The sequence below is a fragment of the Bacillus sp. FJAT-27225 genome (genome assembly GCF_001685025.1).
Taxonomy (GTDB): Bacteria; Bacillota; Bacilli; order Bacillales; family Cytobacillaceae; genus Bacillus_D.
The window spans coordinates 1-43,862 of sequence record NZ_MAYU01000004.1 but is presented as its reverse complement, the minus strand read 5'-3'; the positions used below and the strand labels follow the sequence as shown (position 1 = coordinate 43,862).

At 42.3% G+C, this 43,862-nt stretch carries 36 protein-coding genes, 2 tRNA genes, 2 pseudogenes and 3 riboswitches; of the genes and pseudogenes, 33 read left to right on the top strand and 7 right to left on the bottom strand.

The annotated features are described in order from the left end of the window. Positions 1 to 119: 119 nt before the first annotated feature. From A8F94_RS07155 to tsaD, 6 genes are all read left to right on the top strand, one after another. A tRNA-Met gene (locus A8F94_RS07155) sits at positions 120 to 193 on the top strand. Between the two features lie 6 nt (positions 194 to 199). Then, positions 200 to 276: transfer RNA gene (locus A8F94_RS07150), tRNA-Asp, on the top strand. A gap of 223 nt (positions 277 to 499) precedes the next feature. Beyond that, on the top strand, positions 500 to 955 hold the full coding sequence (gene tsaE / locus A8F94_RS07145) for a tRNA (adenosine(37)-N6)-threonylcarbamoyltransferase complex ATPase subunit type 1 TsaE (RefSeq protein ID WP_066197695.1): 456 nt from the start codon (positions 500 to 502) through the stop codon (positions 953 to 955). Continuing rightward, positions 952 to 1,653: a tRNA (adenosine(37)-N6)-threonylcarbamoyltransferase complex dimerization subunit type 1 TsaB gene (tsaB, locus tag A8F94_RS07140; protein WP_066197692.1), complete on the top strand. Its 702-nt coding sequence runs from the start codon at positions 952 to 954 to the stop codon at positions 1,651 to 1,653. The genes tsaE and tsaB overlap by 4 nt, the downstream gene beginning before the upstream one ends. Beyond that, positions 1,646 to 2,104, top strand: coding sequence for a ribosomal protein S18-alanine N-acetyltransferase (rimI, locus tag A8F94_RS07135; protein WP_066197690.1), 459 nt, complete (start codon positions 1,646 to 1,648; stop codon positions 2,102 to 2,104). The genes tsaB and rimI overlap by 8 nt, the downstream gene beginning before the upstream one ends. Beyond that, a complete protein-coding gene (gene tsaD, locus A8F94_RS07130) occupies positions 2,101 to 3,123 on the top strand; it encodes a tRNA (adenosine(37)-N6)-threonylcarbamoyltransferase complex transferase subunit TsaD (RefSeq protein ID WP_066197688.1) in 1,023 nt (340 codons plus the stop codon). The genes rimI and tsaD overlap by 4 nt, the downstream gene beginning before the upstream one ends. Positions 3,124 to 3,348: 225 nt before the next feature. Here the strand turns inward: tsaD and A8F94_RS07125 are convergent, their stop codons facing one another. Continuing rightward, positions 3,349 to 5,268, bottom strand: a complete 1,920-nt coding sequence (locus A8F94_RS07125; protein WP_066197686.1) for an ABC-F family ATP-binding cassette domain-containing protein — start codon at positions 5,266 to 5,268, stop codon at positions 3,349 to 3,351. Between the two features lie 239 nt (positions 5,269 to 5,507). On the opposite strand from A8F94_RS07125, the gene moaC reads away from it, so the two are divergent. Together moaC and A8F94_RS07115 are read left to right on the top strand one after the other, a co-directional pair. Continuing rightward, complete coding sequence (gene moaC / locus A8F94_RS07120) at positions 5,508 to 6,002, top strand: cyclic pyranopterin monophosphate synthase MoaC (protein ID WP_066197683.1); 495 nt, start codon at positions 5,508 to 5,510, stop codon at positions 6,000 to 6,002. Between the two features lie 54 nt (positions 6,003 to 6,056). Continuing rightward, complete coding sequence (locus A8F94_RS07115; RefSeq protein WP_066197680.1) at positions 6,057 to 6,722, top strand: redox-sensing transcriptional repressor Rex; 666 nt, start codon at positions 6,057 to 6,059, stop codon at positions 6,720 to 6,722. A 21-nt stretch (positions 6,723 to 6,743) separates the two neighbouring features. Here A8F94_RS07115 and A8F94_RS07110 read toward each other — a convergent pair whose 3' ends face one another. Together A8F94_RS07110 and A8F94_RS07105 are read right to left on the bottom strand one after the other, a co-directional pair. Beyond that, complete coding sequence (locus A8F94_RS07110) at positions 6,744 to 6,953, bottom strand: YdiK family protein (RefSeq protein WP_066197676.1); 210 nt, start codon at positions 6,951 to 6,953, stop codon at positions 6,744 to 6,746. Then, on the bottom strand, positions 6,950 to 7,684 hold the full coding sequence (locus A8F94_RS07105) for a CPBP family intramembrane glutamic endopeptidase (RefSeq protein WP_066197674.1): 735 nt from the start codon (positions 7,682 to 7,684) through the stop codon (positions 6,950 to 6,952). Before A8F94_RS07105 ends, A8F94_RS07110 begins: the two co-directional genes overlap by 4 nt. Positions 7,685 to 8,125: 441 nt before the next feature. On the opposite strand from A8F94_RS07105, the gene groES reads away from it, so the two are divergent. Both groES and groL read left to right on the top strand, forming a co-directional pair. Further along, complete coding sequence (groES, locus tag A8F94_RS07100; protein WP_066197671.1) at positions 8,126 to 8,410, top strand: co-chaperone GroES; 285 nt, start codon at positions 8,126 to 8,128, stop codon at positions 8,408 to 8,410. Between the two features lie 46 nt (positions 8,411 to 8,456). Beyond that, entirely contained in the window at positions 8,457 to 10,091 is a 1,635-nt protein-coding gene (groL, locus tag A8F94_RS07095; protein WP_066197668.1) for a chaperonin GroEL, read from the top strand. 507 nt (positions 10,092 to 10,598) lie between these two features. Here the strand turns inward: groL and A8F94_RS07090 are convergent. Together A8F94_RS07090 and A8F94_RS07085 are read right to left on the bottom strand one after the other, a co-directional pair. Beyond that, on the bottom strand, positions 10,599 to 12,101 hold the full coding sequence (locus tag A8F94_RS07090; protein WP_254660802.1) for a right-handed parallel beta-helix repeat-containing protein: 1,503 nt from the start codon (positions 12,099 to 12,101) through the stop codon (positions 10,599 to 10,601). A 148-nt stretch (positions 12,102 to 12,249) separates the two neighbouring features. Then, positions 12,250 to 14,646: a beta-glucosidase gene (locus tag A8F94_RS07085; protein ID WP_066197662.1), complete on the bottom strand. Its 2,397-nt coding sequence runs from the start codon at positions 14,644 to 14,646 to the stop codon at positions 12,250 to 12,252. 842 nt (positions 14,647 to 15,488) lie between these two features. On the opposite strand from A8F94_RS07085, the gene A8F94_RS07080 reads away from it, so the two are divergent. From A8F94_RS07080 to A8F94_RS07005, 16 genes are all read left to right on the top strand, one after another. After that, on the top strand, positions 15,489 to 15,908 hold the full coding sequence (locus A8F94_RS07080) for a YhcN/YlaJ family sporulation lipoprotein (RefSeq protein ID WP_066197659.1): 420 nt from the start codon (positions 15,489 to 15,491) through the stop codon (positions 15,906 to 15,908). 442 nt (positions 15,909 to 16,350) lie between these two features. Then, positions 16,351 to 16,938 (top strand): 50S ribosomal protein L25, encoded by a 588-nt coding sequence (locus A8F94_RS07075; protein WP_066197656.1) that lies wholly within the window; start codon positions 16,351 to 16,353, stop codon positions 16,936 to 16,938. 340 nt (positions 16,939 to 17,278) lie between these two features. Further along, on the top strand, positions 17,279 to 17,545 hold the full coding sequence (locus tag A8F94_RS07070; RefSeq protein WP_254660801.1) for a sulfurtransferase TusA family protein: 267 nt from the start codon (positions 17,279 to 17,281) through the stop codon (positions 17,543 to 17,545). Between the two features lie 47 nt (positions 17,546 to 17,592). Then, positions 17,593 to 17,955, top strand: coding sequence for a DsrE family protein (locus A8F94_RS07065; protein ID WP_066197653.1), 363 nt, complete (start codon positions 17,593 to 17,595; stop codon positions 17,953 to 17,955). 69 nt (positions 17,956 to 18,024) lie between these two features. Beyond that, on the top strand, positions 18,025 to 18,738 hold the full coding sequence (locus A8F94_RS07060) for a sulfurtransferase TusA family protein (protein ID WP_066197651.1): 714 nt from the start codon (positions 18,025 to 18,027) through the stop codon (positions 18,736 to 18,738). A gap of 13 nt (positions 18,739 to 18,751) precedes the next feature. Continuing rightward, on the top strand, positions 18,752 to 19,921 hold the full coding sequence (locus tag A8F94_RS07055) for a cobalamin-independent methionine synthase II family protein (RefSeq protein WP_077247596.1): 1,170 nt from the start codon (positions 18,752 to 18,754) through the stop codon (positions 19,919 to 19,921). A 21-nt stretch (positions 19,922 to 19,942) separates the two neighbouring features. Continuing rightward, positions 19,943 to 20,395, top strand: a complete 453-nt coding sequence (locus tag A8F94_RS07050) for an OsmC family protein (protein ID WP_066197648.1) — start codon at positions 19,943 to 19,945, stop codon at positions 20,393 to 20,395. Between the two features lie 625 nt (positions 20,396 to 21,020). Further along, positions 21,021 to 22,556 carry a glycine betaine uptake BCCT transporter gene (locus A8F94_RS07045; protein ID WP_066197645.1) on the top strand — a complete coding sequence of 512 codons (1,536 nt, stop codon included), beginning with the start codon at positions 21,021 to 21,023 and terminating at the stop codon, positions 22,554 to 22,556. Positions 22,557 to 22,951: 395 nt separating this feature from the next. Then, a riboswitch (purine riboswitch) is annotated at positions 22,952 to 23,053 on the top strand. 128 nt (positions 23,054 to 23,181) lie between these two features. After that, positions 23,182 to 24,333: a BMP family lipoprotein gene (locus A8F94_RS07040; protein ID WP_066197642.1), complete on the top strand. Its 1,152-nt coding sequence runs from the start codon at positions 23,182 to 23,184 to the stop codon at positions 24,331 to 24,333. Positions 24,334 to 24,439: 106 nt separating this feature from the next. Further along, positions 24,440 to 25,972: an ABC transporter ATP-binding protein gene (locus tag A8F94_RS07035; protein ID WP_066197639.1), complete on the top strand. Its 1,533-nt coding sequence runs from the start codon at positions 24,440 to 24,442 to the stop codon at positions 25,970 to 25,972. Continuing rightward, a complete protein-coding gene (locus A8F94_RS07030; RefSeq protein ID WP_066197633.1) occupies positions 25,965 to 27,116 on the top strand; it encodes an ABC transporter permease in 1,152 nt (383 codons plus the stop codon). Before A8F94_RS07035 ends, A8F94_RS07030 begins: the two co-directional genes overlap by 8 nt. After that, a complete protein-coding gene (locus A8F94_RS07025; RefSeq protein WP_066197630.1) occupies positions 27,116 to 28,075 on the top strand; it encodes an ABC transporter permease in 960 nt (319 codons plus the stop codon). Before A8F94_RS07030 ends, A8F94_RS07025 begins: the two co-directional genes overlap by 1 nt. Positions 28,076 to 28,540: 465 nt before the next feature. Beyond that, a complete protein-coding gene (locus A8F94_RS07020; protein ID WP_066197626.1) occupies positions 28,541 to 29,509 on the top strand; it encodes a 2-hydroxyacid dehydrogenase family protein in 969 nt (322 codons plus the stop codon). 124 nt (positions 29,510 to 29,633) lie between these two features. Further along, positions 29,634 to 31,280: an L-lactate permease gene (locus A8F94_RS07015; RefSeq protein ID WP_066197624.1), complete on the top strand. Its 1,647-nt coding sequence runs from the start codon at positions 29,634 to 29,636 to the stop codon at positions 31,278 to 31,280. A 255-nt stretch (positions 31,281 to 31,535) separates the two neighbouring features. Further along, entirely contained in the window at positions 31,536 to 31,913 is a 378-nt protein-coding gene (locus A8F94_RS07010) for a cupin domain-containing protein (protein WP_217490905.1), read from the top strand. Between the two features lie 301 nt (positions 31,914 to 32,214). Then, positions 32,215 to 33,684, top strand: coding sequence for a UDP-N-acetylmuramoyl-L-alanyl-D-glutamate--2,6-diaminopimelate ligase (locus tag A8F94_RS07005; protein WP_077247595.1), 1,470 nt, complete (start codon positions 32,215 to 32,217; stop codon positions 33,682 to 33,684). Between the two features lie 71 nt (positions 33,685 to 33,755). Here the strand turns inward: A8F94_RS07005 and A8F94_RS07000 are convergent, their stop codons facing one another. Together A8F94_RS07000 and A8F94_RS06995 are read right to left on the bottom strand one after the other, a co-directional pair. After that, positions 33,756 to 34,070: a hypothetical protein gene (locus A8F94_RS07000; protein ID WP_066197620.1), complete on the bottom strand. Its 315-nt coding sequence runs from the start codon at positions 34,068 to 34,070 to the stop codon at positions 33,756 to 33,758. A 76-nt stretch (positions 34,071 to 34,146) separates the two neighbouring features. Beyond that, entirely contained in the window at positions 34,147 to 34,614 is a 468-nt protein-coding gene (locus tag A8F94_RS06995) for a GNAT family N-acetyltransferase (protein WP_066197616.1), read from the bottom strand. Between the two features lie 194 nt (positions 34,615 to 34,808). On the opposite strand from A8F94_RS06995, the gene A8F94_RS06990 reads away from it, so the two are divergent. The 7 genes and pseudogenes from A8F94_RS06990 to A8F94_RS06960 all read left to right on the top strand — a co-directional run. Further along, positions 34,809 to 35,765: an AAA family ATPase gene (locus A8F94_RS06990; protein ID WP_066197614.1), complete on the top strand. Its 957-nt coding sequence runs from the start codon at positions 34,809 to 34,811 to the stop codon at positions 35,763 to 35,765. Then, positions 35,766 to 36,971: a DUF58 domain-containing protein gene (locus tag A8F94_RS06985; RefSeq protein WP_066197611.1), complete on the top strand. Its 1,206-nt coding sequence runs from the start codon at positions 35,766 to 35,768 to the stop codon at positions 36,969 to 36,971. Continuing rightward, positions 36,968 to 39,175, top strand: a complete 2,208-nt coding sequence (locus tag A8F94_RS06980; RefSeq protein WP_066197604.1) for a transglutaminase TgpA family protein — start codon at positions 36,968 to 36,970, stop codon at positions 39,173 to 39,175. Before A8F94_RS06985 ends, A8F94_RS06980 begins: the two co-directional genes overlap by 4 nt. A 34-nt stretch (positions 39,176 to 39,209) precedes the next feature. Beyond that, positions 39,210 to 39,311, top strand: a riboswitch (purine riboswitch). 162 nt (positions 39,312 to 39,473) lie between these two features. Beyond that, the gene (gene guaA / locus A8F94_RS06975; RefSeq protein WP_066197697.1) at positions 39,474 to 40,994 is read left to right on the top strand and encodes a glutamine-hydrolyzing GMP synthase; all 1,521 of its coding nucleotides are present in this window, start codon (positions 39,474 to 39,476) and stop codon (positions 40,992 to 40,994) included. Between the two features lie 94 nt (positions 40,995 to 41,088). Next, positions 41,089 to 41,190: riboswitch (purine riboswitch) on the top strand. A 119-nt stretch (positions 41,191 to 41,309) separates the two neighbouring features. Further along, the gene (locus A8F94_RS06970) at positions 41,310 to 42,641 is read left to right on the top strand and encodes an NCS2 family permease (protein WP_066197598.1); all 1,332 of its coding nucleotides are present in this window, start codon (positions 41,310 to 41,312) and stop codon (positions 42,639 to 42,641) included. A 193-nt stretch (positions 42,642 to 42,834) separates the two neighbouring features. Further along, positions 42,835 to 43,080 (top strand): annotated as a pseudogene (locus tag A8F94_RS26495) (hypothetical protein); the annotation flags it as partial. After that, positions 43,062 to 43,509, top strand: a pseudogene (locus tag A8F94_RS06960) (PTS sugar transporter subunit IIA); the annotation flags it as partial. The pseudogenes A8F94_RS26495 and A8F94_RS06960, both read left to right, overlap by 19 nt. Between the last annotated feature and the right edge of the window lie 353 nt (positions 43,510 to 43,862).

Here is a 43,862-nt window from a genome sequence, read left to right as displayed (position 1 = left end):
GATGGTAGTTGGGGTGCAAACCCCTGTGAGAGTAGGACGCTGCCGGGCTATCCCAATTTTATTTTTGTTATTTGTAACTAAAAATAAAATTGAGATCATAAAATAAATTATATTATCGTCGCGGGGTGGAGCAGTCTGGTAGCTCGTCGGGCTCATAACCCGAAGGTCGCAGGTTCAAATCCTGCCCCCGCAATCATATGGTCTGGTAGTTCAGTTGGTTAGAATGCCTGCCTGTCACGCAGGAGGTCGCGGGTTCGAGTCCCGTCCAGACCGCCATTTCAGTTTAATAGACTGGTAAAGGAAAACGAAACAATAGGTTTCGTCTTTTTTTATTTCTAGGGGACATACCCTTGGAATGCCTGGCTTTTTTGCCCATTTCTATAAAATCATGTACACTACATATATGAGCAAATTCCTTAGGAGCCAATCTTCCTAAGGTTTTTTTACAGCTATTCAGACAAAGATAAGTAAAAAAGTTCCGGTTGGATAAGGTGATAACATGAATTCATTTGACTATATCTCATCAGGCAGCGAGGATACCCTGCGCTTGTCTGAGAGGCTAGCTGGCTTTCTTAAGCCGGGGGATGTACTGACACTCGAAGGGGACCTTGGTGCGGGAAAAACAACCTTTACAAAAGGTTTGGCAGTTGGTCTTGGGATTAAAAGAATGGTGAACAGCCCAACCTTTACAATTATTAAAGAATATTATGGACGGATGCCCCTGTACCATATGGATGTATACAGAGTATCCGATCAATATGAGGATCTTGGGTTTGATGAATACTTCAATGGGGAAGGCGTAACTGTTGTTGAATGGGCGCACCTGATTGGCGAGCAGCTTCCCGCTGAGAGACTGGATATACGTATAACCCTTGAGCCAGATAACAGGAGAAAGCTTCTTTTTACGCCAAGGGGAAGCAGGTATGAGCAATTATGTAAGGAGTTCTTCTTATGAAAATCTTAGCAATCGACACATCAAATTATCCGCTAGGGGTAGCTGTGACGGATGGGGATCGGGTAATTGCGGAGTATATTACCAACTTAAAGAAAAACCATTCAATAAGGATTATGCCTGCCATTGAACTTGTTTTACATGAGGCAGGATTAAAACCAGCCGACCTTGATCGAATAGTAGTGGCGGAAGGACCTGGTTCCTATACGGGTGTAAGGATTGGGGTGACCGTTGCAAAAACGATGGCCTGGTCTCTGAACATCCCGTTGGTGGGCATTTCAAGCCTGCTGGTATTGGCTATGAATGGCCGACATTTTGAAGGTCTTATCTCACCTCTTTTTGATGCTCGGCGCGGCCAGGTTTATACGGGTCTTTATCAAGTGAAAAATGGGACAATGGAGACTGTCAATCCGGACAGGTTGATTATGATGGAGGAATGGTCAAAGTATCTCGCAGGGCTCGAGGAAAGGGTATTATTTTTGGGTAATGATGCCAGCCTGCATGAAACAGTAATTAGATCAGTCCTGGGAAGGAATGCAGTCCTTGGTTTGTTCCCTGAAATGAACCCAAGGCCTTCAGAGCTAGCTTTCCTAGGAAAGGATAAGAAGCCAATTGATACTCATTCATTTGTACCTAACTATATTCGTCTAGCCGAGGCTGAAGCAAAGTGGCTTGAGGCGAGGGGAACTGAAAATGAATGATACGTATGGAACCCTCTCTTTCAGATATATGAAGGAAGAAGACCTCGACCAAATTATGATCATTGAAAAAGAGTCATTCACCTTGCCTTGGAGCAGGGAGGCCTTTTATAATGAGCTACACCACAACCAATATGCTGTTTATTTCGTTGTGGAGGATAAGGGCGAAGTCATAGGCTATTGTGGGGTTTGGATCGTTGTGGATGAAGCACATGTAACGAATATTGCGCTACTTCCCCAATTTAGGGGGATGAGGCTCGGAGAAGCGTTACTGAGGAAGGTGATGGATCTGTCTAGGCAAATGGGAGCAACAAGCATGACCCTTGAAGTACGAGTGTCCAATACACCTGCAAGAAGCCTTTACAAGAAGCTTGGCTTTCAGGAAGGCGGAATAAGAAAAAAATATTATACAGACAATGGCGAAGATGGGATTGTCATGTGGGTGAAACTATGATGAAAGAACAAATCATATTAGGAATAGAAACAAGCTGTGATGAAACAGCTGTCGCAATTATAAAAAATGGAAGACAGATTGTAGCAAACGTAGTAGCTTCCCAAATTGAAAGCCATAAACGGTTTGGCGGGGTTGTCCCCGAAATTGCCTCGCGCCACCATGTTGAGGAAATGACGATTGTGCTTGAAGAAGCATTGAAGCAGGCGGATGTAGCGATGGAGGATATTGATGCTATAGCGGTAACTGAGGGCCCTGGACTAGTGGGTGCACTTTTGATAGGGGTGAATGCTGCAAAGGCTCTTGCTTTTGCACACCAGAAACCGTTAGTTCCCGTCCACCATATCGCCGGTCATATTTATGCCAACAGGATTGTGGCTGAAATGAAATTTCCGTTAATGGCCCTTGTTGTTTCAGGGGGCCATACCGAGTTGGTCTATATGAAAGAACATGGCCACTTTGAAGTGGTCGGAGAAACGCGAGATGATGCTGCTGGGGAAGCTTATGATAAGGTGGCGAGAGTCTTGAACATGCCGTATCCTGGGGGCCCTCACATTGATAGGCTTGCCCAGCAAGGAAGTGCTTCTATTCCACTCCCACGAGCCTGGCTTGAGGAAGGGTCGTATGATTTTAGTTTCAGCGGCTTAAAATCTGCTGTTATTAATACTGTCCATAATGCCCAGCAACGTGGTGAAACAATCGAACCGGCCGAACTGGCCGCAAGCTTTCAGGAAAGTGTTATAGAAGTACTTGTAACTAAGGCTGCGCTGGCTGCAAAGGAATACAATGTTAGACAAGTTTTACTTGCCGGTGGAGTTGCTGCGAATAAAGGATTGAGACAGGCTCTAGAGGAAGCCTTTATAAGTATGCAGGATGTCGATCTTGTCATCCCTCCTCTTTCCCTATGTACCGACAATGCAGCAATGATAGCAGCGGCTGGGAGCGTTATGTACGAAAAAGGAATTCGGGCCAATTTAAGCCTGAATGCCAATCCGGGATTATCTATTGAAAAATACAATTGATTAGTAAAATGCCGGTAGGATACCCTATCGGCCTTTTTTGTGGATAAATAGTTGAAAATTCCATCAATAAAAAAGATGGATTGTGGATAAGCACGTATGTTCCTGTTGGTAATGTGGATAAAATTTAGTTTAATTGTGGATAAAGTGGATAAGTCGGTTGATAACTTATTTATAAAGGGATTTATTGTGGATAAATATGTGGAAAAAGCGCAGGTAATCCTGCGCTTACTCTGCCAATTCGGCCCATTCTTCAAGCAGGGAGTCAAGTTCGGTACGTACTTGTTCATTTTGCTGATTTAATTTCAGTACTCGCTCATGATTTTGATAAACATCAGGTTCACAGAGAAGCTGTTCATTCTCCTCTAATTTACCTTCTAGTTCTTCAATTCTTCTTTCAATCTCCTCAAGCTTCCGTTTGCGCTGTCGGTCAAGCCTTTTAAATTCTTTTTCCTGTTGAAAAGTAGTTTTTCCTGTATCTGCAATGGTATCACTGCTAGCAGAAGGTTTTTTATCAAGTTCCGCAAGTTCGAGCATCTCTTGTTTTTTCTCCAGGAAGTAGTCATAGTCTCCAAGGTACTCGGTACAGTCTGTCTTACTTAATTCGAAAACTTTTGTTGCAATCCTGTTAATAAAGTATCGGTCATGCGAGACGAATAACAAAGTCCCAGGATAATCAATTAATGCATTTTCCAATACTTCCTTACTGTCAAGATCAAGATGGTTTGTTGGCTCATCCAATATGAGGAAGTTGGACTTTTCGAGCATGAGTTTCGCTAATGCTAGCCTTGCTTTTTCCCCTCCGCTTAATGCTGAAACGGGCTTTAGCACATCATCTCCAGAGAACAGGAAATTTCCAAGGATTGTCCGGATTTCTTTCTCGGTCTTTAAAGGATAATCATCCCAAAGTTCATTTAGAACGCGTTTATTTGACCTTAAATTAGCCTGTTCCTGGTCATAGTACCCTATTTTTACATTTGTTCCATAATGGATGGATCCGGAAATACTAGGTAAAAGCTTGACGATTGTTTTTAGCAGTGTGGACTTGCCAATGCCATTTGGCCCAACAAGAGCAATACTGTCCCCTTTTTTGATACTGAATGTAATGTTTTCGGAAACAGCTTGTTCATAGCCAATTGCAACGGAATCGACGTTCAGGACATCATTGCCGCTTTGCCGTTCAATTTCAAAGGAGAAGACAGCAGATTTTTCATCTCCTGAGGGCCGTTCCATTAAATCCATTTTCTCAAGCCTTTTTCGTCTGCTTTGGGCACGCTTTGTCGTTGAGGCGCGGGCAAGGTTCCGCTGGATAAAATCCTGGAGTTTCGCTACTTCGTCCTGCTGTTTTTCATATAGTTTCATTTCTCGTTCATAATTTTCGGCCTTTTGATCGAGATATGAGCTATAATTTCCACTGTATTTCTGTATTTGCATCCGCGAGAGCTCATACACCTGGTTAACGACCTTATCGAGGAAATAACGGTCGTGGGAAACAATCAAAATGGCTCCCTCGTAGCTTTGAAGATATTGTTCAAGCCACGAAAGTGTTTCAATATCAAGATGATTGGTGGGCTCGTCCAATATCAGAATGTTGGGTTTTGCAAGCAGGAGCTTGCCTAATGCCAGCCGGGTTTTTTGACCGCCACTCAACGATGATACACTAGTTGAATAATCGAAACTATGAAAGTTCAGGCCATGCAATACCGAGCGAATGTCAGCCTCATATTGATATCCGCCTTGTTCCTTGTATCGTATTTGGAGAGTATCATATTCTTTTAATACTCTCTCGTACATCACCGCGTCCTCAAAAACAGCGGGGTCCGCCATTCTGTTCTCGAGTGAACGCAAAGTGGTCTCCAGTTTACGAACTTCCTCAAATACCTTAAGCATTTCATCCCAAATGGAAAGGTTTGATTCTAGCCCGGTATTCTGAGCAAGGTAGCCCATTGTTGCATCCTTTGGCTTTATTATTTCTCCGCCATCATGACTCATTTGGCCGGAGATTATTTTCAAAAGTGTGGATTTGCCCGCGCCATTTCTGCCGACAAGCGCAACCCGGTCCCGAGTTTGCAGTTCCAGCTTTATATTGGATAAGATTAAGTCAGCACCAAAGTATTTTGCAACCTGGTTTACTTGAAGCAAGATCATTCGTAATCACCTCATTACCCCTAAAGTGTAACGTATCATTACTAAGTCGGCAATAATCTGACCGAATAGGACGCTTTGTTAAGCAAAAATTATGTTAACAAAGTGTTATAACGAAAATATAGCCAATACACAATTGCCGGAAAATAGTGTATTATTCAAGATGAAACAAATACTAACACCCACAAATTGCTTATCTGACCGGTTAAAAACAGGTAACAGCACTCGAGAGGAGTTTAGATATGGCTGAATTCACCCATTTTAACGAAGAAGGCCGGGCAAGGATGGTCGATGTCAGCGATAAGCCTGAGACACTTAGAACCGCAGTTGCCTATTCCAGCATACTAGTGAATAATGAAATATACGAACGGATAACGAATAATCAGATGAAAAAGGGCGATGTGCTTGCTGTTGCTCAAGTAGCCGCCATCATGGCCGCAAAGAAAACGTCGGAAATCATTCCGATGTGCCATCCCATCCCATTAACAGGTGTTGATATAACATTCCAGTGGGAAAATGACGAAGAGGGATACAGGCTGAAAATTGCTGCCGCCGTGAAAACGAAAGGAAATACCGGTGTGGAAATGGAAGCTCTAACCGCGGCTTCTGCTTGTGCATTGACCGTTTATGATATGTGTAAAGCAGTTGATAAAGGAATGATTATCGGCCCAACCTACCTAATGGAGAAGACGGGCGGAAAGAATGGGGATTTTAAAAGGGAAACTGAAGTGAGCTGAGATTGATTTAATTGATTACACGTGGCATTAGAAGAAAAGAATTGGGGGATAGGGATGAGTGAAACAATAAAAATACCGCAGGCTACTGCCAAGCGCCTGCCTCTTTATTACAGGTTTTTAAAGAATCTCCACACATCTGGTAAGCAAAGGGTTTCGTCTGCGGAACTAAGTGAAGCAGTTAAAGTTGACTCTGCTACAATCCGCAGGGATTTTTCATACTTTGGCGCGCTTGGCAAAAAGGGATATGGGTATAATGTGAATTATCTGCTCGGTTTTTTCCGCAAGACACTTGATCAGGATGAGTTGACAAAGGTTGCCCTGATTGGGGTGGGTAACCTAGGTACGGCTTTTTTGAATTATAACTTTTTAAAAAACAACAATACAAAGTTTGAAATGGCGTTCGATGTCGATCCCTCAAAGGTTGGAACCAAAATTAGCAATGTGCCAGTCTTTCATATGGATGACTTGGAAAGCCGTTTAGAAAATGAAAATATTTCTGTAGCGATTTTAACAGTGCCTGCCTCTGCTGCTCAGCCAATTACAGATAAGCTTGTCCAGGCAAATGTGAAAGGGATTTTGAATTTCACGCCTGCACGGTTAAACGTCCCCCCATCCATAAGGGTTCATCATATTGATTTAGCAGTCGAACTGCAATCCTTAATTTATTTTTTGAAAAATTATCCTTCTGTAGATTTCGTGGAGGAAGTCGAAGAAAGTTAAAAAGTGAGTCCGAATCCGGACTCACTTTTTTTGGTTGTTCTGTGCTTTTTTAATTTTGTAATAAAACAATATGATTCTTACACCTGCTCCAAAATCAAAGGTAGCGAGGATAACAAGCAACCAGGAAAAAAACCCCCAGCCTTCCTGCCTGACATTTTCAATTGCAAAATAAGTGAACAATACCCCTAGAAGGATATAGATAAAAGCTGAAAACAAAGGTGTCGGTCTCATAGGAACCCTCCGATGAAGTTTTGCATTTTTTCTGCTTCTTGCATTATTTTTTCAATTTCTTCTTTAAAGATAAATTGGATAATCACGACAATTGTGTTCATAGCGACATGGGCAAAAATGGGTACGATGATTCTTCCTGTTTTAACATATAGGAATGCAAAAGTGAAGCCCATTGCGGAATATAAAAGAATATGCTCAAATTCCATATGTGCCGCTGCGAAAATGAGAGAGCTGAGCAAAGCTGATATAAAAAAGTTAAAGCGCCTATGAAGGCTTCCAAAAATGATTTTACGAAAGACGATTTCCTCAAGTATCGGTCCAACTATTGATGTGACAAACATGACCGCTGGAAAACCATATATCATTTTCATAATTTCCTGAGTATTTTCCGATCCAGGCTTAATTCCAAGCATCTGTTCAATGGAAGCAGCTAAGATTTGTGCAAAATAGGCCAGGAAAATCCCGCCTATCCCCCAAAGTAAAGCTTGCCTGGCGTCCTCTCCCCGCATCCTTTGAAGCGATTCACCCATTTCTTTTCGAAGGATGAACAGAATGAGGAGGAGGGCACTTATGAAACTGATTAAAATCCAATAGTTCATTGCGTCTGCCTGTACAACTTCAAGGGCCCTCCCGCCCCTGGACAATCCTATGGCCAGTAACGGTACACCAATAAGGCTTGAAAGCTGCATGGCAATATAGACAATCAAGACAAATCCATATTCACGTTTCAAGTCTGTAGCTCCTTTTATCCCACTCTTACAAGCGGTAAAATCCCAGCGATTAAGTTGAGAGGTATATTAGTAAAGGTCTCGTTGGTCACCTAACCATCAGTTTGGCCTAAATGCCTCCACTGATAGGAGGTTTACATTATAAAGTTCCCTTTAATTTAATTTAGATGCCAGCTGTAAAAAGGTATATGCAGGCCAGCACGAAATCCCATTTCTAAGCGCTATCCCTAATTGTTTCATAAAGTAAAGTGTATTTCAAATAAGAAACGTTCTGCATATCTGTACCACTAAAGGATATACTTTTAAGGTTGATTTTTTTTAATAAAAATTTATACTTCACGCTTGCAAATGAAAAGCCGATTCATTATTATAATAATTGTGTTAGCACTCAAGATGAGAGAGTGCTAATAAAAACTCTACATAAACTTTGAGGAGGTTGTTTACATGTTAAGACCACTTGGTGATCGCATTATCATTGAGCTTGTTGAGTCTGAAGAAAAGACAGCAAGCGGAATTGTATTGCCAGATACAGCTAAAGAAAAGCCACAAGAGGGTAAAGTTGTCGCAGTTGGCACAGGCCGTATACTCGACAACGGTGAACGTGTTGCCCTTGAGGTTTCGGAAGGCGACCGTATCATCTTCTCAAAATACGCAGGAACAGAAGTGAAGTACCAGGGTACTGAATATCTGATTCTTCGTGAAAGCGACATCCTTGCAAAAATCGGCTAATAGCCAGTATCGTAATAAAAAAATCTTGACATGGAGGTTTTGAACAATGGCTAAAGACATTAAGTTCAGTGAAGATGCTCGCCGCGCGATGCTACGCGGTGTAGATGCACTTGCAGATACTGTTAAAGTTACACTCGGACCTAAAGGGCGTAACGTTGTCCTTGAAAAGAAATTCGGTTCTCCGCTCATTACAAATGACGGTGTGACAATTGCAAAAGAAATCGAGCTTGAAGATGCATTCGAAAACATGGGTGCGAAGCTTGTTGCAGAAGTAGCGAGCAAAACAAACGATGTTGCCGGTGACGGTACAACGACTGCAACGGTTCTTGCTCAGGCGATGATCCGTGAAGGCCTTAAGAACGTTACAGCTGGTGCGAACCCAATGGTTCTTCGCAGAGGAATTGAAAAAGCAACAAAGGTTGCCGTTGAAGAATTAAAGGCAATTGCCAAGCCAATCGAAGGAAAAGAATCGATTGCCCAGGTTGCTTCTATTTCTGCTGACAACGATGAAGTTGGCCAATTGATTGCAGAAGCAATGGAACGTGTAGGAAACGACGGTGTTATTACAATCGAGGAATCCAAAGGCTTCACTACAGAGCTGGATGTAGTTGAAGGTATGCAATTCGACCGTGGATATGCATCTCCATACATGGTAACAAACACAGATAAAATGGAAGCTGAGCTTGAAAATCCATATATCCTGATTACAGATAAGAAAATCGCCAACATCCAAGAAATCCTGCCTGTACTTGAGCAGGTTGTCCAACAGGGCAAGCCATTGTTGCTGATTGCTGAAGATGTTGAAGGTGAAGCTCTAGCTACTTTGGTAGTAAACAAGCTCCGCGGTACATTTAATGCTGTTGCTGTTAAAGCTCCTGGCTTCGGTGACCGCCGTAAGGCAATGCTTGAAGACATTGCTGCTCTTACTGGTGCAGAAGTCATCACTGAAGAGCTTGGCCGTGACCTTAAGTCGGCTACAATCCAGTCTCTTGGCCGTGCTTCCAAAGTTGTGGTTACGAAAGAAAACACAACAATCGTTGAAGGTGCAGGCGATTCAGATGCAATCGCAGGCCGCGTAAACCAAATCCGTGTTCAACTGGAAGAAACAACCTCCGAGTTTGACCGTGAAAAGCTTCAGGAGCGCCTTGCAAAATTGGCTGGCGGCGTAGCTGTCATTAAAGTTGGTGCTGCAACTGAAACGGAATTGAAAGAGCGCAAACTTCGCATCGAAGACGCCCTGAACGCAACACGGGCTGCTGTTGAGGAAGGAATCGTTTCTGGAGGAGGCGTAGCCCTTCTAAACGTGTACAGCAAGGTGGCTGAAATCCAGGCTGAAGGTGACGAAGCTACTGGTGTGAAGCTTGTTCTTCGCGCTATGGAAGAGCCAGTGCGCACTATTGCCCAAAACGCTGGACTTGAAGGTTCTGTTATCGTTGAGCGCCTGAAGCGTGAAGAAATCGGTACTGGTTTCAACGCTGCGACCGGCGAGTGGGTAAACATGATTGACACCGGTATTGTTGACCCAACTAAAGTAACTCGTTCAGCACTTCAAAACGCTGCATCTGTTGCGGCTATGTTCCTGACAACTGAAGCAGTTGTTGCTGACAAGCCGGAACCAGCTGGTGCAGGCGGCGGAATGCCTGACATGGGTGGAATGGGTGGCATGGGCGGCATGATGTAATAAGCCGTCTGAACCCTTAAGACGACCTATGGCTGTGTTTGTATGTAAGGTGAAAGTGAAATGCTTTTGCTAACATTTCTCTCCTAAAATTAGAGGTTTCTCATGAGTTCCGCGAACTTATGAGAAGCCTCTTTTTTTAGGACAATAGTCCTTCAATACATCTGCCAAACTTTAGTATAAATCAGGTAACTTGATGACGCTGCTGTTTAGTACCTGAATTTCATCACCTTGCCACTAGCTTATTAATAAGCGCATACTGTTTCGCAGGCATGCTTTATGGCAAGTACCACTGGCCGTAGCCAATCGAAACTCCCCTGAATAGTTACTGCAAGAAGCCGTTCCCGCTAATCTAAGTCTCACAATCCGGTCATAAACAGCAGAAAGACCTTGTCTAATGATTGCTATGCTGATTTTCTGTATCGGCTCAGCTCACCAGACCTATTATGTAGTGTGGTATAAGGGCGTTATGCCACGGGGAAATGCCACAACTGTTAAACATATTGTCGATTAGGGACAAGACTTGCTCACCTTTATCCCATCGGCCACCCTCAACTCGTCTCCCTCAATGCCGTCGAAAGTGTTTTCCATTATACAGAGGTTTTTCCCGGCATCGATCTTGATGCCATTGGCGGCCTGAATGACGTTGTCCTTGATCCTGATGTCTGACGGGATTCCTTTGCCCCGTCCGTCAGCACCGCGGTCCTTGATGAGGCGGATGGCCGAGAACTTGTCAGTCCCTCCAGTGATGTGGTTACCGTTTATCTTTGTGCCTGGCGCATTACGGACCTCAATGCCGACCCGTGAATCATCCCCAGCGGTGATTCTGTTGTCCTCAATGAGGGTGTCAGGAGTTCCCAAAATAACAAGGACTCCCTGACGGTTTCCAATCAAGTCATTGGAGTGCACCCAGTTTCCAGGACCTGAGGCATCATGCTTGTTCTTAGCCCCGCCGGAATTACCGAGCGCAATTCCCGCCCTTTTCCCGCCGATTACCTTGTTGTTCCGGATCTCGTTTAGGTATTCACCCTCGCCGTGCAGGTCGATGGCATCGAGGATGCTGCCGGTGATGGTGTTCTCCGCTACGAGATTGTTGTGCGTGGGGAACTGAAGCAGAATGGCATGCCGCAAATGCCTGCCATCGAAGGTATTGCCGATCACCATGTTGTGCCTGGAATCGTTGGCAGCATTTGGGTCGTGCTGATCCGCTGAGCCCTCGATAGCAATTCCATAGCCCTGTCCTCCGGGACCAACGGCAGTTGCCTCACTTACAGAGTTTTCAGTGAGGGTCACTTCACGGCTGGCCTTGACGGAGATTCCGTGGCGCTTGAACCTACGAATGCCCATGTTCTCCACAAGGATCCGGGAGCTGGCCTTCCCTTCGTGGGCTCCGAGGTAGATCCCGTACATAGGACCTCCACCCGTATCGCCGTTGTCGGGGTCATCGCCGAGCGGTCCCTTATAACGGGAGGTAATGGTGAAATCAGCGATGATGACGTCGTGGACACCGGAGCCGCGGATCACCCGGCTGTCATCCTCACCGTCGAAGGAGGTCAGCAGCACGGTGCTCTCCTGACCCTCGCCCCGCAGGTCCACGCCGCTGCGCAACACGATGTTCGCTGACTCGTCGTCCGGGTCAGTGGTGCGCAGGTCATACGTGCCGGCCGGCAGAAAGACCTCGTCACCCGGCTTTGCCGCTTCCAGGGCATTCCTGATGGCTGCTGCGTCGTCTTTTGAGTCCGGATCCGGATCTGCCCCGAAGTGCGTGACGTCCAGAGTCCTGCCCTTGGTCGGACCCGGCGTCGGCACCTTGATTGGCTTGCCGGACCGGTCCACCAAGCCGGGGACATGCCAGTCGCCGCGCTTGGACGGGGCTGGTTCGACAGTTTCATCGATCTCGACTGGCTTGTCAGGTTCCTTCACGGTACATGCGATCAAGAGGAACATCAGGCCAAAAACCACCCACCACGAATTCGCCAAACCTCGCCGGCTGTTCCGAACTGATTTCTTCATCAAACTTCTCACATCCTTACTGGAAATTTTTCATCCTCTCGTCGCCCATGGAGACAAGGAGAAAAGCGGTGAGCTACTCGCTCACCGCTTTTGGGATGTTTCGACGACCTCTGCCGGTCGACGGCATCATCCCATGACCCGGGGTCTATTACTTAGAGCCCTTTCCCTTGTTGCCTTTGCCGAGTTTGAAGTTCAACGGAATGTCCTTTACCAGTGGAGTGTCTGCCGAGGAACCACCGACATGTACGCGGTACTTTCCATCAGCTGTTGCCCACTGGCCGTCAGCCCAGTTCGCCAGGTTGTCCGGTTCTTTGGGATTAAAATAGGAGAACGGATGGTTGGAGGCTGCCTGGTTAATCCTTAGTGTCACCGTCTTGCTCTCACCGGGCTTTAGGTCAATCTTCTCAAAGTTTACAAGTCGCTTAGTCGGCTGCCCTGCCTCGTCCGGCAGGGTTAGGTAGACCTGTGCCGCCTCTTTTCCGGCAACGTCACCGGTGTTCGTAACGGTAAAGGACACGTCAATACCGGACAACGAGCCTTTGTTGCCGCGAACCCTCTTCACCTTAAGGCCGTCATACTTGAAGGTCGTGTACGATAGACCGTATCCGAAAGGGAAGACCGGCTTTACATTGTTGGCCTCGTACCAGCGGTAACCCATCTGCAGGCCTTCGGTGTACTGGGCAATCAACTGTTGGGAACCGTTACCATACGGGCCTGGGCCACCAGGCTTGCCGGTGTCTTGACGAGTTCCTGGGTACTGCTTCTCGGTCGCGAAAGCGGCCTCTCGAGCTTTAGCACCAAACGTCATAGGCAGCTTTCCGGAAGGATTGACCTTCCCGTAGAGCAGATTGGCAACAGCATTGCCATCTTCCATGCCCGGGTACCATGCCTCGAGTACGGCAGGAACCTGATCCAACCACGGCATGAGCACTGTACCGGAGGTCTTCAGGATCATAGCGGTGTTCTTCGCGTTTGCCTTCAGGACCGCATCGATCAGCGGCTCCTGCTCCACCCGATTGATAGCCGGGAAGCCGAGAGTTCCGCGGTCGACGGTCTCACCCGGGGTGTCGCCGACCATGAGCAGCACAATGTCAGACTGTGAGGCCAGTTTGGCAGCAGCCTGCGGGTTACTGCCATCGTTGTACGTCACCTTGGTGTTGTAGCCCAGCTCCTTAATAACGTTTTCCAAGCCCTGCTGTGGGGTGACCGTGTAAGGGGTCACGACGTTCTCATTGTTTACCCTAATGGAGCGCGGGGACATCTTGGCTATACCGGCGAACCACTCGACGCCGATCAGTGCGATCGACTTCGGCTTTCCATCAAGTGGCAGGAAGCCGTTTTCGTTCTTCAACAGCACGGCCCCTTCCTCGGCCATCTTCCGAGCGCTCGTACCATTTGCCTTCGCATCGACGATTTCCGGCAGGAACTTGTTGAAAGGCTTATCCATATGGCCGAATTCGATCATCTTGATATACCGTGGACGAAGCAGATTGTCGATGTCGTTCTCGGTGACCTGACCCGAATCAAGGGCCTTCTTGATTTTCTCCTGGGTGTAGTACTGTGGTGCCCAGTCGAGCTCAACATTTGTGCCCGCCTTAATAGCAGAGACCGTGTTATGAATCGCGCGACGGTCACTCATGACATAACCGTTGAAGCCCCAGCTTTTGCGTAAAGCATCCTGAAGCAGTTCAGAGCTGTCACAGGCAAAGGTTCCATTGACATCTGGGAACGAGCACATAAAAGAGGCTGGATTAGCATCCTTAGCGGCCATCTCGAAGGGCAACATATACAGCTCGTTCATAGCACGTGAGGGAACCTGTACACCCATCGTCCATCGCTCAGTTTCCTGCTCGTTGCCTGCTAGATGCTTAAGCTGGGCCTGGACCCCCTGGGCTTGGATTCCCTTGACCTGCTCGATTGCTAGTGTACCCGTCAGGTATGGATCCTCACTGAAGTACTCATAGTTCCGGCCATTGTACGGGTGACGCACGAGGTTCATGCCCGGCCCGAGCATCACGTGATGTGCAAAGGCCCGGGTTTCCTGACCAAGGATCCGACCAGCCTCATTGTTTAGCTTGCGATTGAAAGTCGCGGCCATGGCCAAGGTGGAAGGTAGGCCAGTCGCCAATGGGTCATTGCCACACGACCCGCCCTTCACACCTGTACCACCGTTGGTCATGCGGATTGTGGGGATACCTAGTTCCTCGATTCCACGGATCTGCCGACCGGTGTCCTGCCACTCACATCCAGGCAGAGTACCCTGGGGCTCGAATACCCCGTTCTGGTACTTACTGGTACCTCCCCTGTTGATGACGACCGTCTCACCGGTATCGTTTTCGTTGAAGCGCGAGATAACGATTTGCTGCATCTTCTGTTCAATCGTCATCGCATCGAGAAGCAGCTCGGTGCGCTTCTCAGCAGAGAGCTTGGTGTTCATCCAGGGCCTATTCCCTTGTGTTCCACCGTTCTCCGCATAAGTAGGCATTACGAACGTAGACATGAAGATTATTGCTGTCAAAAAAATTGTAATCGTTCGTTTTATCAACTTAATATCTCCCTTACTATTCTATGTAGTGCGTTAGTTTTGAAATAATTTGTTAAATTTCTCCCTTGCTATCTATAATGTCTTTTAGTTTGGAAATAATTCGTTAACATATCCATTTCTAAAATTAAAAAATGAATGGACGCTTATTCCAAATCGCAAAATTTCAGAAGCATGAGGACGGTTCGAGGTCACTGAAAAACACACCCCAAAAACTGGAGTATACATTAATAAAAGATGATAAGAGACAACTTTAAGAGTATATACATACCTTTTGAAAAGAACTAAGAGAAGAAGATGAAGAACTAACAATACAACCTTTTGAAGATATGTATAAGTAGTCCCTACACAAATTTTTCAACTGTTTACTGCTTTCTCTGCTGAAATTTTTAGTGAAATAAATCAATAAAAATGTAAAATCACTGCAAAACAAAATCCATTCCTTTCGTTTTCTAACGTATTCCGGGAAAACAAAAAACACCCATAAACATTGATGTATCAGTGTTTATAGGTGAATAATACTTTTATGAATTAACTTAAATTATGTAGATAGTACCGGAGGAGGGGGGCGAAGTGACTCCTGAACAACAAACGCAACAATGGAAATCAGCGTTAACACTTAAATTCCGTTCCAAAAATGTCTTTGCCTTCGAAAGGGTTGGCCTATCGAGTTAAGTGATCATTGTATTTATGTTGGCTTTCCAAATAAAAAAGTAGGAACTTCGCAGAATTCCACCTGTCTTTTCTTAATATTTTCTTACCTTTGTATAGGAAAATCACATAACATGTATATTGACGAATAAATGATCGCAATATAAGAAAGTGTAAAACAAAGGAGGGTTTTTATGAAACGAATAGCTTTAGTTTCAGTTGCATTAACAGCTTTGGTTCTTTCAGCCTGTGGTGTTAATAATGACGGCTCAAATGATAACAATAGACATGATGCTAATATAAATAATGTTAACGATGATACACAAGGGATGAAGGGTGCAGAACAAATTGAGGATAAAATTGTTTCAATGAATGAAGTTGATAAGTCGAATGTAACTATAAAAAATAATAATGCTTATGTAGCTGTACAACTCAAAAATAACAATAATGATCTACCTAAGGACGTTGCACAAAGGATAGCGGAACAAGCAAAAACAATTGACCCTGATATTGAAAATGTATATATCTCAGTTAACCCCGATGCCTCAGTTAACCCTGATGTCTATGATCGAATGAATGATTTGTCTAATGATAGCCAGTGGACATCCAATTGAAGGATCCTTTGAAGAATTTGGAATGCTATACATCGCGGATTACCGTTACCGACACACCTAAAAATATACTGCACCCCAAATGTTAGAGTTAAATCTGATCTTTTGGGGTGTTTTTTTAGTGACTATATATAGCGAAGGGTTTAAGTTGAGGTAGTAAAAGAGTATCTAGAAGGAATTTTGATCTTCATATTCTTCTAAATTCTTTTGACACAACCTATCTGAAAACTGTTAAGAATGTTAAAGGGTTATAGTCTTAATCCGGCATCAATTTTAATAAAACTGAGGCATGGCTTTTTTAGGTTGATCGAACAAAATATTTTGAATGGGCCTTTTCAATGAAATAATAGCAGTGATTAGATATACTTGAATAGTAAGGTAATTCTTAGACATTCCTATAAAAATGAAAGTTTAAGATTTAAATAAAAAGAAAGGCGGAAGTAAAATGAATACGTTAGTAGCTCAAGAAAGAAAAGACTTTAAAAAGGGTTCATTGAGGAAATTGAAAAATAATGGAGAGATTCCTGCGGTTGTTTATGGTAGTGAGATTAATACAAAATCTATCTCTATCAAAAACGCAGATTTACTAAAAGTGATAAAAGCTGGTGGTAGAAATAGCATAATATCTCTTAACCTTAATGGAAAATCAACAAATGTTATTTTAAGAGATTATCAAAATAAAGCTATAACAAAAGAAGTAATTCATGTAGACTTCCTTCAGGTTAATCAGCACACTGAAATCGACACTAAAGTGAATGTAATTCTAAAGGGAACATCGAATGGCGAGAAAGCCGGGGGAATAGTGAAACAATTTCTTCACGAATTGAATATAACCGCTAATGCAAATGATATCCCTGATAATATTGAAATTAATATTACTGATTTTGAAATCGGTCGGACTGTACGAGTAGGAGACCTTAAAAAAGATTATAGTAACTTTACAATCAATCATGAGAATGATGAAACTATAATAATGATAGACAATGTAGAGACTACAGAGGAAGAAGAGGATATAAGTGCAGTTGAAGTTTAAAAATACTTTCTGCAACAAATAGCCTCCTTGCTAATGCTCTGCCAAGCTTAGCTAACTTCAAATTACCGTTTAGAATTATAAATAAACCGAAAAACTTTGTCAATACATTTAAGAGCAGCAATACTATTCATACCACTTCCCTTAATCGGGGAAGTGGTTTTTTAGTCTGTCAAAAGATTGACACATGTCCTAGCCCCAGCCGTTTACACGATTTAGCCTTTGTGTATGAGGTAAAATACCCATTTATCTAAAAAGTAGATTAATTTTTATAGAAATTATCTATAAAATAAATTTAACCTTAAAAAATCAAGGCTTATACTTAAAGAAGCTAAGTTTATAAATGGCAAATGTGAAGGGAACGAAAAAGATGGGAGAGCAGTACTCACCAATAGTGACCTATGATGCGGGCCCGACAGGCTGCGGCGAGTTAATTATGAACTTGTTTTTAACAATGAAAAAAATGAACAGTGGAGAAATAATTGAGGTTATTTCCTATGACCTGGGGGCGCGTGAAGATATTCCTGCCTGGTGCAGATTGCAAAATCACCATTTGGTGCACCGGTATGATGAAGGGAATGTCTCCCACTATTTTATTAAAAAAGGCTGATTCAACCTTTTTCATATTAAAACAAAACATTTATTAGGAGGATTACCATGTCTAAAAAATTTTTAGTCAGTTTAACAAATGCGAAAAATGATTCTGATAAAGCCACTGTTGGCTTTGTTGTTGCGAATGCGGCTGTTGCATCCGGTCAGGAAACGGTTGTCTTCTTGAATGTTGAAGGCGCCTACCTGGGATCAAAAGGCTATGCTGAAGATATTCATGAAGAAGGATTTGCTCCATTAAGACAACTGATGGACCAATTTATTGAAGCAGGCGGAATTATTTGGGTATGCAGCCCATGCTACAAGAAGCGCAATCTTGGCGAAGAGGACTTAATTGAGGGGGCTACGATTGTTGGCGGAGCGAAAGTTGTTGAATTCTTAAGTCAGGGCGCTGCTTCTATAACTTATTAAAAATTACATGAAGGTGTTTCGATTAAAAATTCCATTTAAACGATATGGTTAACTGAAAAAGGTGATGTTATGGAGACTCCAAAAGCGGTTTGTGATGGCGGAGATTTGGATTGTGGTTCAGGCCTATTGTTAATCATCAAAAAGGCAATGGATCCTTTAGCAAATGGAGAAATTTTAGAAGTACGCAGCCGGGAACGGACGGTTGCGGAAGATTTGCCTGCCTGGTGCAGAATGGTTGACCATGAATTTCTCGGTTCAGAACCAGGAGATAACACAACTCGATACTTTATCCGAAAAGGTTTCAAACTGGAAGAATTAACAACAGATTTTGAGGCCGCAAGGGGGTATAAATGGAATGTCCGAGTCCAGGCTGAAAAGGGTTTAACTGCTAAAGTTCATTCCAGAAACCATACTTTCCTGGTCGGACAACCTGCCGATTTTGGATCTAAAGTTGATGCTCCCAGCGCAATCGATTACTTACTGGGGTCTCTGGCTTCAGACTTAGCGGTTGGTTTTAAGGCTCAGGCTTCAAGAAGAACTATTGAAATTGACCAATTGGAAGTGTCCATTAAAGCCGGTTTGGATAATGTTCTTTATCATTTGGAATTGGAAGACGAAGGAAGCCCGCGGATTCGGGAGATTAATGGAACTTTCTACGTCTCGTCAACACAGCCGGAAGATGACTTGGAGAAGCTGTGGGAAAATACACTCAAAAGGTCTCCGATTTATCAAACTCTTAAACAAGCAATCAACATCAATATACAATTTATGATTGTGTATTGAGGAGGTTTTGTATATGAAGTTGCCAAAATTTCCTGTAACCGTCATTGGCAGTTGGCCGCGGTCGAAAGAAGTACAAAGAGCCATGCGAGATAAACGTGCGGGTAGAATAACGGATGATGAATTCCAGGCCGTTGCGAACCGCGCAGTCCTGCAATGCTTGAAATGGCAGGAGGAAGCAGGCATTGATATTGTTTCCGATGGTGAACAGCGCCGTGATAATTACATTTCTTTTGTAGCTGAGCATTTAAATAATGTTCGAATGCTAAGTGTTTCCGAACTGCTGGATTATGTTGAAGATAAATCAAGCTTTGAAGAAATATTGGGGACACTTGATGTTCCGGCATTTTCAATGTCCAACCCTGCCGCAACTGGCAAGATTAGCCGAAAAAAACCGCTTGCATTACATGACTTTTTATTTTTAAAACAACATACAGACAAGGCGGCTAAAGTAACATTGCCAGGGCCTTATTTATTAACAAGATCAATGTGGATTGAAGGGCTGTCAACAGATGCATATCCGACAAAAGAAGATTTATCAAAAGATATTGTACATGTATTGCGTGAAGAACTAGAGGATCTCATTGCAGCTGGAGTAGAGTTTGTCCAATTTGATGAGCCGGTCTTAACAGAGGTTGTGTTTACAAAAAAGAATGCAAACCGGACGTTCATGTGCGGAGCACTGACAGCCAAAGCGGACGCGGATGAGGAGTTGGCGTTTGCTTTAGAGTTGATTAATGAAGTTACGGAAGGCATGCTGGGAAGAGGAACAACGATTGGCGTGCATATTTGCCGCGGGAATTGGAGTACTCAAGATGACATCTTGCTGCGCGGCCCATACTTTCCATTAATTCCATACCTTGAAAAGGCAAATGTTGACCAGCTGGCTCTTGAATATGCAACGCCCCGTGCTGGTGAAATTGATGCCATCCGAAATATTGGCGGCAAAACACTAGGGTTTGGCGTCGTCAATCCGAGAACGGTGGATGTTGAATCTGTCGATGATATTGTCGCACGCGTGGAAGAGATAAGAGCGACCCTGCCTGATGAAAAAATCTTTTTAAATCCGGATTGTGGTTTTGGAACCTTTGCCCAACGTCCGATGAACAGTGATGAAATTGCTTGTGGAAAGTTAAAAGCAATGGCATTGGCTGCAAAAAAACTCCGGGAAATGGCTAGCGTTTGAATAATTTGAGGAGTGAAGAGCATGGGACAGCAAATGAAGGTAAGAATTGAAGGAATCGGAAATGGAATGAGAACCGATTCAGTGGCAGGCAAGCACAAAATTGCCATTGATGAACCTGTTTCAATGGGTGGGCAGGATTCTGCCATGGATCCACTTTCAACTTTTTTGGCATCACTGATTGGCTGTGAAAACGTCATGGCTCAAATCATCGCCAAGGAAATGGACTTTGACCTCCAAGGGATTTCGTTTGAAGCAGAAGGTGACCTTGATATTAGCGGTTTGATGGGGAACTTGGACGTAAAGCCATATTTCCAAAAAGTAATCATTAAAGCTGCTGTTGAAACATCGGAATCCCAAGAGAGAATCGATGAGATGCGTACTGCCGTTGATTTGCGCTGCCCAGTCTTTAGGACCATTAAAGACGCGGGAATTCCGATTGAAAATCAGTGGGTAAAAGCGACTGTTAAAGCATAAGTTGCAGTATGATCAGCATAATGTAAGACTGACAATTACTCCATTTGATATGAGTGGGTTCTTAGTAAGATAAAAGCAATATATAGGGGAATTTAATAGAAGCTTTCCATAAGATGAGCAAACTTGTGGGAAGCTTCTTTTTCATTTTTTTCGTTACATGAAACTATTCATTCTTATAAGGTTGCTTGCCCCGTTTTTTTTTCCTCTCGGTAAGAAAACTTATTGTTCCCCATGCCATGAGAGGAAACGTATATATCGTGTTATCAAGTTTCCTATCCTCAAAATAGCCGTAATTCTAAAGGTCGGTTTAGTGGTCATTTGATTTAAGTCATTTAAATCAAATTTTTTTAGGTTTAAAAATAGTAAAAAAGTTAATAGGAGTATAACAACGGGAGTAAGGCGGAAAACGATTGCACTTAAAGTATCTGGTTTTTCCGAATCAAATTAGAATAATGTTTTTGTGGAGGGGACTGGTGAAGACTTCCATAATATTAACGTTATCGATAATTTTGGCGAAAATCATATTTATTGGTTTGGATTGAAAAATATTATAGGATAAAAAGGTTCGTTATTTTTGCGATTATAGGCAAAAAAATTTATGCATAGAATAAGAAGGGAAGTTTTGATGAAGAAAATATCAAATGTTTTTTGGATATCGGTTGCAGTTATTTTAGTAGCAGTTATTTTTGGTGTAGCTGCACCAAATAGTTTTGAAGAAGCAACCGCAAATCTACAAGTATTTCTTACGTCAACCTTTGGCTGGTATTATCTAATTTTGGTTACAATCATTGTAGTCTTTTGTGTTTTCCTCATTTTCAGCCCTGTTGGGGCAATAAAATTAGGAAAACCTGATGAGAAGCCTGAGTTTTCAAAAGCATCTTGGTTTGCAATGTTATTTAGTGCAGGGATGGGGATTGGCCTTGTGTTCTGGGGAGCGGCAGAACCCCTTTCGCACTTCATGAATCCTCCACTCGCTGAGGCAGGCACAGCCGAAGCCAATAAAGAGGCTATGAGATACACCTTTTTCCACTGGGGTATTCACGCATGGGGGATTTACGCCATCGTAGCATTATCGCTGGCATACTTCAATTTTCGAAAGGGAGAACCTGGTCTCATTTCCGCTACATTAAAGCCTGTCTTAGGGAAAAAAGCGATGGAAGGTAACCTGGGAACAGTTATTGATGTATTTGCTGTTGTTGCTACAGTTGTTGGAGTTGCGTCAACTCTGGGATTTGGTGCAGCACAAATTAATGGAGGACTATCCTATTTATTTGGAATACCAAATAACTTTACCGTTCAATTTATCATTGTTGCTGTTGTTACTGTTCTTTTTACTATTTCAGCATCAACTGGGTTAGCAAAAGGAATCAAAATTTTAAGTAATGCTAATATGTATATAGCACTAGGATTATTAATCCTAATTTTTATCGCAGGACCTACAATCCTCATCTTGAACATGTTTACGGATTCACTTGGCGGCTACATTCAAAATATCGTTCAAATGAGTTTCCGTATTGCACCATTTAATGAAGAGCACCGCTCTTGGATAAATAGCTGGACTATATTTTATTGGGCATGGTGGATTTCATGGGCGCCATTTGTAGGTATTTTTATCGCCCGTGTATCAAGAGGCAGAACAATACGGGAATTCGTCATTGGAGTTTTATTACTTCCAGCTATCGTTAGCTTTATATGGTTTGCTGTGTTTGGTACAACAGCAATCGAGGTTCAAAAAGCTGTAAGTGCTGATTTATCCCAGCTAGCTACTGAAGAGGTTTTATTTGCCATTTTTAATGAATTACCTTGGACGAACATTCTATCTATTATAGCTATTGCGCTTGTTGGTATCTTTTTTATTACGTCTGCTGACTCAGCAACATTTGTACTTGGCATGCAAACAACATATGGATCACTTACGCCACCAAATAGTGTAAAAGTTACGTGGGGCATTGCGCAGTCACTTGTAGCTTTAGTTCTTTTATATAGTGGTGGATTACAAGCTTTGCAAAATACATTAATCGGTGTGGCCTTCCCATTCTCGTTTATCATTATTCTAATGATGATTTCGCTTTATCGCTCTTTAGTTAAAGAGAAAGAAGAGCTTGGGTTGTATCTCAAACCAAAACCACGTAAGAAAAAGGAGGAGACTCTAAAGCAGTAAACAAATATATGGGTACTTTAATGCAGGTTTCTTAAAAGTTGACCCAACTTTTAAGAAGCCTCTTTTTTATCCTTTTTCCAAATCCTTTTTATTCCATATATAACAAGGGATAAATTCCCTTTTACTAATGCTCAGTTCAAGCCACGTCTGCTTTTATGGCACTTTAATCAAACGTTTGATTAATAAATTTTTACTAAAATTTTTGGTAAACTTCTTAGGTAGAAGACCATTGATAATAGTTACCCCTGATTCTATTTTAAATGAAGACTATGTATCGGATTGAACATGAAGCCAATTAATAGCATCCTTTCATTATTTCCGAATAATAAAGGTTGGTTTTAAAAAAGTATTCATGTTTTGTTGACGGTTTAATATTTCGATGCTACTATGGGAAAGTAAAAATTAAATATTATTCTCGTATAATATTGGGGATATGGCCCGAAAGTTTCTACCAAGCTGCCGTAAATAGCTTGACTACGAGGTTGTGTATATTATGTATGGGAATATACTTATGTTCATTTCCATCATTTACCTTCCTGAAGTCAAGCACCGGTATATTACTCGGTGCTTTTTTTAATTTTTACGAGAATGACAATCAACAAGACTATCAGAGGAGGGTCATTTAATGACTAAAGGTACAAAGAAACTAGCATTGGTATTATTCATTGCTTTACTAACTGTTGTTATGGCAGCATGCGGAAATAATTCAGCCAATGAAAAAGAAGCTAAGGCTGGAACAGATAAAGATGGGTTAAAAATTGCCATTGTAACAAGCCCTTCAGGCGTTGATGATGGCAGCTTTAATGAAGATAACTATAACGGTATTTTGAGCTTTATTGACAAGCATCCAAATGCAACAGTAAAGGCGATTAAAGAAGAAACAGGTGATCCTGCTGCGGCTGTTCAAGCTGTTGCTGATATTGTGGCAGATTATGATGTCATCGTAACACCTGGATTTCAATTTGCTGGAGTTTCCAGTATTGCTGTAGAAAATCCTGATAAAATGTTTATTTTAAATGACTCTGAGCCTGCACCAGTTGGTGACCAAAAAGAATTCGATAATATCTATGCTATGAATTTCGCTGAACAAGAAAGTGGATTTTTTGCAGGAATGGCTGCAGCACTTGAAACAAAGTCAAATAAAGTAGCGGTTGTAAATGGCATTGCATATCCTTCAAACGTCAACTATCAATATGGCTTTGAATCAGGTGTAAACTATGCTAATAAAGTTTTTGGCAAAGATGTAGAACTTGTTGAATTATCAGGGTATGCAGGAACTGATGTAGAAGGTAATGATGTTGGCGGTAACTATGCAGGTTCGTTCGCGGATGAAGCAACTGGAAAGGTAATCGGAAATGCATTAATTAAACAAGGTGCAGATATCATTTTTGTTGCAGCTGGCGGAACTGGTAATGGTGTATTCACAGCAGTTAAGGAAGCTAAAGACGACGTAAAAGTAATTGGTGTCGATGTTGACCAATTTGATGACGGTAAAAATGGTTCTGAGAATATTGTTTTAACATCTGCAGTAAAATTCATGAGCATGAATATCGAAAAGACATTAAATTCTGTTGCGGATGGAAGCTTTAAAGGTGGAAACGTTGTTCTTCATGCAGATACAGATTCAACTGGATTTATTAGTGAAGAAGGCCGCCACCAATTATCAGAGGACACACTTGCTAAAATGAATGAGGCTTATAAGTTGGTACAGGATGGCACAATCGTACCTGCTTCCAACTTCAATGGCCATACTCCAGAAAAGTTCCCTGGTCTATAACATTCAAATAGTAATTTTTGAAATGACAGCAGAAGTTTATCATTCCCTGAACCCCAGGGGGTGATGAACTTCTTTTACCTTACTTTCCTGGTAAAGGAGAAAAAAGATGTCCGATTATATTGTAGAAATGAAACATATAACCAAACGATTCCCAGGCATAGTGGCAAATGATGATGTATCCCTTGGCATTAAAAAGGGAGAAATTTTTGCCTTGCTTGGGGAAAATGGTGCAGGTAAATCGACTTTGATGAGTATGCTGGGCGGAATGTATGAACCGGATGCAGGAGAAATTTATATCCGGGGAGAGAAGGTTCAAATTAGCTCACCCAATCATGCTGCAAAGCTTAATATAGGGATGGTCCATCAGCATTTTAAGCTTGTTTCCGATTATACGATTACAGAGAATATTATTTTGGGAGTTGAGCCAATTAAAAAATTGGCAGGTCTTTTTCCATATGTTGATATTCGAAATGCTAATCGTAAAATTGAAGAATTATCCAAAAACTTCGGCCTGGAAGTAGATCCTACGAAAAAAATAGACGATCTTACTGTTTCCATGCAGCAACGGGTGGAAATTTTAAAGGTGCTTTATCGTGAGGCGGAAATTCTTATTTTCGATGAACCGACCGCAGTTTTGACACCTCAAGAAATTGAGTTCCTGCTTGATATTATCGAAGGTCTGCGAAACGGTGGAAAGACAATCATCTTAATTACACATAAGTTGGAAGAAATTAAGAAAGTAGCCGATCGATGTGCTGTTTTGAACAAAGGCAAATTAGTTGGCGTGTTGAATGTAAAAGAAACATCTACCCAACAAATGGCCAGGCTCATGGTCGGCCGGGAAGTAAATTTTGAATCAGATAAAGCCCCTGCAATAATGAAAGAGGAAGTATTGAAGGTAGAAAACTTAACCATTAATAATGAAGATGGATTTGAAGTAGTAAAAGATGTTTCCTTTACCATCCATAGTGGCGAAATATTTGCTATTGCTGGAGTGGCAGATAATGGGCAAGTTGAAATAGCAGATGCGATTGCCGGATTAACAAAGGTTAGTAGCGGAAAAGTGTTCCTCCAAGGTAAGGACATTACGAATGAAAGTATAAGAAACAGAACAGAAATTGGAATATCTTATATACCTGAAGACCGACAAAGATTTGGACTTGTATTGGATTTTGATTTATCAACAAACTTAGCATTAAAACAGTACTATCAGGAGCCTTTTTGCAGTAAGGGAATCCTGAATAAAGACGAAATTGACCAATTTGGCAGCAAATTGATTGATAAATATGATATTCGAAGTGGACAAGGGATTAAGACTCAAGTTCGATCGATGAGTGGTGGTAATCAGCAAAAGGCAATTATTGCTCGTGAAATCGAATTACAATCGCCGTTGATGATTTTCGTCCAGCCAACACGAGGAGTCGATATTGGCGCGATTGAAAATATTCATAAAATGATCATTGAAGAACGGGATAAAGGAAAAGCAATTTTGCTCGTTTCATTGGAGCTGGATGAAATTATGAATGTAGCAGATACCATTGGTGTTATCTATAATGGCCAATTTCAAAAAATAGCCAGCAGTGAATCGTTAACAACGAATGAAGTTGGCGAATATATGATGGGGGCAAAGCATGAATAAAGATAGTAAAAGAAAAAGCTTGCGTTATAGTCTTCTTCGGCCAATAAGCAATGAGAAATGGCAGCATATCTCAATTCCAATAGTCTCCATCCTATTAAGTTTTATTGCTGCGGCCATTGTTATTTTGTTGATTGGCAAAAATCCTTTACAGGCATTTTACAATCTGCTCCAAGGGGCAGGAATCATGCCCAAACCTTCTTATGCTGGCTATAAGAGCATAGTGACTGATTTTTTGAGTCTGCTAAATGCGATGACGCCGCTTGTGTTTGCAAGCCTTGCAGTGGCTGTTGCATTCAGGGCAGGCCTATTTAATATTGGTGTTTCCGGCCAAATGCTAGCCTCTGGTTTTTTAGCGACGATTATCGTCGGGTACAGTGGCTTAGATGCCATAATTGCCAAGCCGCTTGTGCTGGTAATCGGAATCGTCGCGGGGGGATTAATGGGAGGATTAGTAGGCTGGCTAAAATATAAATTTAACATTAATGAAGTCGTATCGACGATTATGTTAAATTATATTGCTCAATATGTAATAAGCTTTTTTATTCACATGTATTATATTGATCCTGTATCAAGACAATCCAAGTATATTGAAGAAGCAGCAAGGTTGACTTTAGTAAATATCGAGATAGCCAACCTGAAAATGGACATTCCATTAGGCTTTATTTTAGCCATCATTACCGCCATTTTAATTAAATTTGTCATGGACAAAACAGTGGTTGGTTTTGAAATTAAAGCGGTGGGTTCAAATCGGAATGCAGCAAAGTATGCAGGAATTAATGTTGGGAGAAATACAGTCCTCGCCATGGTTATGTCAGGTGGTCTGGCTGGCCTTGCAGGGGTCACGTACTATTTAGGTTACTTTTCTTCCATCCAGCCAAAGGTTCTATCAAGTATCGGTTTTGATTCGATTGCTGTATCACTATTAGGAAACTCTCATCCAATTGGCGTTATTTTTTCATCATTTTTAGTCTCAATTATTGATCAGGGAAGCACATATATGAGCTCACAGGCTGGAATTAGACAAGAAATTTCTTCTGTTATCATCGGGTTAATCCTATTGTTTAGTGCATGTGGTGAATATTTGAAATATAAACTCCGCCGCTTGAAGGATAAAGAAGTGGATCGAAAGGAGAATGAATCATAATGGATACAGTAATTATTGATGGATTATCCTTTGCTCTGCCTCTTTTTATTATTGCGATAGGCGGTATATACAGTGAAAAGAGTGGTATTACCAATTTGGCGCTTGAAGGCTTTCAAGGCTTTGGGGCATTCATCGGAGCGCTGTCTGCAGTTTTAATCGCAAATGCTTCTGGCACTGATATTCAAGAACTCGTTTATGTTGCGTTCCTGTTTTCCATGATTGGCGGGATGTCGTTTTCGATTATCCATGCTGTACTAAGTATTAAGTTTAAGGCAGACCAAGTTATCAGCGGTGTTGTAATTAATATTTTGGCTTTGGCATTAACGACTTTCTTAACGACACAAATAAATGCACTCGTATTCGGATCGGCTTCGGACAAGTTTCGTTTGGGTGTTTCGGAGCGGTTTACGATTGAAGGTTTAGCCGATATACCAGTGATTGGTGCAGTCTTTACGAATGTGTATCCGTTCCAAGTAATCATCATCGTGATTGCCATTTTTGCCTGGTACCTTTTATATAAAACAAAATTTGGCATGCGCTTAAGAGCAGCCGGGGAAAATCCCCATGCAGTGGATGCTGCAGGTGTAGATGTATCAAAAATTAGATTTTCGGCGGTTCTGATATCGGGCCTGTTGGCAGGTCTGGGCGGTATGTGTTTTGCTTACTCCATTTCAGCCAACTTTTCATCAAATATTTATATGGGATATGGATTCTTGGCAATTGCTGCATTAATTTTTGGCAATTGGAGGATTCTCCCTACGTTAGCCGCCTGTTTATTATTTGGTTTTGCAAAATCCGGGGGAGCGTTTATTGCCCAGTCAATGGCATTGCCAAGCAGTTACACTGATTTATTCATGATTTTGCCGTATGTAATAACGTTATTGTTATTAATCTTTTTCTCTAAATCAAACCGCGCACCAAGGGCGTTGGGTGAAATTTATGACAAAGGAAAAAGATAATTGAACACGTTGGAATGAATAAGCTTTATAAATATAGTAAACGAAAAGTCTTTATTATATGAAAAAATCTAAATTAATTAACATTACTGTTGATTTCCGCTCCATTTTCGAACGAGTCTTCGTGTCTTCCGCTCCAATCAACAGAATGGGGAAAACCTGATTCATTCTATTGTTGCTTTATATGTTTCAAAAGCTATAACCACTTCCTTTCAAATAGGGGAGTGGATTTTTTTGTTTGAACATTATGTATTGAAGCTTTTAAAATAAATCGAACATAAACTGACAAAATTCCGTCAATTATGACAAATAAATGAAATCATTGCCAATCTAGTTGAATTCAAAAAATTACTACAGTAATATAATAGTAGAACTTGTGAAATATTTCACAATATTTCGCTGACAACTCGCCTGCTTAATGATAAGCAGGCAGGAAAGTAGTTCAAAAATACAGAAGAGGTGTACAACATGGCAAAAATTTTAGTTGCTGGAGAAATTCCGAAAATTGGGCTAGAGCTTCTTGAAGATCATGAGGTAGAAATCTTTCCTGTTGAGGAATTGATTTCAGAGGCGGAATTGAAAGATCGCATTAAAGACAAGGACGCGCTTTTAAGTCTTCTTTCTACTCCTGTAAGTAAGGAAATTATTGACCAGGCACCAAATCTTAAAATCATTGCCAACTACGGTGCTGGTTTTAATAATATCGATTTTGAATATGCTGCTTCAAAAGGTATTCCTGTTACTAACACACCGATTGCTTCAACAGCATCTACTGCTGAACTGACATTTGCCCTCGTACTTGCTGCAGCAAGAAGAATTGCTGAAGGAGATGAAGTGTGCCGGACTGTAGGCTTTAATGGCTGGGCACCTCTTTATTTCCGTGGGCGTGAAGTTTCAGGCAAAACAATTGGTATTATTGGTTTTGGCCAGATTGGCCAGGCAGTAGCAAAGCGTGCACGCGGTTTCGATATGAGGGTTCTATACAGCGATATTAGACAGCAGAGCCCTGAGGTGGAAGAGGCACTGGGTGCTACCTATGTTTCATTTGAGGAACTGCTCGCATCTTCAGACTTTATTACATTAAATTGTGCTTACAATCCAAGCATGAAGCATATGTTCAGTACAAAGCAATTTGAAATGATGAAACCAACTGCCTACCTGATCAACTGCGCACGCGGTCCGATTGTCGAAGAGGCATCCTTAATCAAGGCTCTTGAGGAAAAAGTGATTGAAGGCGCAGCTCTTGACGTCTTCGAATTCGAGCCGGAAATTGGCGAAGGCTTGAAAAAGCTAAAAAATGTTGTTCTGACTCCGCATATCGGCAATGCAACATTTGAAGCCCGTGACTCGATGGCTGAAATGGCTGCAGGCAACATCAAAAAGGTATTAAACGACGAGGCTCCTTTATATGTGGTTAACGGAGTAGACGCAAAGTAATTATCGGTAAAGAGACAGGCAGCTTGTTCTGCCTGCTTCTTTTCCCTAAGATTGTTCAGTATTTCACAAAGTTTTCGTTTTATATCGTTTATAGACCAATTGTGAAAGAAAGGTGTAACCCATTATGCAATGGACTCAAAATTATGCAGCTCTTGGCGATAACATCGTTCTTACTGCCTTTGTCGTAGCCATACCGATTTTTTTCCTGATATGGGCATTGGCATTTAAACGCATGAAGGGCCATATAGCAGGATTACTTACATTATTAATTGCATTAGTTACGGTTATTCTTGTTTATAAAATGCCGTTCACCGCAGCAATCTCGGCCACCCTGCTTGGAATGGTGAATGGGCTTTTCCCGATTGGCTGGATCATCATTGCTGCGGTGTTCCTATACAACCTTACAGTGAAATCGGGAAAGTTTGATATTGTTAAAAGTTCAATTTCATCGATTTCCGATGACAGAAGAATTCAGGCACTTGTAATCGCATTCTGCTTTTCTTCCTTTCTTGAAGGAGTTGCCGGCCAGGGGGCACCAGTAGCAATAGCTGCTGCTATGCTGATTGGGCTGGGATTTAATCCTTTGAAGGCTGCAGTAATCAGCCTTGTCGCAAACGTCCCGCCAGTGCCTTTCGGGCCAGTCGGAACACCAACCATTATGATGTCTTCTGTAACAGGCATTGATGAAAAGGTAATCTCTCATGCGGTAGGCACCCAGGTTACCTTCATCTCAATTATCATCCCGATTTTTATGTTGTTCGTAATGGTAGGCTGGAAGAAAACGGTTGAGGTCCTCCCTGCTGCACTTGTTGCAGGCATTGGCTTTGCCATCCCATTCTACTTTATTACGAAATATATGGGACCAATTTTGCCAAGTATAATTTCTTCCGTTATCTCCCTGCTGGCTCTTGCTGCCTTTACAAGAGTCTGGAAACCTAAAACGATATACCGGTTCCCTGATGAAAAAGAAACAACTTCAGGGGAACAGAAGAAATATTCAGCTGGGGAAATTATTCATGCCTGGTCGCCATTCTATATTCTAATGGGTGTTATGACTGTTTGGGGTACGCCTAGCTTCAAAAATTGGGTTTTAAACGATCTGAAATGGTTCGTAAGTATTGACAACTGGCCTGGTCTTGGCGGAGTTGTCTACAAAGCAGCACCAATTGTTAAGCAAGCAGAAGTTTATGCGGCAGGATATCGTTGGGATTATTTCTCAGCTGCCGGCACAGCATTGATGCTAACTGCCATCGTTTCAATTTTCATCCTGAGAATCAAGCCAGGAACCGCTGTAAAGGTTCTTGGGGAAACTGTAAATCAGCTTAAATTCTCACTTATAACCATTGCATCGGTTCTAGGCCTCGCCTATTTGTCTAATTACTCTGGCCTATCTTTCACACTTGGTCTTGCGTTTGTTGAAACAGGAAAAATCTTTATCATCTTCTCGCCAATCCTGGGCTGGCTTGGGGTATTCCTGACTGGTTCCGTTACTTCATCTGCTGCCCTATTCGGTAAAATGCAGCAGGTTACAGCTGAATACCTTCAGTTAAATCCGCTGTTGACCATCTCGGCTAATATGACAGGCGCTATTATGGGAAAACTGATTTCACCTCAATCGATAGCGGTCGCCGCCGGTGCGGTTGGGCTTGCAGGCAGGGAAAACGAAATCTTCCGCCAGACGATCAAGTATTCACTCATGCTCGTAGCACTGGTTATTGTCATTATTCTCATTCAGGCCTATCTTCTTCCAGGAACATTACCTAAAATTTAGTCAAGGTTTCAGAACATGCGTTGCCAATTTAAATTATATAAGAGGAACTATAGAATCTTAATTTAATTGAAGTGGAAGGCGCGAAGACTCCTGTGGGAGCAGCGTGACAGGTGAGACCCCACAGGCGCATGCGCCGAGGAGGCTCACCGCACGCCCCACGGAAAGCCAAGCGCCTGTAGCGAAAATTAAAGGGCAAAACTTATAAGTTCCTCTTATATCAAAAATATAAAAGTATAATGAAAGGGGTTAACTTAAATGGCCACTATGGCAACTAAGGAAAAAAGCATGATGGATGGCAGGCTTTTCAAAATTGATGAAGTGCTCCAATTTGATTCAGAGGCAGGGAAAAGGACGTTAATCTATGAAACAGATAAAACGTCTGCTGTTATTTGGGGCATTGAACCTGGTCAGACTTGCTTCAATCATTCACATTCGAAAGCAGATGATTTTTGGATTTGTATCCAGGGAACAGGGGTTTTCTATCCTGGGAACGGTGAAGAAGTTGAAATTAAAAAAGGGGACATGATTATCTCCAGAGCAGGAGAGCATCATGGGATGAAAAATACTGGAGATGAGCGCTTCATTTTTATCGGTGTAGCAGGCCCGATGCCAATGGACGTAATCAGGTATTAAAACACTAAAAAGAATAAAATAAAAACAGGCTGTCCCGTTAGTTTCGGGGCAGCCATTTTATTGTTTGCTAAAGCCTTCTCAGTTACATAATTGGCATTGGGCTTAAGGTTCATGGGTAGTAAAAAAGTGTCCGTTTCTACTAACATAATCTGGATAGGTAAAGGGTATTTAAGACTATTTTGTTCATTCCGCTCCCCCTTTGTTTAATTCCTTATCCTTTTTTGTGTATAGTGATTTTGTGATAATTTATCAGAATAAGAAAAATACTAAAGATCAAAAGGATGATAATGGGGAATTGAAGATGCAGATTACTTTAAGTGAATTACTTCGCCGGGTAGGACTATCCTGTAATGATGAAACGATAGTAGTTAACGGGATTGAGTCTGACTCAAGGAAAATTAAAAAGGGTAATCTATTCGTAGCCATTAAGGGACACGATAAGGATGGGCATGTTTATATTGATTCGGCGATTGAAAACGGCGCCGCCGCCGTAATTGGTGAACAAGAACTTGATAGCCTGCCTGTCCCGTATTACAAAGTACATAATTCAAGGCAAATCGTTTCCGTTTTGGCGAATACCTTTTATGGACATCCCCAAAATAAACATATAATTGTTGGCATTACCGGAACAAATGGAAAAACCTCAACAGCTTATCTTCTTCACCATATCTTGTCTTTCAATGGGAAAACATCCTCTCTTCTGGGGACGGTGGAGTATGTTTTTAATGGAAGCAGACATGAATCCAGTCTAACTACACCAGATGCGGTATCTCTTCAAAAAATGATTCATGAAAGCAAGGATGAATTTATTATAATGGAAGTGTCCTCACATGGCCTGGACCAGTTCCGCTTGGCAGGCCCAATGCTTGACTACGCTATTTTCACAAATTTAAGCCATGAGCATATGGATTATCATTCCGATTTTGAAGAGTATTTTCAGGCGAAGAAAAAAATATTTAAATGCCTGAAAACTGGAGGAAAGGGCATAATTGGAGCCTACACTCCCTGGGGCGAAAGAATGGCTGAGGAGCTGGCTGCCGAAAAGGTGCCCTCGATATCATACGGCAACAGCAATAAGAAAGAAGCCATTTACCTTAAGTCGTTTATGACTGTTCCAACATTGTGTTTGGTCATAGACGATAACGGACAAGAGTATAGTCTTACTATGAGGATTCCAGGAAAGCATAATGTTTACAATGCCTTGGGAAGTTATATTTGTGCGAGGGCAATAGGATTAACACCCCAGCAAATTATTCGTGCTTTGGAGTGCTTCCAAGGAGTTCCTGGAAGGTTTGAGCAAGTTGACCTTCCCTTGGGTGCAAGAGCCATTGTGGATTATGCCCATACACCTGATGGGTTAATTCATGCTCTTGAAACTGCAAGCCACTGTGTGGAAAATAATCTTTATCATATTTTTGGTTTTCGGGGCAGGCGGGATCCTACGAAGCGGGAAGAAATGGTGAAAATCAGTCAGGCAATCTGCAGCCATGTGTTTTTAACTCTCGATGATTTAAATGGAGTAGATAAGGAGCAGATGGTCGAGGAGTTAAAGGAACTAAGCAAACCGTATCAAAACATTACTGTCATCGAGGACCGTACAGAAGCAATTGCTCATGCCATGGGTTCATTGGGACAAGGCGATGGGCTCATTATAACTGGTAAAGGCCCGGAACCTTACAAAGACGAGTATACGTATAAAACAAAAAGCGACATAGACACAATTTATTACTTCCTTACCGAAGGAAAGATAGTCGAGCCAATTAATGGTTAAACATTTAAAGACAGCTGAGCGGATCAGCTGTCTTTTTGTCAAAAAAGGATTCCCGATATGTGACTCTTTCCTTACCAGCTTTGGCGCGCGGTTCTGTTTTGAGAGCGATAGGCATCAATCAGGATGACAATTGCTGAAACCATATGCATAAACATGCCAACGAAGGGAATCCAGGCAATTAGAGAGGTAATGAGCCCCAGGATGTTTCCTCCCTTAGGCTCGTTTTCCCTGGACGCAAAAACGATTGTCACGATATGAAGAATGGCCATGAAAAACAATGCGGAATAACCAGTTGAAATAACGATGAACGCGCCCAACAGTGGTACCCCCAGCAAAAATTCCAATCCGCCTGAAACCCATTTCAAGGTTGTAGAAGTATTATTCATGTTTCCGACCCCTTTCTTAATCCGTATAAGTATTACGTTAAGCCTATTTAAATAGTTTCGCTTTTTTAGCAAAAACCTAAAGAAGTTTCGTCATGACAATATATTCGATAGGGCCCCGGTAAAACCGGCAGGCCTCCTGGAATCCAAACGTTTCGTAAAGGCGGGCTGCCCTTTTATTGAAAGATGCGACGGTTAGGCGAAATGGTTTGCCATGTAACTCCAGATTTTTAAGAATGTATGAAAAAAAGGACCGGCCGCGGCCTTTACCTGTTAAGCTGGGGTTCATACCCAGTCCAACATCTATATACCCTTCTGGATAAGCCCCAAGCTCTCTTCCAGCCGGCACCTGTGCCGATGCCCCCATGCAATAGAACCCAATAAGTCCCCCTTTTATGTCAACTAAAGCATAGTAGGGAGTTTCAAGCAGCTCCTGTATCCCTTCTTGAGATCCATCACCGTTATACAAATCATAGGGAGGTTCATATCTCCAATTAATTATTTCCTTTGCGAGTTGTTCATTCATATCTACACTGCGCAGCTGCATCTTGGGACACTCCATTTAAAAATAAATTTTTAAAATTGAAACTTTTTACCAGAAATAATCGTCTATTAATAACCTGATTTTTTGTTATTTTTTTGGATTACAGGTATTTTACAGAATTTATAGAATTTTATATGTATGTTAAACTTACTATAAGAGTTCTGGATTTTCAATTACTAGAAAGCGGGAGGAAAAAGATGCTGCATGAAACAATGAATCTTAATATTAACAAAATTTTATTAAATATCGAGAAAGTTATGACTGGCAAGCGGAAGGTAGCTGAACTCAGCTTGGTAGCGCTTCTTGCTGAAGGGCATGTATTGCTGGAAGATGTTCCTGGAGTAGGGAAAACAATGATGGTCCGCTCGCTTGCGAAATCAGTTGGTGCGTCATTTAGAAGGATTCAATTCACCCCCGACCTGCTTCCTTCTGATGTAACTGGGATTTCTATTTATAATCCAAAGGAGATGGAATTTCAATTCCTCCCCGGACCGATTATGGGAAATATCATTCTTGCAGACGAAATAAACCGGACATCTCCGAAAACCCAATCTGCCCTGCTTGAAGCAATGGAGGAACAAAGTGTGACGATTGACGGGGTCACACATCGACTTGAAAAGCCCTTTTTTGTTATGGCTACACAGAATCCAATTGAATATGAGGGAACCTACCCACTGCCTGAAGCACAGCTCGATCGTTTCCTTCTTAAAATGAAAATGGGCTATCCTGAAATCAATGAAGAAATGGAGGTACTGAATCGGGCTCAAAACACCCCGCCAATTGATGAGCTTGAGCCAGTAGTTAGCCTGGAAGAGTTAAGAGATCTCCAAAAGGAAATTAAAAATGTGTTTGTTGATGAAACGGTCAAACGTTACATAGTGGATATTTCAAACAGGACAAGGATCCACGAAAATGTCTACCTTGGTGCCAGCCCCCGCGGGTCAATAGGTTTGATGAAAGCAGCACAGGCTTATGCCTTCGTCTCTGGACGCGATTATGTACTTCCGGATGATGTACAATATCTCGCACCATTTGTACTGTCCCACCGGTTGATATTGAAATCTGAAGCTAAATTCGAAGGGATTACAGCAGAAGAAATTATTAACCGGATTGTCGCAAGGGTGCCGGTTCCGGTTCAAAGGCTTGTGAAATAAATGAAGGGAAAGCTGGCATCTATAAAACAAACTTGGAAATTTGCCATCCTAGTCTTTCTACTCATTTTGGCTTTTTGTTACGCGATGTTTCAGGGCGGATTTGTCAGCTGGTTTCTATTCTATAGTTTTCTGCCATTTGCCATCTATTCTTTGGCTGTTTCTTTTTATCCGGTCATGGAGATTGAAATTGAGCGGCATTTGCCAAAGCACGAGTACAATGCTGGTGAACCGTTGACGGTTCGGACTATCCTGAAGCGAGCCAATTCCTTCCCATTATTTTATCTGCTGGCCGAGGAACAGGTAAGTGAATCGTTAAGAATTCCTTCAAAAAAAGCCTTGTTGTTTCCCGGGTTCCAAAAAGAAATTATGTTTGAATACTCGATCGAGGATTTGCCTCGTGGAGAACATTTTTTTCAGTCATTTAAACTCAAAACGGGCGACCTGCTGGGAATGATTGAAAAGGAGCGGACTATTGAGTCCGAAAGTAAAATTATTGTATACCCTTCTTATACAGAAATGATTTATCGTCCGTTTGAAAATCATTACGATCAGGGTATGACGGCCTCAAGGGAAAGAGTCCAGCGGGATACAACGATGGCAATCGGTGTCCGTGATTATCAGCCTGGTGACCGTTTTTCATGGATTAACTGGAAGGCAAGTGCAAAGCGCAATGATATTATGACGAAGGAATTTGAGCAACGGCAATCACACGATGTCATGATTGTCATGGATTGTGCACCGGATAACCGGTTTGAAGGAATTGTATCATTTTCTGCATCCATTACTAGAGCAATTTTGAAAAAAGGGGCACAGGCTGGCCTCCTTACGGTGAGTAAAGAGCGTGCATCCTTTCCGATTCGGGGAGGAGAAGCCCATCTGCAGCAAATTTTTTATCATCTAGCCAAAATTCAGCCGGTATGCAGTGTACCCATTGATAAAGTGCTTGAGGCCGAAATGTTTTATGCCGGACAGAATGTAACAATGAAGATCGTGACATCAACTCTTTCTAAAGCACTCATTGAACGGGCAAGTTTTATTGGACAAAGGAAAGGAACGGTTACTATTTTTCTTATAAAAAGTGAAAAAGAGTCGCCAACCAATGAAGAACTTTCCCTAAAATCAATGGCGAACGCACGTGGGGTAAGGGTGATCATGGTCCATGAGCATCAATTTGAATCAGCCTTCTCGGAGGTGAGCCTGCGATGAACACAAATGCACCAGCCAGGGACTTAACAACGATGATTCTTTATGGACTTGGTTTTCTGCTTATTTGGGAGTGGCTAAGGCCTGTCCAGGAGTTGACTGACACCGAACAAATTGAAGTCTTTTTAATCTTTCTGCTCCTATCGTTTGCCGGGCCCTTATTCAAACTTCCTGGGTCGATGCAATTCTTTATCAAAATATTTTACATGTGCTATGCCATCTACAGGTTTTATTTTGCAGGAGGTTTTTTTAAGTTTGAATGGTGGGGGCAGTTTTTTACTGATATAAAAATGAACCTAGGCTTAATCATGAGCCGGGATTTTCAACAGCTTTCCAACAGCTTCAGGACATTGATGTTCTTCCTTCTCCTTTGGCTGATGGTGTATCTTATCCAGTACTGGCTCCTGAACAAACGCCGGATTTTTGTTTTTTTCTTGATGACAGTCATTTATATTACGGTACTTGATACGTTTACGAATTTCAAGGGAGATGGAGCAATAGTCAGGATAGTTGCCGCGGGCTTTCTGGTAATGGGGATTCTCACATATTCCCGCCTTTTGGCTGAGGGGAAGCTTGGCGGGGGCTCTTCTCTTGCCCGGAAATGGATGGTACCGCTCGCAGTCATGATTTTCTTCAGTACAGCAGTCGGATACGCAGCACCAAAAGCGGAGCCGATTTGGCCTGATCCCGTCCCGTTCTTGAAATCATTTAACCCCGATAGCGGAGATGGCTCTGGAGGAGTTTCCCGAATTGGTTATGGAACGAACGATTCCAGGCTTGGCGGACCATTCTTGCCTGACGACACAATCGTGTTTAGGGCAAAGGCTGAAAGCAGGCATTATTGGAAAGTTGAATCAAAAGATGTCTATACTGGCAAAGGGTGGGTTCTTTCAGACAGTGGAGCTGATTCCCATGAGTTTACACAAGAGGAAGCCGTCCCATTGGAAGGATACCCTGACACTGTGAAAAAAGAAGAAGAAAAAGCCGATGTATTCATGTATTTAAAGTATCCTCATATTGCATATCCCGCGACGGTTAAGCAAATTCACACCGATCCCGGTGTGACCTATGCAATGGATCCGGTCTCTGAGAAAATTCTTTCTATGGATCAAGGACGGCCGTTGCTGCTGGATAATTTCTCTTTTACCTACGATATCCCCGCCTTTAAGATGGAAGATTTGAGGCAGGCAGATAGTTCCGATAGCAAAGGGCTTAGCCCTGCATTTCTGGAGCGCTATACCCAGCTTCCCGACTCGCTTCCTGAAAGAGTGAGGGAGCTTGCCCAGAGCATTGCCGGAAAGGCAGACAATTGGTATGACCAGGCAAAATTGATTGAGAACTATTTTGACAGCAATGGATTTACTTATGATCAAAAAGACGTAGCTGTTCCCGGCAAGGAACAGGATTATGTGGATCAGTTTTTGTTTGAGACTAAGAAAGGATATTGCGATAACTTCTCAACCTCAATGACTGTGATGTTAAGGAGCATAGGCATCCCTGCACGCTGGGTGAAGGGGTATACAGAGGGGGAAATAAAGACGTTTGATAAACAAGGACGCATGTTTGAAATAACAAATAACAATGCGCACTCATGGGTTGAGGTATATCTACCGAACCTAGGCTGGATTCCACTCGAGCCTACGAAAGGATTTTCAAACAGCATCCAGATTGACAGGAGTACTGATGCCAATCAGCCGGGGACTACTCCGGATTCTACTCCAACTCCTAATCAAACCAACCCGAATAATCAGTTGGACCGACTGGAGGAAAATGATCCCATTGCCCAGCAACGAAGCAGTGTTGCTAGTCCATTAGAGGAAGCGAGGACGTTCGTCGAGAATCAGTGGAAATGGATTGCGGCGGGTTTACTGGTAATAGCAGCAGCAGCCCTGTATATTTATAACAAACGGAACAAATGGCTTCCTTACTATCTTGTTTACCGATTTAAGTTCGGAAATAAAGATGACCAGTTTTCAAAGGCTTACCTGGCTCTGCTTAGGCAGCTGGGAAGATATGGGCTTAAGAGGAAGGAAGGACAGACTCTTAGGAACTATGCCGGTTATATCGACAGCTTCTTTTCTTCAAGGGAAATGGGCAAACTGACAGCGTATTATGAACAATACTTATACAAGCGGGAAATACCGGAAGGAACATGGGAGGAAACGAAGCAATTGTGGGAAAATTTAATTAAAAAAACTATCTCTTGACCCAATGAATAAGGGTAGCTAGAATAGTATAGATAATTGAATCCGTACGAACCTTCATATATCCTCGATAATATGGATCGAAAGTCTCTACCGGGCCGCCGTAAATGGCCTGACTATGAAGGCAGTAATTTCATGTCCTGTTACCGGTGACCGGAATTCTGCCTTCTTTTTCTTTTTAAAGAGGGACAGGGTTCCGGTTTTTTTATAGTTAATCAGGGTGTGTTCTGCCTGTTTTTGTGTACATACTAAAGTTGAGGTGGATAAAGTGAATGTGAATAGCGCAAATTTGGACCAGGAAATGATTGTAGTTCTTGATTTCGGGAGCCAATATAATCAACTCATCACAAGGCGAATCAGGGAATTCGGCGTATATAGTGAGCTTCATCCCCATACATTGACAGCCGAAGAAATTAGAGCAATGAATCCAAAAGGTATTATCCTTTCCGGAGGCCCGAATAGTGTTTACGATGAGAATTCTTTCCGGTGCGATGAACGCATCTTTGATCTCGACCTTCCGGTTTTAGGCATATGCTATGGTATGCAATTAATGGCTGTTCATTTTGGTGGCAAAGTTGAAAAAGCGAAGAACCGTGAATATGGCAAGGCTGCTATCGCAGTCAATCGTGAGAGCCGTCTGTTTAGCGGACTGCCTGAAAGCCAAGTTGTCTGGATGAGCCATGGTGACCTTGTTACAGAAGTCCCTGCCGGTTTTACGGCGGATGCTGACAGTCCGTCCTGTCCAATTTCATCAATGAGCGATGAGGACAGAAAGCTATACGGAGTCCAATTCCATCCGGAAGTACGCCATTCAGTACATGGCAATGAGCTGTTGAAAAATTTCGTGATTGGTATCTGCGGCTGCAGCGGGACATGGTCGATGGAGAACTTCATTGAATTTGAGATGGAAAAAATACGCCAGACAGTCGGGGATAAAAAGGTATTATGCGCCCTTAGTGGCGGCGTTGATTCATCCGTTGTGGCAGTGCTTATTCATAAGGCAATCGGCGACCAACTTACATGCATTTTCGTTGACCATGGGCTTTTGCGCAAGGGAGAAGCCGAGCAGGTCGTACAGACATTTGCCGATGGATTCCAAATGAATGTCATTAAAGTGGATGCCCGCGACCGCTTTATGGAAAAGCTCCGGGGAGTATCCGATCCGGAGCAGAAGCGAAAAATTATTGGTAACGAGTTTATCTATGTTTTTGATGATGAAGCCAGCAAACTCGAAGGAATCGACTATCTGGCTCAAGGCACCCTTTATACTGATATTATTGAAAGCGGGACAGCAACAGCCCAGACAATCAAATCTCACCACAACGTGGGCGGACTTCCTGAGGATATGCAGTTCCAGTTGATTGAGCCGTTAAATACCCTCTTTAAGGATGAAGTTCGCGCGCTTGGGACAGAGCTGGGTATCCCGGATGAAATCGTTTGGAGGCAGCCATTCCCTGGTCCGGGCCTTGGGATCCGTGTTCTTGGGGAAATCACCGAAGATAAGCTTGAAATTGTACGTGAATCAGATGCGATTTTACGTGAGGAAGTTAGAAAAGCCGGCTTGGAACGGGAAATCTGGCAATACTTTACTGTGCTTCCGAATATCCGCAGTGTCGGAGTTATGGGGGATGCCAGAACCTATGATTACACAATTGGCATTCGTGCGGTTACAAGTATCGATGGAATGACCTCTGATTGGGCAAGAATCCCTTGGGATGTCCTTGAAACCATTTCAACCCGGATAGTTAACGAAGTGCCGCATGTTAACAGAGTTGTTTACGATATCACAAGCAAGCCACCCGCAACAATTGAATGGGAATAGGATTCATACGAACAATTTTTAATTTTTATTAAAAATTGTTCGTATTTTTTGTTGACGTCGACGCGGGTTAGCTGATAAAATGTCAACGTACTGATTATTTTATATAGTTTTGCTTCGTATAAAATCGGGGATATGGCCCGGAAGTCTCTACCAAGCTGCCGTAAATAGCTTGACTACGAGGTAATTATAAGTTGCTGCCCCTAAGGCTGCATTTATATTTGCCTTTGTCAGCGTCCCGGCGGTTTTAAGCCAGGGGCGTTTTTTGTATCTGAACTGGGCAGACTATGCCTAAAATAAAAATAGGGGGATTTTAGGATGAAAAAGTACTTCATGTTTGAAGAACTAGGCACCAACTACCGCAGGGAAGTAGTAGGCGGCATTACGACCTTTCTTGCAATGGCATATATCTTGATTGTCAACCCGCTGACATTGACGCTTGCCAATGTGGATGGCTTGCCTGAAGCAATGCGCATGAACCATGGGGCGGTCTTCGTAGCGACAGCACTGGCGGCTGCGGTTGGCTCTATTATCATGGGGCTGATTGGAAAATATCCAATAGCATTGGCGCCTGGTATGGGATTGAACGCATTCTTTGCATATTCGGTCGTCCTTGGACATGGTGCACCATGGCAGCATGCCTTGGCGGCGGTTTTTATTTCAAGTGTGTTTTTTCTTCTATTAACTTTATCTGGCTGGCGTGAGAAGCTGATTAACGCTATACCAGTTGAATTAAAATATGCAGTTGGGGCCGGAATTGGCTTGTTTATAACCTTTATTGGTTTGAAAAATGCAGGGATTATTGTAAATAACGATGCAACATTAGTGGGGCTTGGGGATCTTACCTCGGGTAATACCTTGTTAGCTATTTTCGGTTTATTGGTTACTGTCATGATGATGACCAGGAAAATTAACGGAGCAGTTTTTTATGGGATTGTCATTACGGTTATTATTGGTATTATTTTTGGCCTTATTAAAATGCCTACAGCGGTCGTTGGTGCGGTACCTAGTATTGAACCAACCTTCGGCGCATTGTTCTCATCCTTTAATGATGCTTCATTCTACACTTCTACGATGCTCGGTATTATCCTGACTTTCCTATTTGTGGACTTCTTTGATAACGCGGGAACTTTGGTAGCTGTTGCAAACCAGGCAGGATTAATGAAAGATAACAAACTGCCTCGTGCTGGCCGGGCCCTTTTTGCGGATTCGGTCGCTTCATTAGTAGGTTCAGTCTTTGGGACATCAACAACGACATCCTATGTTGAATCGACAGCTGGAGTTGCGGCTGGGGCAAGGTCAGGGCTGGCGGCTCTCGTTACTGCAGCGTGTTTCATTTTATCGTTATTTTTCTTCCCGCTGCTTTCTGTCGTTACATCACCGGTTACTGCACCAGCATTAGTCATTGTCGGGGTGCTGATGGTTTCAAACTTAGGGAAAATAGACTGGAACCGTTTTGAGATTGCTGTTCCTTCCTTTTTAACGATTATTACTATGCCACTTTCATCGAGTATTGCAACAGGGATTGCCGCTGGGTTCATTTTCTATCCGATCACAATGCTTGTTGCCGGGAAAAGGAAAGACATTCATCCGATTATGTATTTGTTCTTTGCTATTTTCCTTCTATACTTTATATTCTTGACCGAATAGTTCTTTAAAGGATCGGCCTTCTGAGCCGGTCCTTTTCTTTTTTACGGGCTTTGTTATTTGACTATTATTTAAGGGTCTTTAACAGTTAAGTTAACAATGTAGAAAAGCAGGTGCAGTCTCCGTGGCTAGCTTGTCAATAGGCAAGATTCTTAACAACAATGTACTTATAGCAGAAGATCCGGACTATTGAGAGGTTGTCCTAATTGGAAAAGGGATTGGTTTTAATCGTAAAGCCAACGAGCTCCTTGACCCCCTTGCTTGCAGAGAAAGTATTTGTTTAAAAAATGGAAAGGAACAAAAAGCTATATTAATCTTCTGCCATTCCTTAAAGATGATTTGCAAAGGCATATCATTTTCGCGATTGAATTTAATAAAAGAGAAAGTTCCACTGATGAGAATGGTGATGAATTGGTTGATACCGGAATCGTTTCTCCATTAAAAGGAGAACTAAAGCCGATAACTGATGTCCCAGACCAAGTGTTGCGGGAAAGATGATGGGAGATGGTTTTGCGATTGAACCGGCTGAAGGTCTTGTGGTATCCCCTGTTGATGGCAAAATCATTAACCTATTTCCGACAAAGCATGCAATCGGAATATTGTCCGATGCTGGGAGAGAGATACTCATCAATGTTGGAATTGACACTGTAAATTTAAAGGGGCAAGGTTTTGAAACGTTGGTGGAAGAGAATGCTGTTGTCAAAAAAGGCCAGCCTCTTTTGAATTTTGATATTGAATTTATAAGAAGTAACGCAACTCAGTTATAACTCCAATCGTTTTTATTAATCTTCAGGACGGGGAAAGTATTTCAATAGAAAAGCTTGGTTCCGCTCAACAAGGTGAAGAAGGAATTGTTGGTTTTAAAAAGTAACCAAGATGACAGGCCTCTTTAATAGAGGTCTGCTTTTAAAGATTGGTAAAAATAGGCAGCGGGACCGGAGTGGATATTGGTTGACGGTAGATTGGTTATGGTGATATTATAGTTAAACACCAGCGGAAAGTGTTTTTTACTTTCAGTTTCATTTATGAAAATTGATTGTTGACAGCTATTCGTAATGGTGTTATATTAGAAAAGTTGTTTCGAAAAATAACTTTCTTAACAAAGCAAGTTTATAAAAGAAAGTTGTTGACAAAGAAACGACAGAATGCTATATTGATATAGTTGTTCTGAAAGATTGTTCCTTGAAAACTAAACAAACAAGCGTCAACAAACAATAATATGAT

Excerpts from the sequence above, each read along its gene's own strand:
- tsaE (WP_066197695.1), top strand. The coding sequence starts at position 500 with ATGAATTCATTTGACTATATCTCATCAGGCAGCGAGGATACCCTGCGC.
- tsaB (WP_066197692.1), top strand. The coding sequence starts at position 952 with ATGAAAATCTTAGCAATCGACACATCAAATTATCCGCTAGGGGTAGCT.
- rimI (WP_066197690.1), top strand. The coding sequence starts at position 1,646 with ATGAATGATACGTATGGAACCCTCTCTTTCAGATATATGAAGGAAGAA.
- tsaD (WP_066197688.1), top strand. The coding sequence starts at position 2,101 with ATGATGAAAGAACAAATCATATTAGGAATAGAAACAAGCTGTGATGAA.
- A8F94_RS07125 (WP_066197686.1), bottom strand. The coding sequence starts at position 5,268 with ATGATCTTGCTTCAAGTAAACCAGGTTGCAAAATACTTTGGTGCTGAC.
- moaC (WP_066197683.1), top strand. The coding sequence starts at position 5,508 with ATGGCTGAATTCACCCATTTTAACGAAGAAGGCCGGGCAAGGATGGTC.
- A8F94_RS07115 (WP_066197680.1), top strand. The coding sequence starts at position 6,057 with ATGAGTGAAACAATAAAAATACCGCAGGCTACTGCCAAGCGCCTGCCT.
- A8F94_RS07110 (WP_066197676.1), bottom strand. The coding sequence starts at position 6,953 with ATGAGACCGACACCTTTGTTTTCAGCTTTTATCTATATCCTTCTAGGG.
- groES (WP_066197671.1), top strand. The coding sequence starts at position 8,126 with ATGTTAAGACCACTTGGTGATCGCATTATCATTGAGCTTGTTGAGTCT.
- groL (WP_066197668.1), top strand. The coding sequence starts at position 8,457 with ATGGCTAAAGACATTAAGTTCAGTGAAGATGCTCGCCGCGCGATGCTA.
- A8F94_RS07090 (WP_254660802.1), bottom strand. The coding sequence starts at position 12,101 with ATGAAGAAATCAGTTCGGAACAGCCGGCGAGGTTTGGCGAATTCGTGG.
- A8F94_RS07080 (WP_066197659.1), top strand. The coding sequence starts at position 15,489 with ATGAAACGAATAGCTTTAGTTTCAGTTGCATTAACAGCTTTGGTTCTT.
- A8F94_RS07075 (WP_066197656.1), top strand. The coding sequence starts at position 16,351 with ATGAATACGTTAGTAGCTCAAGAAAGAAAAGACTTTAAAAAGGGTTCA.
- A8F94_RS07070 (WP_254660801.1), top strand. The coding sequence starts at position 17,279 with ATGGCAAATGTGAAGGGAACGAAAAAGATGGGAGAGCAGTACTCACCA.
- A8F94_RS07065 (WP_066197653.1), top strand. The coding sequence starts at position 17,593 with ATGTCTAAAAAATTTTTAGTCAGTTTAACAAATGCGAAAAATGATTCT.
- A8F94_RS07060 (WP_066197651.1), top strand. The coding sequence starts at position 18,025 with ATGGAGACTCCAAAAGCGGTTTGTGATGGCGGAGATTTGGATTGTGGT.
- A8F94_RS07055 (WP_077247596.1), top strand. The coding sequence starts at position 18,752 with ATGAAGTTGCCAAAATTTCCTGTAACCGTCATTGGCAGTTGGCCGCGG.
- A8F94_RS07050 (WP_066197648.1), top strand. The coding sequence starts at position 19,943 with ATGGGACAGCAAATGAAGGTAAGAATTGAAGGAATCGGAAATGGAATG.
- A8F94_RS07045 (WP_066197645.1), top strand. The coding sequence starts at position 21,021 with ATGAAGAAAATATCAAATGTTTTTTGGATATCGGTTGCAGTTATTTTA.
- A8F94_RS07040 (WP_066197642.1), top strand. The coding sequence starts at position 23,182 with ATGACTAAAGGTACAAAGAAACTAGCATTGGTATTATTCATTGCTTTA.
- A8F94_RS07035 (WP_066197639.1), top strand. The coding sequence starts at position 24,440 with ATGTCCGATTATATTGTAGAAATGAAACATATAACCAAACGATTCCCA.
- A8F94_RS07030 (WP_066197633.1), top strand. The coding sequence starts at position 25,965 with ATGAATAAAGATAGTAAAAGAAAAAGCTTGCGTTATAGTCTTCTTCGG.
- A8F94_RS07025 (WP_066197630.1), top strand. The coding sequence starts at position 27,116 with ATGGATACAGTAATTATTGATGGATTATCCTTTGCTCTGCCTCTTTTT.
- A8F94_RS07020 (WP_066197626.1), top strand. The coding sequence starts at position 28,541 with ATGGCAAAAATTTTAGTTGCTGGAGAAATTCCGAAAATTGGGCTAGAG.
- A8F94_RS07015 (WP_066197624.1), top strand. The coding sequence starts at position 29,634 with ATGCAATGGACTCAAAATTATGCAGCTCTTGGCGATAACATCGTTCTT.
- A8F94_RS07010 (WP_217490905.1), top strand. The coding sequence starts at position 31,536 with ATGGCCACTATGGCAACTAAGGAAAAAAGCATGATGGATGGCAGGCTT.
- A8F94_RS07005 (WP_077247595.1), top strand. The coding sequence starts at position 32,215 with ATGCAGATTACTTTAAGTGAATTACTTCGCCGGGTAGGACTATCCTGT.
- A8F94_RS07000 (WP_066197620.1), bottom strand. The coding sequence starts at position 34,070 with ATGAATAATACTTCTACAACCTTGAAATGGGTTTCAGGCGGATTGGAA.
- A8F94_RS06995 (WP_066197616.1), bottom strand. The coding sequence starts at position 34,614 with ATGCAGCTGCGCAGTGTAGATATGAATGAACAACTCGCAAAGGAAATA.
- A8F94_RS06990 (WP_066197614.1), top strand. The coding sequence starts at position 34,809 with ATGCTGCATGAAACAATGAATCTTAATATTAACAAAATTTTATTAAAT.
- A8F94_RS06985 (WP_066197611.1), top strand. The coding sequence starts at position 35,766 with ATGAAGGGAAAGCTGGCATCTATAAAACAAACTTGGAAATTTGCCATC.
- A8F94_RS06980 (WP_066197604.1), top strand. The coding sequence starts at position 36,968 with ATGAACACAAATGCACCAGCCAGGGACTTAACAACGATGATTCTTTAT.
- guaA (WP_066197697.1), top strand. The coding sequence starts at position 39,474 with ATGATTGTAGTTCTTGATTTCGGGAGCCAATATAATCAACTCATCACA.
- A8F94_RS06970 (WP_066197598.1), top strand. The coding sequence starts at position 41,310 with ATGAAAAAGTACTTCATGTTTGAAGAACTAGGCACCAACTACCGCAGG.